Genomic DNA, 57,172 nt, shown 5'->3' on the forward strand with positions numbered 1-57,172 from the left:
CCCCCGCCGCCCCGGCCCCGGCTCCCGCGGCGGCCGCCCCGGCCCCGGCCGCCGCTGCGGCTGCTGTCGCCACCCCGGCGGCCGACGGCGCGTACGTGACCCCGCTGGTCCGCAAGCTCGCCGCCGAGTCCGGCGTCGACCTGCGCACCGTCGCCGGCACCGGCGTCGGCGGTCGCATCCGCAAGCAGGACGTCGTCGCCGCCGCGGAGGCCGCCAAGGCCGCCCCGGCCCCGGCCGCCGCTGCGGCTCCGGCCGCCGCCGCGCCGAAGGCCCCGGCCCTGGAGGTCTCGCCGCTGCGCGGCCAGACCGTCAAGATGCCGCGGATCCGCAAGGCGATCGCGGACAACATGATGAAGGCGCTGCACGAGCAGGCCCAGCTGTCGTCCGTGATCGAGGTGGACATCACCAAGATCATGCGGATGCGCAACAAGGCCAAGGACGGCTTCGCCGCCCGCGAGGGCGTCAAGCTCTCCCCGATGCCGTTCTTCGTCAAGGCCGCCGTCCAGGCGCTGAAGGCCCACCCGGTCGTCAACGCGCGGATCAACGAGGCCGAGGGCACCATCACCTACTTCGACTCCGAGAACGTCGGCATCGCCGTCGACTCGGAGAAGGGCCTGATGACCCCGGTCATCAAGGGCGCGGGTGACCTCAACATCGCCGGCATCGCCAAGAAGACGGCGGAGCTCGCGGGCAAGGTCCGCGGCAACAAGATCACGCCGGACGAGCTCTCCGGCGCGACCTTCACGATCAGCAACACCGGCTCGCGCGGTGCGCTGTTCGACACGGTCATCGTGCCGCCGAACCAGGTCGCGATCCTGGGCATCGGCGCCACCGTCAAGCGCCCGGTGGTCATCAACCACCCGGAGCTGGGCGAGACCATCGCCATCCGCGACATGGTCTACGTGACCCTGTCCTACGACCACCGTCTGGTGGACGGCGCCGACGCCGCCCGCTACCTGACCACGGTCAAGCAGATCCTGGAGGCCGCGGAGTTCGAGACCGAGATCGGTCTGTGACCTCCTAGGCACCCCGCTGCGCCATGAAGGGCGCGGGCCCCTCCCGTATCCGTACGGGCCGGGTCCGCGCCCTTCGGCCTGTTCGCACCCGACCGGGATAATGGCTCCCGGTCCACGCTCGCCCGGCTCAAGGAGCACCCATGGCCCCGCCCGTCGTCCATTCGCTGCGCGAGCAGATCCGCGAGCACATCCTGGAGGGCATCGTCGGCGGGCGCTGGCAGCCCGGGGAGCGCATCGTCGAGCGCCGCATCGCGGCGGAACTGCTGGTGAGCCAGACGCCGGTGCGCGAGGCACTGCGCGAGCTGGAGTCCCTGCGGCTGATCGAGTCCGCCCCCAACAAGGGCGCCCGGGTACGGGAGCTGACCGCCGCCGACCTCAAGGAGAGCTACCCGGTGCGGGCCGGCCTGGAGCGGGTGGCCGCCGAACTGGCCGCGGAGCGGCTGGCCGGCGACACGAGCGCGCTGGAGCGGGAGGTCGCGGCCCTGCGGGAGGCCGACCGCACGGGCGACACCGAGGCCCAGGCGCGGCACACGGTCGCCTTCCACCGGGAGATCGTGCGGGCCGCGGGGAACTCGGTGCTGCTGCACACCTGGGAGTCGCTGGGCATCGAGGTGTGGACGGCGCTGTCCATCCGCTGGCTCAGCCCCACCCCCCGCGCCCACGCCGAGGAGCACGCCCGCATCGTACGGGCCTTCGCCGAGCGCGACCCGGCCATCGGCGAGCTGCTCAATTCCCACGTCCTGAGCTGCGCGCCGCAGATCTGACGGCAGCCCCGCCCGCTCTCCACAAAATCTCCTCGGCATCTCCTCGCCGCAGCGATTGATCGATCATCGATCAAAGGCGTATCGTCTCCGACGGAGCCACGCCGCGCGCCCTGTCCTGTGTCGCGGCACGGCTCAGGGGTGGCGACAGGACGCCGTTCGTCACCGTGCCCTGGCTTGGCGCACGGCCTCCTGTCGTCCCGCCCCGTGCTGCCCGCGGACCCCTGCATCATGGGACCCCTGCATCATGGGGACGTGCGTGCGGCCCGACTGATCCACCTGTTGCTCCTGCTCCAGTCCAAGGCCTCCATGACCGGGCCCGAGCTCGCCCGGCGCCTGGAGGTCTCCGAGCGCACCGTCGCCCGCGACGTCCAGGCCCTGTCCGAGGCCGGCATCCCCGTCTACGCCGACCGCGGCCGCACCGGCGGCTACCGCCTGGTGGGCGGCTACCGCACCCGGCTGACCGGCCTGGGCCGCACCGAGGCCGAGGCCCTCTTCCTCTCCGGCGTCCCCACGGCCCTGCGCGACATGGGCCTGGCCGACGCGGCCTCCGCCGCCCGGCTCAAGGTCGCCGCCGCCCTGCACCCCGACCTCGGCGACGCCCCCGCGGCCGCGGCCCAGCGCTTCCACCTCGACGCCCCCGGCTGGTGGCGCCCGCACGAGACGCCCGCCCTGCTGCCCGCCCTGGCCGAGGCGGTGTGGGACGACCGCCGCATCACCGCCCGCTACCGCCGCCGGGACGGCGAGGTCGTCCGCGAGCTGGAACCGTACGGGCTCGTCCTCAAGGCGGGTGCGTGGTACGTGGTGGCACGGGCCGGCGAGGACCACCGCGTCTACCGGGCGGACCGGTTCACCGAGGTCACCGTGGGCGAGCAGGTCTTCCGCCGCGACGAGGACTTCGACCTGGCGGCGTTCTGGGAGGAGCGCGCGGCCGAGTTCGCCCGGTCGATCCTGCGCGAGTCCACCGAACTGCGCCTGACCCCGGCCGGAGCACGCCGGCTGCCGCACGTCACGGACGCGGCCGCCGCCCACGAGGCCCTCGCGGCGGCCGGCCCCGCGGACGCGGCCGGCCGCGTCACGGTGACCTTGCGGGTGGAGTCGCTGGAGGTCGCGGAGTCGCAGCTGCTGGGGCTCGGCCCGGAGGTGGAGGTGCTCGGCCCACCGCAGCTGCGGACGCGCGTCGCGCGCGTGGCCGCGCGGATGGCCGCCCTTTACGACTGACCGCCCCACCGTCGTGGCTGGCCGCGCAGTTCCCCGCGCCCCTGACGGGCCGCCCCGAAGGGGCGCGAGGAACTGCGCGACAAGCCCCCACGCACCCGCAGGTCACCGGTAGTCCCGCTCCCGCGGCTCCTTCCCCGCCTCCAGTGCGGCGATGTACCCCCACGCATCCGGCCGCGTGCCGTCCACGTCCGTGAAGCCGTACACCCGCGCCAGCTGCCCGCTGGAGAGCGACTGCCCGTTGAACCGCCCGACCTCGGCGTCCGCCGCGAGCGCCGCCACCGCCCGCCCGACGTACGTGGGGCTCTCGGAGATGCAGAAGTGCGGATCGTCCGCGACGGCGTCGCGCCACGTCTCCTCGGTCACCTTCTTGTACGTGTCGAGCATCGCCTCCGACCGCAGGTACCCCGGCGTCAGGCACACCGCCGTGCCCCCGAGGTCCTTCAGGTCCCGGGCCAGGCCCAGCGCCATGCGGACCGGCGCGTTCTTGGCCAGGTCGAAGTACGCGTGGCCGCGGTGGTTCGCGTTGTACTCGGCCGTGCCGTCGGTCACCTCCACCACCAGCCCGCCCGGCCGCCGGGTGAGCAGCGGCAGCGCGTACCGGCTGGTGATCAGGTGGGAGTCGATGCCGAGCCGCAGCATGCGCAGCCCGGCCTCCAGGTCGAGCTCCCACATCTTCTTCTCGAAGCCCTCGGGATAGTCGAGCAGGTGGTCGCCGCCCCAGAGCCCGTTCACGAGCACGTCCAGCCGCCCGTGCTCCGCCTCGAGGCGTGCGACGAGCGCCTCGACCTGCTCCGGCCGCAGGTGGTCGACCGCCGTCGCGACCGCCGTACCGCCCGCCGCGGCGACCAGTTCCGCCGTCTCCTCGATGGTCTCGGGCCGGCCGACCTCGCTGCGGTGCTCGCGCGTGGTGCGGCCGGTGACGTGGACGAGGGCTCCGGCCCGGCCCAGTTCCACGGCCATGGCGCGGCCCGCGCCCCTGGTGGCCCCGGCCACCAGGGCGACCTTGCCGGCCAGCGGTCGTTCCTCGGTTCCCGACATGGTGATCCTTCCTTCCGTCCGATCGCGACGGAGGCACTCTCACAGCGATACCGGACACCTTCTGTCGTGTATTGCGGTCCCACCCTCACCGGTAACAACACGGCAGCATCCGTACCCCTCGGGGTGCGTCGCCCTGCGTCAGGGCCGATGCTGGACCCGTGATGGACGAGACGGAGTTCTGGGAGCTGATCGACAGCGCACGCGACGCAGCCGAGGGGGACCCGGAGGACCAGGCGGACGTGCTGGTCGAGTCGCTGACGCGGCTGGACCCGGACAGCGTGCTGGACTTCGCCCGGCACTTCGAGTCCCGCTACAACCGCGCGTACCTGTGGGATCTGTGGGGGGCGGCGGCCGTGCTGCTGGACGGGGCCAGCGACGACGTCTTCGACTACTTCCGCTGCTGGCTGATCGGCCAGGGCCGGGAGGTCTTCGAGGGGGCGCTGCACGACCCCGACACCCTGGCCGACCTTCTGGAGGACTTCGACGAGGAGGTCGACGGCGACGGCGAGGACCTCGGTTACGCCGCCGACGAGGCGTACGAGCAGCTGACGGGGACCGAGACGCCGGACCTGGGGCTTGCGCCCCAGCCGCCGGAGCCGCTGGGGACGGCCTTCGACATCGAGGACGACGGCGAGCTGGCCCGGCGCTTCCCCCGGCTCTGGGAGCGGTTCCGGGCATGAGCCGCGTCGCCGTCACGGGGGCCTCCGGCCTGATCGGTTCCGCCCTGGTCCGCTCGCTGGGGGCGGACGGCCACGAGGTCGTCCGGCTGGTCCGGCGCGCCCCGCGCGCGCCCGGCGAGGTCGCCTGGGATCCCGCCCGGGGCCACGTGGACGCCGCCGGGCTGGCCGGCTGCGACGCCGTCGTCCACCTGGCCGGGGCCGGGATCGGCGACCACCGGTGGACCGCCGCGTACAAGAAGGAGATCCGCGACAGCCGGGTGCACGGCACCGGGGCGCTCGCCGAGGCCCTCGCCTCCCTCGACCGGCCGCCGCGCGTACTGCTCAGCGGCAGCGCGATCGGCATCTACGGCGACACCGGGGAGCGCGTGGTGGACGAGGACGCCCCGCCCGGCAGCGGCTTCCTCGCCGAGGTGTGCCGCGACTGGGAGGAGGCGGCGGGCGCCGCCGCGGAGGCGGGCGTGCGGACCGTGCTCCTGCGCACCGGTCTCGTGCTCTCCCGCCACGGGGGCCTGGGGGCGCGGCTCTTCCCGCTCTTCCGGCTGGGTCTCGGCGGCCGGCTGGGCGGCGGGGGCCAGTACTGGAGCTTCATCGCCCTGCGGGACCACGTGGCCGCCCTGCGGCACCTGCTGGACGCGGCGGACGTCTCCGGTCCGGTCAATCTCACCGCGCCGCACCCGGTGACCAACCGGGAGGCGACGCGGGTGCTGGGGCGCGCGCTGCGGCGCCCTGCGCCGTTCGCGGTGCCCGCGCCGGCGCTGCGGCTGGCCCTGGGCGAGATGGCCGAGGACGTCCTGGCAGGCCAGCGGGCCGTGCCCCGGCGGCTGCTGGAGACGGGCTTCTCCTTCGCCTGCCCGGACTTCGAGAGCGCCGCACGCGCGGCGCTGACGGAGGACTGAGTTCCACCCCCACGCCGCAATTCCTTCGGCCGTGCGACCGCTGTGCGACCGTGCTCGGTCCATGCGCGACTGTTATTGACCGGATTTCTCTCTACGGTCGAGGCGAACTCGCGCATCGCGACCGCTCGTTGAGGGCATCAGGCCCCCGAGCGAGCGGACCGACCCCGGGAGGGCACGTGCTCAACAGCGCACGCCACACTGACGTCGTCATCGTGGGAGCCGGCCTCGCCGGTCTCTCGGCGGCCCACCACCTCATCGGCGCCGGCGTGACCGTCACGGTCCTGGAGGCGGCCGAGCGGCCGGGCGGCCGGATGGTCACCGACGCCGTGGACGGCTTCCTGCTGGACCGCACCGGGCAACTGCTCAACACCTCCTTCCCGGAACTGCTGCGCACCCCCGGCCTCGAAGGCCTCAAACTGCGCCCGTTCAGCCCGGGCGTGCTGGTGCACGCCGACGGGCGCAACCACCGCACCGGCGAACTCCGCGGGGCCAAGCGCGCCTTCACCACCGCCCGCGCCTTCGCGGCGGCGCGCGCCTCCCGGAGCGCCGGCCTCGATCAGGCGCGGCTGGGCGTGGCGCTGGCCCGCCTCGCCGCGCTGCCCAGCGAACGGATGCTGGCCCGGCCCGACCGCCCCACGGCCGACACCCTCGCCTCCCGCGGCCTGCCGGCCCGCACCGTCGAGGGCTTCCTGCGCCCCCTGCTGGCGTCCCTGCTCTCCGACCCGGACCTGAGCACCTCCAGCCGGTGCGCCGACCTCGTCCTGCACGGCTACGCCCGCGGGCGGCTGTGCCTGCCGGCCGGCGGCGCCGCCGTCATGCCGGAGCTGATGACCACGGCCCTGCCCGCCGGCACCGTGCACCAGGGCGTCGAGGTCACCTCGGTCGGCACCACCTCGGTCAGCACGGCCCACCACGGCGACTTCACCTGCCGCTCCGTCGTCGTCGCCACCGGCGCCCGGGCCGCCGCCGACCTCATCCCGGGCCTGCGGCTGCCCGGCTTCCACCCGGTGACGGTGCTGCACCACGCCGCCCCCGAACCGCCGCTGCGCGACGCCTCGCTGATCCTGACCGGCTCGTGCCCCGGCCCGGTGGCCCACACCACGGTCGCCAGCGAGGTCGACCCGGACCGGGCGCCGCTGGGCCGCGCCCTGGTCACCTCGACGGTGCTGGGCGCCGCCTCCGGCCTGCCCCGCGAGGAGCTGGACCGCGCGGCCCGCGCCCAGCTCTCCCGCGTCTACGGCACGCCGGCGGACGACTGGGAGCTGCTGGCCGTCCACCACGACCCGGACGCCGTCCCGGCGATGCCGGCGCCGCACGACGTACGGCGCACCGTACGGCTGCTGTCCGGCCTGTACGTGTGCGGCGACCACCGGGACACCAGCACGGTGCAGGGCGCCCTGTTCTCCGGCCGCCGGGCCGCCCAGGCAGTCCTCCACGACCTGGGCATCCGCCCCACCCACACAGGAGCCACCCTGCGAGCCGCATGAGGGTGTGGGCAGTCGTGCCGCTGGGGCGGCACGGGTGGGCACACCCGACCCGCACCCGCGCGACGGCGGCACCCGCTAAAGCGCCGAAGCGCTAAAGCACCGCAACCTTCTCCCGGTACCCCCGCACAGGCGCAGCATCCCGGTACGGCTCCAGCCGCCGCTCGAAGTCCCGCACGTACTCCAGCGCCCGTACCGACCGCATCTCGCCCGCCTGGGCCGTGGCCTCGGCACCGAGCGTGCAGGCCTGCTCCAGTTCGCCGAGGCCCAGCCGGGCCGTGGCGAGCACCACCTTGCAGAAGAGCCGGCTGCGCGCGTACGCGGGGCTGCGTAGTTGCAGCGACCGTTCCGCGTGCTGGGCGGCTGCCCGGTACTGCTGGAGGTCCCGGTGGCAGTGGGCGAATTCGTCGGCCAGCTCGGCCTCGTCGAAGTAGCGGATCCAGTGCGGTGCCTCGTCGCCGGGTTTGGCCGCCTCCAGGGAGCGCTCGGCCCGTGCCATCGACGCCGAGCAGGCCCGTACCTCGCCGAGCACCGCGTGGCCCCGGGCCTCGACGGCGTGCAGCATGGCCTGGGCGACGGGGGGCACGGCGGAGCCGACGCCCTGCTGGGCGACCCGGGCGAGCTGCACGGCCTCGCGCCCGTGGCCGAGGTAGACCGCCTGCCGGCTCATGGTGACGAGCACGTAGCTGCCGTAGGCCCGGTCGCCCGCGGCCTGCGCGAGGCGCAGGGCCTGGACGTAGTAGCGCTGGGCGAGGCCGTGCGCGGCGATGTCGTACGAGGTCCAGCCGGCGAGCCGGGTGAGGTCGGCGGCGGCGCCGAACAGTCTCCGGCCGGTGGTCTCCCCGTACGTGCCGCGCAGCATCGGCTCGGTCTCGTGTTCGAGGTAGCGCACGAGTGCCTGCCGGGCGTGGCCGCCGCCGTAGGCGTGGTCGAGGGTGCGGAAGAGCTCGCCCACCGAGCGCAGGGCGGCGATGTCGCCCATGGACACCCGGCCGCCGGGCGGGCGCTCGGCGGCGGCCGCGGTCCGCTGGCGGGGCAGCTGCCCGGGGCGGGCGCCGGGCGCGGCCGGCGGGCGGCCGGGGCCGTCGGTGCGCGGGGCGCCCTCGGAAGGCGCGGGGCTCACTCCGCGCGCCACGCGCTCGTCCGCGCGCCCGATGAGCCAGTCCCGGCTGGGCACCACGAGCCCGGCCGGGGTGAAGGCGATCTTGCGCAGTTCGGTGTGGCTGCCGGAGTCCTTGCGCCACAGACCGCTGACGATGTCGATGGCCTCTTCGGGCGAAGCGGCGAATTCCAGCCCGGCGTACACGGGGGCGCACGCGTCGAGGCCGAGGTCCTGCGCGGACAGCCGCCGCCCGAGCCGCCGGGTGAACACCTCGGCGATCAGGGCGGGCGTGGTGCCGCGCGGCTGCTGCCCGCGCAGCCATCGCGTCACCGACGTCTTGTCGTACCGCAGGTCGAGCCCGTGCTCGAGCCCGAGCTGGTCGACACGGCGGGCCAGACCCGCGTTGGAAAAGCCGGCTTCCGCGATCAGCGCCGCGAGCTGACGGTTGGGGATGCGCTGGGGGGGTCGTTCCGTCATCAGCCTGCCGGTCTCCCTGATCTTCTGTTCCTGGAACGGCGTGAACTTAGCGGCCTTCAACGCCCCGATCGCCACCTTCGCCCCGCATTCATCCGATCGTGTGAGGACAGATCAAATCCCGAATGAAGATCGTCGGGCGGGGTCCGGGGGCCGTCGGCGGCGGGCGGCCGCCTGCGGTGTTCGAACGCCGCCGCCGTACAGTGGCCTAGGGCGCGTCGAGCACCGAGACACGCAAACCGGTTCGAACAGGAGCTGCCGTGAGTGAGCTGCGCTTTGTCCACCTGGGCTTCGGGGCGGACGCCGTCGAGTACCAGGAGGCGTGGCAGGAGCAGCGCCGCGTGCACGCGGCCCGGTTCGCGGACGAGATTCCGGACACCTGTCTGCTGCTGGAGCACCCGGCGGTCTACACGGCCGGACGGCGCACGGAGGACAGCGAGCGCCCCCTGGACGGCACCCCGGTCATCGACGTCGACCGCGGCGGCAAGATCACCTGGCACGGCCCCGGCCAGCTCGTCGGCTACCCCATCCTCAAGCTCCCGCGCCCGGTCGACGTGATCGCCCACGTACGGCGTCTGGAGGAGGCCCTGATCCGCACCTGCGCCGAGCTGGGCCTGGAGACCACCCGGGTCGAGGGGCGCAGCGGCGTATGGGTGCTCGGCGATCCCGTCGAGCAGCGCCCGGCGATCCCCGGCCTGAGCCTGGACTTCGACCCCCGCCTGACGGACGAGGAGTTCGACCCGCGTCTGAACGGCCCGGAGTACGCCCCGTCCAACGCCGGCCAGCGCCGCGAGGACCGCAAGCTCGCCGCCATCGGCATCCGCATCGCCAAGGGCGTCACGATGCACGGCTTCTCGCTGAACTGTGATCCCGACAACACCTGGTTCGACCGGATCGTGCCGTGCGGCATCCGCGACGCGGGCGTCACCTCGCTCTCCAACGAGCTGGGCCGGCGGGTCACGGTCGCCGAGGTGCTGCCGCTGGTGGAGAAGCACCTGCGGGACGTGCTGGAGTCCGAGGCCCCGCTGCCGCGCGAGGTCGAGCGGCCGGCCGGGGAGCCCACCCCGGCCTGAGCCCGGCGGGAATGCGCCCGGGCCTGTCATCGGTTGCCCAGGGCGCACGAGTAAGAACGTAGGAAATAACGGGCGTACCCTGGTGTTCGCCGAGGAATCGAAGTCATAGGGAGCCGGACGTGTCCGCTGTCGCACCCGACGGACGCAAGATGCTGCGCTTGGAGGTCCGGAACGCCCAGACCCCCATCGAGCGCAAGCCCGAGTGGATCAAGACCCGCGCCAAGATGGGCCCCGAGTACAAGGAGCTCCACGGCCTGGTCAAGCGCGAGGGCCTGCACACGGTGTGCCAGGAGGCGGGCTGTCCCAACATCTACGAGTGCTGGGAGGACCGCGAGGCCACGTTCCTCATCGGCGGCGACCAGTGCACCCGGCGCTGTGACTTCTGCCAGATCGACACCGGCAAGCCGCAGGCGCTCGACCGCGACGAGCCGCGCCGCGTCGGCGAGTCCGTGGTCACCATGGACCTGAACTACGCCACCATCACCGGCGTCGCCCGCGACGACCTGGAGGACGGCGGCGCCTGGCTGTACGCCGAGACCGTGCGCCAGATCCACGAGCAGACCGCCGGCCGCGAGGGCGGCCGCACCAAGGTCGAACTGCTGGCCCCCGACTTCAACGCGGTGCCCGAGCTGCTGGAGGAGGTCTTCGCCTCCCGCCCCGAGGTCTTCGCGCACAACGTCGAGACCGTGCCGCGGATCTTCCGCCGCATCCGCCCCGGCTTCCGCTACGAGCGCTCGCTGGAGGTCATCACCAAGGCCCGCGCGTACGGCCTGGTGACCAAGTCCAACCTGATCCTGGGCATGGGCGAGACCCGCGAGGAGATCAGCGAGGCGCTGCAGGACCTGCACGACGCGGGCTGCGAGCTGATCACGATCACCCAGTACCTGCGCCCGAGCGTGCGCCACCACCCGGTGGAGCGCTGGGTCAAGCCGCAGGAGTTCGTGGAGCTGAAGGAGGAGGCCGAGGAGATCGGCTTCGCCGGCGTCATGTCGGGCCCCCTCGTCCGCTCCTCGTACCGCGCCGGCCGCCTGTACCAGCAGGCGATGGATCGCCGCGCCGCCGCGTAAGCGCGCACGAGAACGTCACGCGGCCCGTCCCCTTGCGAAGGGGGCGGGCCGCGTAAACGTTTCATTGGGGTTTGACCAAGCGGTCACGCGTTGGTAACACCGTTCAGTAACAATGTGAGCACGCACAGCAGTACGACACCCTCCACGCCGACGCCTTCTCACGCTCCCGAGGGGACTACCGACATGCAGGCCGCGCCCGGTAACGCAGTCGTCACGACCGCCACCCGCGCCCCTTCCGCACTGCCGTCCACGCTCTCCGTACGGCCCCCGTCCGTCGCCGGGGCCCTGCGCGCCCTGGAGGAACTGCTGATGCGCGGTGGCCAGCGCACCGCCCGCCGCAACGCCTGGACCGCCGTGCTGGAGGACCGCCGCCGCGCCCGCGACCGCCGGGAGGCCCAGCACCTGCTGGAGGCCGCGGCGGCCCCGGGCCCTTCGGCCACGTAGACTGCGCCGTATGGCGAGGAAGGAACCATCCGAGAACCCCGGGCGTCTGCAGCAGATCGCCCTGACCTACAAGATGACCAAGAAGGTCGACTCGAAGGTCGGTCTTGTCGTCGCAGCTGTGGGCATTGTCACCTTCGGTGTACTCCTTGCCATCGGCTTCTGGCTCGACCACCCGGTCTACCTGGGCATCCTCGGCTTCCTGCTGGCATTCCTGGCGATGGCGATCGTCTTCGGACGACGCGCCGAGCGCGCTGCCTTCGGGCAGATGGAGGGCCAGCCGGGAGCCGCTGCCGCGGTCCTGGAGAACATCCGGCGCGGTGGCTGGACGACGACGCCCGCGGTCGCGATGAACCGCAACCAGGACGTCGTCCACCGGGCCGTGGGCAAGGCGGGCATCGTGCTCGTCGGCGAGGGCAACCCGAACCGGGTCAAGACCCTGCTGGCCGCCGAGAAGAAGCGCATGGCGCGCATCGTCGCCGACGTGCCGGTGCACGACATCGTCGTGGGCGACGGCGAGGGCCAGGTGCCGCTGAAGAAGCTGCACACGACGCTGCTGAAGCTGCCCCGGGTGCTGCCCGGTGCGCAGGTGACGGCGGTGAACGACCGCCTGCGCGCGCTGGGCGACCTGATGAGCAACATGCCGATCCCCAAGGGCCCGATGCCGAAGGGCATGCGGATGCCGAAGGGCCGCTGAGGCCCGCAGCGACACAAAAGAGGCGGGGCCCGAAAGGGCCCCGCCTCTTTTTCGCCTGCTCTCGTGCTCTAGATCCGCACCTGCACGGCCCCGGAGAGGCGGTCGTGCAGCCCCCGGGTGTCGCGGTCCCAGACGACGGCGGGGATGACGACGAGGATCAGCGCGCTGCGCAGCAGTACCCTCGGCAGGGAGAGCCGCTCACCGCCGAGGGCGATGACGCGGAGCCCGCACAGCCGCTTGCCGGGCGTGCACCCGATCGTGCCGACGGTGAGCGCGCTGAGCACGAAGAAGACGAGCAGCGCCCAGTTGCCGGCGCGCTGCGGATCGCCGTCCGCGAGGAATCCGTATGCGATGAGCATGCACAGCGCCCAGTCGATGGCCAGGGCCCCGAAGCGCCGCCCGAGCGGGGCGACGGATCCCGGCCCGCTCGCCGGCAGCCCGAGGCGTTCACCCCGGTGGCCGAATTCGATGCCCATGTCCTCCGCGGCCGCGCGGGGCCCGGAGAGCCATGATCCGATTGCTTGCCTGTTGTCCACCCGTCCACCGTACTGGGCCGCCGGGGTTTTCCCGGGCGGCGGGGCCCGGCCGGAAGACATCCTCCGGTTAACGCGGTCGAAACAATCGGGTCATGCCCGGGAAATCCCGCCTCTCTATGGTCGGCCTCACCGAAGCAATCCCCGGCCGCCCCAGGTGACCGGGCTAGGAGGAGTTGGATGTTCCAGAACGCCGACGAGGCCAAGAAGTTCATCGCGGACGAGGACGTCAAGTTCGTCGACGTCCGGTTCTGCGACCTGCCGGGCGTGATGCAGCACTTCACGGTCCCGGCGGAGGCGTTCGACCCGGCCGAGGAACTGGCGTTCGACGGCTCGTCGATCCGCGGCTTCCAGGCCATCCACGAATCCGACATGGCCCTGCGCGCGGACCTCTCGACCGCCCGCCTGGACCCGTTCCGCCGGGACAAGACCCTCAACGTCAACTTCTTCATCCACGACCCGATCACCGGCGAGCAGTACAGCCGTGACCCGCGCAACGTGGCGAAGAAGGCCGAGGCGTACCTCGCCTCCACGGGCATCGCCGACACGGCGTTCTTCGGCCCGGAGGCGGAGTTCTACATCTTCGACAGCGTCCGCTTCGAGACCAGCGCCAACCGCTCGATCTACGAGATCGACTCCGAGGCCGGCGCCTGGAACACCGGCTCCGAGGTGAACAACCGCGGCTACAAGGTCCGCTACAAGGGCGGCTACTTCCCGGCCCCGCCGGTCGACCACTTCGCCGACCTGCGCGCCGAGATCTCCCTGGAGCTGGACAAGGCCGGCCTGAAGGTCGAGCGCCAGCACCACGAGGTCGGCACCGCCGGCCAGGCCGAGATCAACTACAAGTTCAACACGCTGCTCGCCGCGGCCGACGACCTGATGCTCTTCAAGTACATCGTGAAGAACGTCGCCTGGCGCAACGGCAAGACCGCCACCTTCATGCCCAAGCCGATCTTCGGCGACAACGGCTCCGGCATGCACGTCCACCAGTCCCTGTGGCAGGGCGGCGAGCCCCTCTTCTACGACGAGCAGGGCTACGCGGGCCTGTCGGACACCGCCCGCTACTACATCGGCGGCATCCTCAAGCACGCCCCCTCGCTGCTGGCCTTCACCAACCCCACGGTGAACTCCTACCACCGCCTGGTCCCCGGCTTCGAGGCCCCGGTCAACCTGGTCTACTCCCAGCGCAACCGCTCGGCCGCCATGCGCATCCCGATCACGGGCTCCAACCCGAAGGCCAAGCGCGTCGAGTTCCGCGCCCCGGACCCGTCCTCGAACCCCTACCTCGCCTTCTCGGCCCTCCTCCTGGCCGGCCTGGACGGCGTCAAGAACAAGATCGAGCCGGCCGAGCCCATCGACAAGGACCTCTACGAGCTCGCCCCCGACGAGCACGCGAACGTCCCCCAGGTCCCCACCTCCCTCCCGGCCGTCCTCGAGGCCCTGGAGGAGGACAACGAGTACCTCCAGGCCGGCGGCGTCTTCACGTCCGACCTGATCGAGACCTGGATCGACTACAAGCGCACCAACGAGATCGCCCCGATGCAGCTGCGCCCGCACCCGCACGAGTTCGAGCTGTACTTCGACATCTAAACCGCGGGCGCCTTGGACACACAGGGCGCGCACGGTGACAGCCGACGGGCCGTCGACCACTCCGAAGGGAGCCGTCGACGGCCCGTTTCGCTGCCTGTGCGCGGAACGCGATGAGCGGCCGATACGAAACGGGCGCGCGCCTCGTTGTCGTCAGTGCGGGTCGGCGACGTTCGATATCGCCGAGCTGATGCCTGCGAGGAGGACACCGTGAGCGCTCAGCCCGTACACCACCACTCGCCTGTACCGCAGCCTGCGGCGACTCCGGAAGCACTCCGTGCCACGCTCGCACACATCGCTCCCGGCCGCCTGGCCGACTTCGACGAGGACCGGGCCCGCTCCACCGACCGGGCACGCGATCTCACCAGCTCCGACCCGCTGCGCCAGTTCGCCGAACGATGGGCCATCGAGGTAGCGATCGAGCGACACCCGGAAACGGCTGCCCGGCTCCGCGACCTCCAGTCGCGGGCCGCAATCGTGAGCGACCCCACCGAGGCTCGTCGCATCATCGTCGAGATCAGCTCCATCCGGGCTGCAGCAGCTGCAGAGGCGGGAGTCCCCGTCGTCGGACGGGATCCGGGGCAGCTCGGTGAGCGATGAGGAGCCGCCTTCCCGGCCCGGTCAGGCGGCCGGCCTGACCGGGGTGCTGCTGCGGCCTCTGCCCCGGCCGCCGAGTTCGGCGTCGAGGGTTTGCTGGGCGACCTGCATGACGTGGGCGTACGCGGGGTCCTGCAGGCGCTTCCACATCTCGTCCTCCGAGACGTCCTCGACGCGGCCGACCACCCACCAGATGTTGCCGAAGGGGTCCTTGATGCGCCCGCCGCGCTGGCCGAAGGCGTCGTCGGCCAGTGGGGTGACGACCTCGCCGCCGGCCTCGACGGCCCGGGTGAACGTCTCGTCCGCGTCGGCCACGAATACGCGCAGCAGGCTCGGCATCACAGGCCACTCCGTGCGCCGGTCGAAGGCCAGGACGACGGTGTCGCCCACGCGGATCTCACCGTGGCCGATCGAGCCGTCCTCGGTCCGGATCCGCGCCAGTTCCTCGCCCCCGAACGCCTGGGTGACGAAGTCGAGGAAGGCTCCCGTGTCGTCGGTGACGACCCAGGGGGCAACGGTGGTGTAGCCCGGCGGTACGGCGTTGGTCTGCTCGGTCATCACGGTTCCTTTCGCCGGTGTCGGTCGCCGCCAGCGACGATAGGCGCGATCTAGGTCAGATCCTGTCCGCGCTGGCCTGTAACCCCTCGTGATCTCAAGCTGTTGGTGTACTTTGTGCGCAGCGTTGCTGCGGCAGCGTGTCTCACAACGCTCGGTTCCCGGCACCGAGGTGAGCAGAGGGCTCTTGAGAGTCACCCGCAGCATCAGCGTTTCACAGCACCTACGGACATTCGATCGGTCTCTCCTGCCGTTGCCGGGCGGCAAGTGGAAGGGGCGACGTATGTCCAAGTCACGCAACGCGAACCGTCTGGCCAAGAGGCTTTGTCGTCAGACGACCCTCAAGCAGTCGACGGCTTCGAGGCTGGCGAAGCAAGTCCACGTCTACCTCGGATCACCTGTCGCCGACGCGTCGGCACCACACCAACGTCGACTGGAAGCGTACGTCGCGCACGTCTTGGCCGACGGCTTTCGGGATCGCCAGCTCAACGGTGCACTCTTCGGCGTACGGGAGGCGTGAACCTCCGCGCGGGGGCTGGAGCTGGTCCTGGAGTCTGCCATGGCCGATGAAGTGGTTCGTGAACTCCTCCCACGGTTCGACGCGCACTACCGAGGTATTCGCGGCGTGGCCGGCCTGCGCATTCAGCTGAGCAGCCGGAGCATCGTGCTCCACGATGCACTCAGCTCGGCTCGCATCACCATGACACGAACCGACGGCCAAGCTTGGCGCCTGCCGACCGCGCGTGATGGTGAAACTCCTCTGTGGGACGCAGGCCACCCCTCGCCGAAAGAGAGGCTTGAGGCCGATGAATGGGCAGAGTCCATTCCGTCCATCGTGAATGTGCCCCTACGCGACCTGGTGTTGAGTCGGCTGTTGCGTCGTCCGGTCTTGGTCAATAGGGCGGCAGAACCTCATGGTTTCGCTAACTGCTACACACACCACTCGGGTGATCTCGTGATCGAGTGGTGCTGTGGTGACACCGTCGAAGCCTTCTGCGCGGCGCTCCTGGCTCACGGTTTCATCGACGGCGTGCCACCGACTGAGGCGATCAAGTTGGCCTCACCGCATTCCGCCCAGCTCGGTGGTGACATCGTGGTCCTGAGGCGCCATTCGTCGTGCTTGTACCGCCGTGGCGCATTCGGGGTTCAGGAGATCACGGAGTACATCCGGAAAGGCTACGGATCGTGACCCCACTCGTGGCTTTGCTCGGAATCGTGGCGTGCACGGCTCTTGGCGTGGTGGCCCGTTGCGGCCGGGACGTGGCCGTACTCCGTCGCTTGGACCGCCTGATGGCCGGCTGTGACCAGCATCAACGAGTTGAAGTCTGCCGTATCCTCGCCGCTTCGCTCCAAGCATCCGGGAGGGTGGATTCCACGGACACAGTGACGGATCGTGCGCCTGGAGGGTGACGTACGGCTCACACTGCGGCCTCGACGCCTGTCGAGCGACCATTGAGCCGCTGCACGCGGGCCGTGCCTTCTCGTTTCCTGGGAGGGCACGGCCCGCGGTCGTTACGGCCTCAGGCCGCCCGCGGGATGTACGCCAGGCCGTGGGCGCCGGGTTCGCCGGTGCGGGGGATGTCCAGGCGGGCCAGTTCGCGGAAGGTCTCCAGGTCGACGATGCTGACCGTGGACGAGACGACGCAGGAGACGTAGGCGAGCCGGCCGTCGGGGGACGAGGTGATGGTCAGCGGGAAGAGGCCCACTTCCAGTTCGCCGAGGCGTTCGCGGGTGTCGGAGGCGAATGCGGTGAGGCGGCCCGGGAGGTGGCGGCCCAGTTCGGATGACGGGTCGGGCTCCATGCGTACTTCGCCCACCAGCAGCGTTCCCCTCGACGTCAGGTGCACCGGCAGGACGACGTCGTCGGTGGGCAGCGTGTCGACGACGGACGCGGTGGCGGCGTCGATGACCCGGATGCCGGGGGCCGACCGCTTGCCGGGGTCGCGGAAACCGGCGTAGGGGGCGGCGACGTAGACCTGGTGGCCGTCGGCGGAGACGGCGAGGCCCTCGCTGCCGGGGACCTCGATCTTGGTGGTGAGGGTTCCCTTCTCGAGGTCGACGACCGACACGAACGGCGCCTCCTTGTTGGTGGCGTACCCCGTCCGCCCCTCCGGGTCGATCGCGAACCAGTGCGGGCCGGGTGCGTCGGTGTCGATCCTGCCCAGCGGGCGGCGGGTCTCGGTGTCGATCACCACGACGCCGCCGGGCCGGTCCGCCGAGGACTCGACGCTGACGTAGAGGCGACCGCGCGTGGTGTCCAACGCCAGGCCGTGCGGGCCGTGTTCGGGCGCGAGGTCGACGACCTCGACGATGCGGCGGGTGTCGGGGTCGATGGCGGTCAGTTCGGTGCGCCGGCCGCTGTTCGCGTGGTAGTAGCCCGAGCGGTACGCCGTGGTGCACCACAGCAGGCGCCGGGTCGGGTCGAAGCACAACTCGTGCGGTTCGGCGGGGACTTCCACCGCTCCGAGAAGCCGGTCGTCGGCGGCGTCGAAGAACGAGACCGTCGCTCCACCCTGGCTGATGACGGCCAGTACGTCGCCTTCTCGGCCGGCACGGGGGTTCTGCTGCATGGAGGGCTCCAAGCTCGGGGCTGACTGGGCACCTCCCACTCTCCGCAGCGCGAGCGTCCGCAACAATGCAAGGATCAGCATCCTATTGTTGCGTCTCGTGCAAAAATGCAGGTCAGGAGCGTCATACCGATGGATCTCAATCTGCTGCGCGCCCTGGACGCCCTGCTCCAGGAGAACAGCGTCTCCCGTGCCGCGGAACGGCTCGGCACCTCCCCCGCCGCGGTCAGCCGTACGCTGGCCCGGCTGCGCCGTGCCGTCGGCGATCCCCTGCTGGTCCGCGCCGGGCAGGGGATGGTCCCCACCCCGCGGGCGCTGGAACTGCGCGAAGAGGTCGGGGCGTTGCTGCGCGCGTGCGACAACGTCCTGCGGCCCGGCGCCGGTTTCGACCCGGCGCACCTGCGGCGCACCTTCACCGTGCAGACCACCGACGTCCTCCTGGCCGGCCTGGCCGGGCCGCTGACGGAGCGGATCCACGCCGAGGCCCCGCACGTCGACGTGGTCTTCCTCTCCGAGGCCCTGGAGGGCGGTCCGGGGCTGCGACAGGGCTCAATAGACCTCGAACTCGGAGTCCTCGGCCACCTGGACCCGGAGATCCGCACCCGGCCGCTCGTACGGGTGCCGCTGGTCGGCGTCGCCCGCAGCGGTCATCCTCTCTTCGGCGGGCGGGCCGACGGGCGGATCGACGCCCGCCGCTTCGCCGCGGCCGACCACATCGGCATCTCCCGGCTCGGCAAGCGCCTCGGGCCCATCGACACCGCGCTCGCCGAACGCGGGCTCCGGCGCCGGGTCGCGGTCGTCGTTCCCAGTCACACCGCCGCGTTGCTCCTCGCCCGGGACACCGACCTCGTCGCGCTCACCCTGGCCGACTGGCTCCCCGGCGCCATCGCCGCACTGGGACTGCGCACCTTCCCCGTCCCGCTCGACCTGCCGCCCCTCGACCTCGGGCTGGCCTGGCACCCGCGCAACGCGGCCGATCCGGGCCACCGCTGGTTCCGCGACCGCGTGGCGGACGCGGTCCTGACGGCCGGCGCGGCCGGCGCGACCGGCTAGCAGGGAGTGTCCGAACCCTTCTGGCGGCTGAGGTTGGACTCGGACATCCAGCCCGCCGTGTTCGTGCCCTCCAGGCGCACGTAGATCCACTTGTGGCCGTAGGCGTTCGTGACGTAGCAGTGGTGCCAGACCTTGGTGTTCAGCTTGGCCGGCGCCTGCGGCGAGCACGCCGCGTACGGCCCCTTGTAGACGTTGAAGTTGCCGTTGACGTAGCTGTACGTGCCCGGGTTGGGGTCCTTGTGGCTCCAGCCGGTGCAGCTCTTCGTCACGGTGCTGCTGGGACTGGTCTTGGGGGAGGCCGACGCGGACGCGCTGGACGACGAACGTGCGGACGGCGTCCCCGACGGTGACGGCGAGAGCGCCGGGGACGGGGAGGCGGAGGTCATCCCCTCGATGTCGCCCGGCCCGGACGACGCGGAGCCGCTGACCCCGGGCGGTGCCACGTACGCCTGGTCGTGCCCGCCCTTGCCGCCGCCCTTGCCCGTCAGGGCGTAGGTGATGCCGCCACCCGCGAGCACGACCGCGGCGGTCGCCGCCGCGATGACGGTACGGCTGCGGCGCCGGGCCCGGCCGCCCTCGTCCGGGGCGCTCGGCAGAGCGGGGGCGGGCGGCGGGGCCGGTATCGCGTGGCCGCCGGCGTACGGGGGCTGCGGGTACGGGTGGACGGGCGGGGCCGGTGCGGCGGGCGGGGCGGCCTGCGGCAGGGGCTGGTGGGACGGCGCCGGCGCAGCAGCGGCAGCGGCGGCGGCAGCAGGCATGCCGGCCGCAGGAGCCACCGGGCCCGCAGGCGCCGCCGGCACCGCCGGCACCGCCGGATCCGCACCCCCGTCCGCCCTGTTCGCCGGTACGAGCTTGACCGTCCCGCCCGCCGCGACCCGTTCCAGCATGCCCCGCGCCTGTTCGGCCGTGGGCCGGCTCTCCGGTCGCTTCGCCATCAGGGCCAGGAGGACGGGCGTGAGCGTTCCGGCCTTGCGGGGTTCGGGCAGCTGCTCGTTGACGATGGCGGTCATCGTGGACCACACGGACGTGCGGCGGAACGGCGAGGCGCCCTCCACGGCCGCGTACAGGGTCATGCCGAGCGCCCAGATGTCGGATGCGGGGCCCGGTTCCTCGCCCTGGGCCCGCTCGGGAGGCAGGAAGTCCAGGGAGCCGATGATCTCGCCGCTGCGGGTGAGCCGGTCCATGGCCTCGTCGCCGGCGGTGTCCACGGCGGCGATGCCGAAGTCGGTCAGGACGACCCTGCCGCCGCGCTCCAGCAGGACGTTGGCGGGCTTGACGTCCCGGTGCAGGACGCCGGCCCGGTGGGCGGCGTCGAGGGCGTCCATCAGCTTGGCGCCGATGGCCGCGGCCTCGCGGGGCGGCAGTGTGCCGCGCTCGGTGAGGACGTCGTCGAGGGAGGGGCCGTCGACGAGTTCCATGACGATGACGGGCAGGCCGTCCTGCTCGGTCACGTCGTGGACGGTGACGACGCCGGTGTGCCGGATGCGGGCGGCGGCCTGTGCCTCGCGGCGCATCCGTTCGCGCAGGTCGGTGAGCTCGGGCGCGGAGGCGTCGGTGTAGGCGCGCAGGACCTTGACGGCGACCTCGCGGCCGAGCAGTTCGTCCGTGGCCCGGGCGACGACGCCCATGCCGCCGCGTCCGATGACCGCGGTGACCCGGTAACGGCCTCCGAGGAGCTTTCCGGTCAGCTCTGTGCCGTTTGTCTCCCCCGACGTCACAGCACTCTCCGTTCCTTCTTGTCCGTCGCCTGACAACCTCGCGCCACAAGGGTAGAGGCACTTGTTTTCGGCCACCCCACGACCGGTGGTCGCGCCCCGGCGAGAGGCGGCGAACCCCGCCGCCCCAAGGGTTCAACCACGATCAATCAGACATGTCGCTGCCACACCACCTGGCCTGATCACATCAGGTGACCCACCCGCCACTCGACCAACATCATCTGACGCTGATTCACTTGCGCGTTGCCGATCGACTGCCCGATCGACCACTCGATCAACCGCCCATCACCCGCCCCGCCCCCGGAGGGACCCGCATGTCCACCGCACTGCCCCCGCAGCGACCCGAGGAGAGCGCCGGCCGGGCGCAGCTCGCGCTCGGGGTCGCCGCCGCGCGGAACCTGGCGACCACGACCAAGAGCGTGCCCCAGATGCAGGGCATCAGCTCGCGGTGGCTGCTGCGGACGCTGCCGTGGGTGGAGGTCAAGGGCGGGACGTACCGGGTCAACCGGCGGCTGGTGTACGAGGTCGGGGACGGCCGCGTGACCTTCGTGCAGGACGGCGCCGCGGTGCGCGTCGTCCCGGCCGAGCTCGGCGAGCTGCCGCTGCTGCGCGGCTTCGCGGACGAGGAGGTGCTGCGGGCGCTGGCCGGGCGCTTCGAGCAGCACGAGCACGCCGCGGGCGAGATCCTCGCCGAGCGAGGCCGGCCCGTCGACCGGGTCCATCTCGTCGTGCGCGGCAAGGTGGAGAAGCTCGTGCCCGCCAAGTACGGCGAGGGCGACGCCCGGCGGGGCGTGGTGGCCGACGGCGGGTTCCTCGGTGCGCAGGTGGTCGGCCGGGAGCCGGGGACGTGGGAGTTCACGGCCCGGGCACTGACGGCGTGCACGGTGCTCTCCCTGCCCCGGGCGGCGTACGAGGAGGTGGCCGGGCGCAGCGCCGGCCTGCGGGAGCACGTGCGCCTGCGCGAGGCGGAGCGGGCGCGGCCGCGGAACAAGCGCGGCGAGGCGGAGATCGCGCTGGCCTCGGGCCACACCGGCGAGCCGGTCATCCCGGGGACGTTCGTCGACTACGAGCTCGCTCCGCGCGAGTACGAGCTGAGCGTGGCGCAGACGGTGCTGCGGGTGCACACGCGCGTGGCCGACCTCTACAACGAGCCGATGGACCAGATCGAGCAGCAGCTGCGGCTGACGATCGAGGCGCTGCGCGAGCGCCAGGAGAGCGAGCTGGTCAACAACCCCGAGTTCGGTCTGCTGCACAACGCCGACCACAGCCAGCGCATCTCCACCCACTCCGGTCCGCCCACCCCCGACGACATGGACGAGCTGCTGAGCATGCGGCGCGGCACAAAGGCGTTCTTCGCGCACCCGAAGGCGATCGCCGCCTTCGGCCGCGAATGCAACAAGCGCGGGCTGGCGTTCGACACGGCCGACGTGGCCGGGCACCCGGTGCCGGCCTGGCGGGGCGTGCCGATCCTGCCCTGCGGGAAGATCCCGGTCTCGGAGGAGGGCACCTCCTCGATCCTGGCGATGCGGCTGGGAGAGAAGGAGGAGGGCGTGGTCGGGCTGCGGCAGACCGGGATACCGGACGAGTACGAGCCGGGCCTGAACGTGCGCTTCATGGGCATCAGCGACCAGGCGATCATGTCCTACCTGGTCAGCACGTACTACTCGGCGGCCGTTCTGGTGCCCGACGCGCTGGGCGTGCTGGAGAACGTCGAGGTCTTCGGCAGCCCTTCCTAGCCGCGTCCGGCGGCTCGTGCAGCGCCCCGAAGGGGCGCGGGGAACGGCGCGACAAGCCACGACGCGCCCGCAGATGGACTGCCGTGCTCCGCCCGGGCCCGGGGTGGCGCGTCGGCTGCGGGCCGTCGGTGGCCGATCGCGCAGTTCCCCGCGCCCCTTCGGGGCGCCGGAAATGGCACCCCTTCCCCTCGCTCTCCGGAGGACAAGCCGTGTCCCTGCTGTCCCGTATGACCGCGCCCGCAGCCCGCCACGAAGTGGCCGGGCTCGTGGCCGCGCTGCTCTCATCGCCCGCGCCCGTCGCCCGTACCGTGCCGGGCGGGCCCACGGGCCTGGGCACCTCCGCCGCCCGCCTGACGCCCCGCAGGCCGGCGGCGGCCGGGGGTGCGGGCGTCCCCGAGCTGTACTGCCCGCCCGCCGTGCGCGACGACCCGGCGCTCGCCGCGGAGGTGAACGAGGCGCTCCTGGCGTGGGCCGGGGAGACCGGTCTGTACGCCGGGCGCCTGGAGCGCGTGCGCGCCGCCGACTTCGGGCGGCTGATGATGCTGGCCCACCCCGACACCGACGACCCGGACCGGCTGCTGGCGGCCGGCAAGTGCGCGCTGGCGGAGTGGGCCACGGACGACTACTACTGCGACGACGAGTCGATGGGCTCCGCGCCGGTGCTGCTGGGCGCGCAGCTGGGCCTGGCGTACACGGCCGTCGACCCCTCGCACCTGCCGGCCCGCTACGTACCGGCCGGCGAGAAGGCCCTGCGCGAGGACCCGGTGCGCACCTCCCTGCGCTCCGGCTTCGCGCACCTGTCCCGGTACGCGGACGCGGCGCAGCTGAACCGGCTCCGGCACGAGATCGCCGTGCTGTTCGTGGCCTACGGCCAGGAGGGCTCCTGGCGCTCCCAGGGCCGCATGCCCGCGGTGTGGGAGTACCTGGCGCACCGCCAGATCAACAGCTTCCTGCCGTGCATCGCGCTGGTGGACGCGGTCGGCGGGTACGCGCTGCCCGCCGCCGAGTACGCCGACGCCCGGGTGCGCCGGGCCGTGACCACGGCCTCGACGGCCGCCACGCTCGTCAACGACCTGTACTCGATGGCGAAGGAGGACCATTCCTCCGGCGTGGAGTTCAACCTTCCCGCGGTGATCGCCGCCGAGGAGCGCTGCTCGCCCCGCGAGGCGGTCGAGCGCAGTGCGCGGATCCACGACGAGCTGGTGCGCACCTTCGAGGCCGAGGCGGCGGCCCTGGCCGCCGCCGGCTCGCCCGCACTGCGCCGCTTCCTGGCGGGCGTGTGGGCCTGGCTGGGCGGCAACCGCGAATGGCACAGCGGCAGCTCCCGTTACACCACCTCCTGAAACACGCGAAACACGTGAACACGCGAAACCCATCCGAGGAACTTTGATGACCACTACCCCTGACGCCCCCGCCCCCTCCCCCGTGCTGCGCACCGCGTACCAGAAGGCGGTCGCCGAGTACTGGAACAACGAGAAGGACCCCGTCAACCTCTCCCTGGGCGACGTCGACGGCCTCTACCACCACCACTACGGCATCGGCGACTACGACCCGTCCGTCCTGGAAGGCCCCAAGGAGACGCGGGACGCACGCATCATCGAGGAGCTGCACCGCCTGGAGTCGGCCCAGGCCGACGTCCTCCTCGACCACCTCGGCCCCATCCGGCCCGGTGACCGCCTGCTGGACGCCGGCTGCGGCCGCGGCGGTTCGAGCATCATGGCCCACGCCCGCTTCGGCTGCCAGGTCGACGGGGTGTCCATCTCCCAGGCACAGGTGGACTTCGCCAACGAGCAGGCCCGCAAGCGCGGCGTGGACGCCAAGGTCCGCTACCACTTCCGCAACATGCTCGACACCGGCCTGCCCACCGGCGCGTTCCAGGGCATCTGGAACAACGAATCCACCATGTACGTCGACCTGCACGACCTGTTCGCCGAACACGCCCGCCAGCTCGCCTTCGGCGGCCGCTACGTCGTCATCACCGGCTGCTCCAACGACGTCACCGGCGGCCGCTCCAAGGCCGTCAGCCGCATCGACGAGCACTACACCTGCAACATCCACCCCCGCAGCGCCTACTTCAAGGCCATGGCCGCCAACGGCCTCGTTCCCATGAACGTCGTCGACCTGACCGCCGCCACCCTCCCCTACTGGGAACTGCGCGCCCAGTCCTCCCTGGCCACCGGCGTCGAGGAGCCGTTCCTGACCGCGTACAAGGAAGGCAGCTTCCACTACCTCCTCATCGCCGCCGACCGCATCTGATGCTCCAGCCGTAGCCCGGCGATCTCCGGCGCGCCCGGCGTGCCGCCGTCCGTCAGCAGCAGGGCGGTGACGGCGTCCGCCGGGCCCTCGGCGAAGTGCACGTGGGCGCCGGGCAGGGGCACGACCGGCGCCGTGGCGCCGCCGTCGGCGCGGATGCCGGTGAGCCCGGCGAGCCAGGCCGCGGCGGCGGCCGGGTCCGGGGTCTCGATCACGAAGCCGGCCAGGTCGTGCGGGCCGCGCCGGGTCGTGGCGGCCCGGTACGTGCGGAAGAGCGTCTCCCGGTCCGGTGTGTAGGTGATGAAGAACGGGGCCCACGGCGGGGTGCCGGGGTCCGTGAGCACGGCCTCGGCGAAGGAGACGGGGGCTCCTTCCGAGGTGAAGGTGCGCAGGTCCACGGCGTACCCCTGGCGCCGCAGGCGCTGCGTCGTCGCCGTCACGTCGCTCACGTGGACCGCGAAGTTCAGCGCCCCGCCGCCCGCGGCGAGCAGGGCGTCGAGGCGGGGCATCCAGGGGACCATCGCCTCGCCGTAGGGCGAGGCCTCGAACGCGGCGCGGTCCTCGACGGTGAGGATCTCCACGTACCGCGCGCCCAGACGCCAGGCGCCGTTGCGGAAGCCGCGCAGCGGCGGGTTGGCGTGGGCGGGCAGACCGGCGCGGGTGTAGGCGGCCACCGCGCCCTCCACGTCGGGGACACAGTGCAGAAGGTGGTCGAACTGCGGTAATTCCGGAGCGTTTTCCATGCTATCGAGTATCACCCGGCTCGTATCGCCCGCCTCGCCTCATCCGCGGCCCTTGGGCTTCGCCCGGACGTGCATGCGCTCGCCCTGGCGGCCGAAGAGGCTCAGGACCTCGACGGGGCCCTCGCCCGTGCTGCCGAACCAGTGGGGCAGCCGCGTGTCGAACTCGGCGGCCTCGCCGGGGCCCAGGATCAGGTCGTGGTCGGCCATCATCAGGCGCAGCCGGCCGGAGAGGACGTAGAGCCACTCGTAGCCCTCGTGGGTGCACATCTCCGGGGTCTTGTGGGTGGCCGGGATGACCATCTTGTACGTCTGCAGGGGGCCGGGCTGGCGGGTCAGGGGCAGCACGGTGTTGCCGTTGACGCGCTTGGGCGTCAGGCGGATGCGGGGGTCGCCGACCTCGGGGGCGCCGACGAGCTCGTCCAGGGGCACCTGGTGGGCCTGGGAGATGGGCAGCAGCAGCTCCAGGCTGGGCCGGCGCTGCCCGGACTCCAGGCGCGAGAGGGTGCTCTTGGAGATGCCGGTGGCCTCCGAGAGCGCGGCCAGCGTCACCCCGCGCTGGACGCGCAGGCGCTTGAGGCGGGGGCCGACCTCGGCGAGGGCTTCGTTGATCGCTTCTGAGGGGTGCACGGGGGCATTGCACCGCACCCGTTCCGGAAACAGCAACAAATGTTGCCGCAACCGGATGGCGGTCGCACGCTGTGCGCGGAGGTGATCGCCGTGAGCGATATGAACAACCAGGCAGCCGACGGCTCCGTGTACGACGTCGTGGTGGTCGGAGGCGGCGCGGCCGGGCTGAACGCCGCCCTGCTGCTGGGCCGGTCCCGCCGCAGGGTGGCGGTGGTGGACTCCGGCAGTCCGCGCAATGCCCCGGCCTCCCACATGATGGGCTTCCTCTCCCGTGACGGGATGCCGCCGGAGGCGCTGCTGGGCGTGGGCCGCACCGAGGTGGAGAGCTACGGCGTGGAGCTGATCGACGCCCAGGTCGACCACATCGCCCCCGGCTTCTACGTCCACCTGGCCGGCGGCCCGGTGCTCAAGGCGCGCCGCGTCGTCGTGGCGACCGGGCTGCGCGACGAGCTGCCCGACATCCCCGGGGTGCGCGAGCGCTGGGGCCGGGACCTGCTGCACTGCCCGTACTGCCACGGCTACGAGGTGCGCGACCAGCCGATCGGCGTGCTCGGCACCCACCCGAACGCGGTGAACCACGCCCTGCTGATGCGCCAGTGGTCGGACGACGTCATCTTCTTCCCGCACACGATGGAGCTGACGGAGGAGGACCGCGAGCGGCTTGCCGCCCGCGACATCCGCCTGGCCGAGGGCACCGTGAAGTGGCTGGTGGTGGACGACGACAAGCTGCGCGGCGTGGAGCTGGCCGAGGGCAGCGTGGTGCCCCGCAGCGCGGTGTTCGTCTTCCCGCGCATGGTGCCGCGGGACGGCCTGCTGACCGACCTGGGCTGCGAGAAGGACGCGAACGGCTGGGTGGTCACCGACGCCACCGGCCGGACCAGCGTCTTCGGCGTCTGGGCGGTGGGCAACGTCGCCGACCCGCGGGCCCAGGTGGTGACGGCGGCCGGCCAGGGATCCGCGGCCGGCTTCGCCATCAACCACGACCTGCTCGACGAGGACATCGCCCGTGCCGTCGAGGAGCGCCGGGCCATGGCGACCGCCGAGCCGTCCTTCCGGCTCTGACGAGCCTCTCTGCCACCGAACGTCTTGTTGTCCCCATCCCTCGCCTAGGAGAGTTTCCTCATGCGCCCGTCCCCCGTCGACGCCCTCACGGAGGAGATGTTCCCCTCCCGTGTGCTGCAGTCCGACAAGCCCGTCCTCATCCAGTTCTGGGCCCCCTGGTGCGGCCCGTGCCGCATGGTGAGCCCGATCGTGGAGCAGATCGCCGCCGAGAACGCCGACAAGCTCGACGTGGTCAAGGTCAACGTGGACGACGAGACCGCCCTGGCCATCGAGCACGGCGTCTCCTCCATCCCGGCCTTCATCGTCTACGAGGACGGCAAGCGCAAGGAGCAGTGGGTGGGCGCCGCCCCCAAGGCCGTCCTGATGCGGACGCTCGCCCCCTACCTCGGCTGAGGGCGGCGCGCCGCCCCGGCACGTCCCTCGCAGTCCGCCCTCTCCCGGAAGCAGGTAAGCCCCATGAATCCACATCGGGCCGGGGACATCGACCGGGATGCCCTGGCTGACGCACTGGAGCGCGAAGCCCGACTGCACCTGCCCTACCTCGAACAGGCGGTGGGCTGGCTGCGGGGGCTGTTGTGCGGCGGGGACGACGTGGCCGCCGCCGCGGCGGTGGGCCGCGTCCTCGACGTGGGCAGCGGGCCGGGGGTGGTGGCCTGCCTGCTCGCCCGGTACTTCCCGTGTGCGGAGATCGTCGCGGTCGACCGGGACCCCGGCCTGCTGGAGCGGGCCCGCTCGCGGGCGGAGGGGGCGGATCTGACCGGCCGCGTGGTCACCCAGCACGCCGACCTGCCGGACGACTTCGGGGAGCTGGGCGGCGCGGACGTGATCTGGGCCAGCCAGGCCGTCCACCACCTCGGCGACCAGCAGGCCGCGCTGGACGCCCTCGCCGCGTCCCTGCGCCCGGGCGGCGTGCTGGCCGTGGCCGAGCGCGGGCTGCCTCCCCGGTTCCTGCCCCGCGACATCGGCATCGGCCGGCCGGGCCTGCAGGCCCGCCTGGACGCCGCCCTGGAGGACGACTTCAGCGGCATGCGGGCCCGGCTGCCCGGCCACGAGCGCACGGTGGAGGACTGGCCGGCGATGCTGGCCCGCGCCGGGCTGGTGCCCACCGGGAGCCGTACGTTCCTGGTGGACCACCCGGCGCCGCTGGACCTGCCGGCCCGCGAGCACCTGTACGAGCTGCTGCAGCACTTGCGGGAGCGGATCGGCGACCGGCTCGACGCGGAGGACCGCAGCACCCTGGAGTGCCTGGTGGACGGCGACGCCTGCACCGGCATCCTCTGGCGGCCCGACGCCTTCTACCTCACGGCCGTCACCGTGCACACCGCCCGCGCCTGCACCAGGCGCTGATCCCGGGGCTCGTACCGAAGGTGCCCGACCCGCCGCGAGGACGGCGGGCCGGGCACCTTCGCGTCGTGCTCCGGGGCCTCGTGCTCAGGCCGTGCCGGGCGGGGCCTCGCCCCAGCCCCAGATCGGCACGGTCTCCCGGCGCGAGGGCGGCGCGTCCGGCTGGGAGTTGGCCATCGCCCGGCGCGAGCCCCACTCGATGTAGGACATGAACGCCGAGCGGAACTCCGGGTCCGAGGGCAGCCCCACGGTGTCGGCGGCCTCGGTCATCAGCTGCACCCAGCGGGTGCGCTGCTCGGGCCGGATGGACCGGCCCCGGTGGCTGCGGATCATGCGCTTGAACCCGCCGAGCTGCTCGGTGTACACGGCCGGGCCGCCGAAGACCTCGCCCAGCCAGGCCGCGACGTGCTGGGGATGGTCGTCGGTCATGTGCTCGAAGAGCGGGGCGAGCAGCTCGTCCTCGCGCACGTGCTTGTAGAACTCCTCGGTGAGCCGTTCCAGCGCCTCTATGCCGCCGGCCCATTCGTAGAGGGTGGGGGTCTTCTCTGCCACGGGGGCACCTCCCTTGTGCTGTGGTGGGTTATCCGAGTTCGAGCGTGGTGGTGGCGAAGGCCTGCTCCGCCCGGTTGGCCGGCACCGGCCCGCTGTACATGCGCACGGTGTGGAACTCCGCCGCCAGGCCCCGGTCGATCGCCAGGGCGCCCGCCTCCTTCTGCGGCGCCGGGATGTCGAGGGAGACCTCGTCCCCGGGGCCGAGGTGCGCGGTGAGGGCGTCGAAGAGGGCCTCGGCGTCGGCACGGGTCTCGGCGAAGAGGGGGCCGATGCGGTGGGCCTCGCTGGCCGGGCGGATCACGCCGTAGCCGGTGAGCCGCCCCTCCGTCAGCCGCGCGTACGCCACGTGCCCGGGAGCGGTGAGCCAGCGCTGGACGAAGTCGGCCCGGTCGGTGGGGAAGTACTGCCGGTCGTAGGCGAGCACGGCGGCCAGGTGTTCGCCGGTGACGGGCACGGTGCCCGGCCCCGGCGCGCCCGCCCGCTGCGGGCGCCCGGTGTGGCGCACGGTGTCGTAGTAGGCCACGAAACCGGACTTGGCGTAGTCGTCCTGCCGGGCCGGTGTCGCGTCCAGGCCGAGCGAGCGGCCGCGCGCGTGGGGTACGGCGGCCTGCCAGGTGGCCAGGCCCAGGCCGCGCCCGCGGAAGGCGGGGTCGACGAGGTAGTGGCCGAGGAAGGCGTACCGGGCCGAGTAGTTGACGACCGACATGGCCGAGACCGGCCGGCCCTCCATGCGGCCGACGAAGAATCCGGCCGGGTCGGTGGGCAGGAACAGGGCCGCGTCGCCGCGGCCGACGTTCCAGCGTTCACCGTCGGCCCACGCGATCACATGGTTCCAGTCCTCCTCCGTGGCGACCGAGACGGTCAGTCCGTCCGGCGTGGCCGGCAGACCGGGCTCCGGGCCGCGGCGGGCGGCTGCGCCCTTGCCCGCCGCGCCGGTGGGGGGATTCACCTCGTCGAGAGGATCCATCTGGCTGTCCGTCCTTTCGGGCCGTGCGCGGGCACGGCGCGCTGCTCACAGGCCGAGCGAGCGACCGATGAGTTCCTTCATGATTTCCGTGGTCCCCCCGTAGATGGTCTGCACCCTGCTGTTGGCCCATTCGCGGGAAATGGGGCTCTCCTTGAGGTACCCGTAGCCGCCGTACAACTGCAGGCACTTGTTGGCCACTTCCACCTGCAGTTCGGTGGTCCACCACTTGGCCTTGGCCGCGTCGGCGACGGTGAGCCGGCCGGCATTGAGCTCGGCGATGCAGTGGTCCAGGAAGACGCGGGCGATGGTGATCTCGGTGTCCAGCGTGGCGAGCAGGAAGCGGTTGTGCTGGAAGCTGCCGATGGGCTGGCCGAACGCCTTGCGGGTGCGGGCGTACTCCAGCGCGTCGGCCAGGATCCGCTCGGCCGCGGCGACCGCCACCACGGCGATGCTCAGGCGTTCGCGGGGCAGCCCGGCCATCAGGTAGGCCATGCCCGCGTTCTCCTTGCCGACCAGGTTGGCCACCGGCACCCGGCAGTCGGAGAAGAACAGCTCGCAGGTGTCGGAGGCCTGCCAGCCGAGCTTGGCCATCCGCCGGCCGCGGCTGAAGCCGGGGGTGTCCCGTTCGACGACCAGCAGGCTGATGCCCTGGCCGCCGCGGTCGGGGGCGGTCTTGACCGCCACGAGCACCACGTCGGCGTTCTCGCCGTTGGTGATGAACGTCTTCTGCCCGTTGAGGACGTAGTGCTCGCCGTCGCGCACGGCGGTGGTGCGGATGTCGGCGACGTTGGAGCCCGCGTCCGGCTCGCTCATGGCGATCGCCGCGATCAGCTCGCCCGAGCACAGCCCCGGCAGCCAGCGCTTGCGCTGCTCCTCGGTGGTGCGGGTGGCCAGGTAGGAGGCGACGACGTCGTTGTGGGCGACGAACCCCGGGGCGGTGACCCGGGCCCGGATGAGCTCCTCGGAGAGCACGGCCGGGTAGCGGAAGTCCTCCTCCCCTCCCCCGCCGTACTCGACGGGCACGCCGATGCCCAGCAGCCCGGCCCCGCCCGCCTTGCGCCACACCTCGCGGTCGAGGATGCCCTCCTGCTCCCACCGCTCGTGGTGCGGTACGGCCTCGCGGGCGAGGAACTCCCTGCACAGCGCGCGGAATTCCTCGTGCTGCGCCTCGTACAGGTGGTGCTTCATCCCTGCTCCTCCCCCGCACCGAGGAGGTCCTCGGTGACGATGGCGACGATCTGCTTCGGGTCCTGGACGGCCGCGAAGTGACCGCCGGGGATCTCCACCCGGCGGCAGGCGGCGGTGGTGTGCTCGGCCCACTGCCACATCTGCGCGGGCGTGACGTACGCGTCGTCGCGGGCGGCGACCAGCGTGAGCGGGAAGTCGACGCGCAGCGCGGCGTGCCGGGGGAACTGGCGCCGGATCACGTAGTCCTCGCGCATCAGGCGCACGAGGTAGGCGCTCATGGCGCTGTTGGACAGCAGTCCGGCGGGGGTGCCGCCGTCCGCGGCGATCTTCTCCAGGAGCTGGTCGTCGGTGAGGTCGTCGGTGGTGTCGGGCTGCTGCAGCCGCGGCGGCAGGGCCGCGGAGAGGACGGCCCGCAGCGGTGGCCGCCCCGCCAGGCGGGCGGCGGCATCGGCCACGGCCAGGCTGGTCATGGCGCCGAAGCTGTGGCCGAAGGTGGCCCAGCGCAGGCCGGGGTCCTCCTGCAGGGCCCGGGCCAGGTCGCCGGCCAGGTGCTCGGCCATGGCGGTGACCAGGGCGGGGAAGTCCGCCGGGCGCTCCTCGCGGCTGCGGGTGCCGCGCCCGGGCGCGTCGACGCCCACGATCTGCAGGCGGGGGGCGGCGAGCGCGGCCCACGGCCGGTGGACGGAGGAGGTGGCGCCGGCGTGGGGGAAGCAGTAGAGCCGTACGGGGCCCGGGGCGGGCCGCGCGGGGCTCATTCCTTCACCCCGGCGGCCATCTTCTCGGCCAGCATGAGGGTGGTGAGGTTGGTCGGGGCGCTGGGGATGGTGGGGAAGACGGAGGCGTCGACGACGCGGAGGTTCTCGGTGCCGTGGACGCGGCCGTCCTGGTCGACGACGGCCGCCGGGTCGTCGGCCGGGCCCATGCGGGCCGAACCGGTGGCGTGCCAGCCGGGGTTCATGATGTTGCGGACGCCGCTGTGCAGCACCCGGTCGCTCGCGACCATGGCGTCGGTCCAGAACTGGGTGCGGGCGAGCCGGGCGGCGAGGCCGGGCGAGCGCAGGATGCCCCAGGCTCGGCGCACGCCGTGTTTGAGCCGCTCGACGTCCTCGGGGTCCGAGCCCATGCCGAGCTCGATCACGGGCCGGCCGAGGGGGCCGGCGTCCTCCAGGAAGACCCGGCCGCGCGAGGCGGGGCGCATCAGCATCACCGAGATGCCCACGACCATGGGCCAGCCGAGGCGGTCGACGAAGCCGGGGATGGTGGAGCTCTCGACGTTGTTCAGCAGCCCCACCTGGATGTCGGTGTCGTCGTCGAAGCCGCTGGACATCCGGGCGGCGACCTGGCGCCAGGGCAGGCCCGGGGTGCACACGCCCTCCTCGGGCTGCGACCAGACGACCACCGAGGGGTGGTCGCTGAGGTTCTCGCCGACGCCCGGCAGGTCGGCGACGCAGCTCAGGCCGAGGGCGCGGACGACGTCGGCGCGGCCGACGCCCGAGCGCAGCAGGATCACGGGGGTGCCGATCGCGCCGGCGCTCAGGACGACGTTGTCGGCGCGTACGGTGACGGGCCGGCCGCCCTCCAGCAGTTCGACGCCGACGGCGCGGGTGCCCTCGAACAGGACGCGGGTGACGTGGCGGCCGGTGCGTATGCGGAGGTTGGGCAGGTCGCGGGCCCGGGAGAGGTAGGCGGTCGCGGCGTCGATGCGTACGCCGTCGATCGCGTTGGACGGTACGGGGCCCACGCCGCGTTCCTGCCCGGCGTTGAGGTCGGGCAGGTCGGGCAGGCCCTGGTGGCCGCACTCGTCCCAGAAGGCGGCGTCCAGCACGTGCAGGTGTGCGCGCTCGGGCCGGCGGATGGGCAGCGGGCCGTCGTCGCCGTGCAGGGGGCCGGGGAAGCCGGGGTCGTCCTCGATCTCCTTGTAGTAGGGCAGGACGTGTTCCCAGGACCACTCGGGGTTGCCGGCGGCGACCCAGGCGTCGAAGTCGCGGGGCAGGGCGCGCAGGGCGATCGCGCCGTTGACGGCGGAGGAGCCGCCGACGACCTTGCCGAGCTGGTAGGGGAAGCGCGACCACAGGGCCCGGGTGCGCCGGGCCTCCTCGTCGGCCGCGGCGGGGCGGGGGGCGCCGGTGCGCACCAGGTCGTCGAGCCGGTCGCTGCCGCGCAGGTTGGCCCGGTAGTCCCAGTTGAAGCCGTCGAGGACGAGCTTGCTGGCGTCGCGCAGCGGGTTGTCGGCGCCGGGGGCGGGCTGGTCGCCGCCGGCCTCCAGCAGCAGCACCCGGGCGCCGCTGCGGGCAAGGCGGGTGGCGGTGACGATCCCGGCGGAGCCGGCGCCGACGACCACGTGGTCCCACGCGTCGTGCTCCCGCATATCGGTGGGGTGGGTCATGCTCCGGCCTCCTTGATCGACCGGATGATGTCGGCGAAGGCCGAGACGGTCGCGTTCATGAACAGGCCCTCGATCACTTCCTGTTCGGCGTCGGCGCCGATGCCGAACTCGGCGCGCAGCTGGCCGATGATGCCGACCGCGTGCAGCGAGTCGCCGCCGACGTCGAAGAAGCCGTCCTCGGTGCCGAAGTCGTCGTGGCCGAGCTGTTCGGCCCACAGGGCGAGCAGCCGTTCCTCGATCGCGTCGCGCGGCGCGGTGCGGCTGTCGGCCTCGCCGTCGCTCCAGGGGGCGGGCAGCGCCGAGCGGTCGATCTTGCCGTTGGCGGTCAGGGGCAGCGCGTCGATGGTGATGTAGTGGCTGGGCACCATGTAGCCGGGCAGTGCGCCGGTCGCCGCCTCGCGCAGGGCCGCCGCCTCCGGCAGGGCGCCGGGCGCCTCGGGGACGAGGTACGCGGCGAGCTGGCGCTGTCCGGTGCGCGGGTGGGCGGGGGCGGTGACCACGGCGTGCCGGACGCCGGCCTGGCGGTCCAGGACGGCCTCGATCTCGCCGAGTTCGACCCGGTAGCCGTTGATCTTCACCTGGAAGTCCTCGCGGCCGAGGATCTCGATGTCGCCGCCGGGCAGGTAGCGGCCCAGGTCGCCGGTCTTGTACAGGCGCTCGCCGGTGACCGGGTGGACGATGAAGCGCTCCGCCGTGCGGGTCGCATCGCCCCAGTAGCCCAGGGCCACGCCCGTGCCGCCGATGTGGATCTCACCAGTGACCCAGGTCGGGCAGGGTTCGAGCCGGTCGTTGAGGACGTGCATGGTCTGGTTGGCGAGCGGCTTGCCGTAGGGGATGGACCTCCAGTGCTGCGGCACCTCGCCGATCGGGTAGTGGATGGACCAGATCGAGCCCTCGGTGGCGCCGCCGAGGCTGATGACCTCCATGGCCGGGAAGTGCTTGCGGATCGCGTCCGGCAGGTCGGTGGGGATCCAGTCGCCGCTGAGCAGGGCCAGCCGCAGGCTGTTGCCGCGCGGGGCGCCGGTGTCGCCGAGCGCGTCGGCCCACATCCGCATGGGTGCGGGCACGCTGTTCCACACGGTGACCGCGTGCCGGTCGACCAGCTCGGACCAGTGGGTGACGTCGTTGGCGCGGCGGGGGTCGGGCACGACCACGGCACCGCCGGCGCCCAGGACGCCGAAGATGTCGTAGACGGACAGGTCGAAGTTGGTCGGCGCGAGGGCCAGGACGCGGTCGCCCTCGCCGACGCCGAAGCGCCGGTTGATGTCCTGGACGGTGTTGGCGGCGCTGCGGTGCGAGATCATCACGCCCTTGGGCTCGCCGGTGGAGCCCGAGGTGAAGATGACGTACGCCAGGTCGTCGTGGCCCTGGACGCTGTCGGGCCGTTCGGCGCTGCGGCTGCGGGTCTCCTCGTCGTCGAGGGTGACGACGGTCAGCTGCTCGGGCCATGCCGGGTCCTCGCGCAGGGCGGGCTCGGTGACCAGCACCTCGGCCCCGCTCTGGCGCAGCAGCTTCAGCCGCCGCTGCTCGGGCAGTTCGGGGTCGATGGCGACGTAGGCCGCGCCGGAGTGCAGCACGCCGAGGATCGCGGAGATCTGGGCGGCGCCCGGCCGCATCGAGACGGCGACGATGCGGTTCGGCTCGGCGCCGCAGGACTCGCGCAGCCGCCGGCCCAGCCGGTGGGCGTCCTCGGTCAGGTGCCGGTAGGTGACCTCCCGGCCGTCGGCGAGGACGGCCACCGCGTCGGGGCGGCGGGCCGCGGCCTCGCCGACGAGCTCGTGCAGCAGGCGCGGCGGGATGTCGGCGGCGGTGTCGTTGACGCGCCGGCGCTCCTCGGCCTGGGCTGCGGGCAGCGGGACGAGGCCGCCGGTGCGCTCCCACACCGCGTCGTCGCCGGCCAGCCGGCCGAGCAGGTCCCGGTGGGCGTCGAACATCGCCTCCAGGACGCCGGGCGGGAAGAGGCCCTCGACGGCGTTCCAGGTGACGACGAGGTTGCCGGCCTCCTCGGAGATCTGGTTCTCCAGCCAGAGCTGGGGGGTCTGGCTGGCGCTGTGCACCAGCTCGCCGAAGGCCGTCAGGCCCTCGCCCTGCGCGACCGGCTCGGCGCCCAGGGTGTTGGAGAAGACGACGGGCAGCGAGGCGCTGCGCCCGTCGGCCTGCAGCTTGGTGAGCTCGCGCAGCACCCGGATGCCGCCGAACGCCGTGTGGGCCAGGTCCTCGCGCAGCCGCTGCTGCAGCGCGGTGGCACGCTCGGCGAAGGTCTGCCCGGCGCCGCCGGTGACGGCCAGCAGGCTCGGCGCGAGGAAGTCGCCGATGATGCGGTCGGTCTGCGGGTGCAGCGGCAGGCGGTGCAGCAGGGTGGTGGTGAGGGTGAAGTCCTGCCGCTTGGACCAGCCACGCAGCACCTCGGCGTACGCGGTGAGCAGCAGGGCCGACAGGGTCAGGCCGCGGCTGCGGGCGGCGTCCTGCAGGCGGCCCCGCAGCTCGCGGTCGAGCACGGCGCGGTGGCGCACGAAGGAGGGCCGGCCGATCTCCTCGGGCGTCGCGGCCAGGGGCAGGTCGGGTGCCGGGGGCAGCTCGGGCAGGCGCGCGCGCCAGTACGCGGCGGCCTCCTCACCGGCCGGCCCGTCCTGCAGCCGCCGCTCGGCGAGGGTGTGGTCGCGGAAGGTGAGCTCCAGCGGCTCGGGTGCGTAGGCGGGGTCGTCGTAGAAGCGCCGCCATTCGGTGAGCATGAGCGAGAGGCTGCGCACGTCGGTGAAGAGCAGGTCCGCGCTGAGGTGCAGCCGGGCGCGGCCGCCGTCGAGCAGGGTGACGCGGACGTCGAACAGCGGCCATTGGTCGGTCGGCAGGACCTGCTCGGCCAGTTCCGCGCGGATGCGCTCCAGGGCGGCGGACCGCTCCACGGGGGAGGCGCCGCGCAGGTCGGTGGTGGCGATCTCGTACGGCGGCACGTGCTCCAGCACGCGTTGCCGGCCGTCGGAGTCGGTGACGGCGCGCAGCATGTCGTGCCGGGCTATGACCTTGCGCAGGGCCTCGGTCAGCCGGGGCACGTCCAGCGCGGGGGTGTCGAACTCGTAGAAGAAGTGGCTGGAGACGCCGCCGAGTTCGAGGCCGCGGTGGCGTCCGATCACATAGGCCTGCTGAATGTCCGTCAGCGGGAAGGGCTCGTGGCGCTCGGCCGGCCGGGGCTCGGTGCGGGGCAGCACACCGGTCTCCACTGTGGCGAAAATGTCTTCCATAAAATCTCCGTGCCTCTCGTGCGTGCTTTTTTCGACGACTTACGACGACAACGTCACGTGCCGCACAACGCAATTCACAGGCGAAAGGGCATGAGCATGGATTACCGAGGCGACTGCCGCGGCCCGGGCATGTGCACCAGGCGCCGACCGGCCGCACCGCGATCCGGCTAGATCACCTCATCGGCACACATCGTATGCACACGATCAGAGCAAAGACAAGATCGTTCAACGCGGTTTGTTTTCAGGGCCGGTTGACCTCGCAGGAAGCGTCCTTCCACTTCCTTGAACAGATCATTTTCCACGACTTATGCAAAGCTCTTATGAGGGCCGAAGCACCGCTAATAGCAGACCGCACATGCCCCTTACATCCATGACTTCCCGCTGCCCTTGTCGCGCCATTGACGGCCCCGACCAGCGCGGTTGACCGCGGGCCCGGGAGCGGGCCGGGCGCCTCGCCCGTACGGCCGTGAAGCGCCCTTGTACGCCTCGGAGTTGGCATGCATCATCGGCCCTATGACTGAACACCGGACACCTGGGTCACAGGGGCCGCGCATACTCGTCGGCGCCACCGGTTCGATCGCCGTGACGATGCTGCCGCAGTACCTCGGCACCCTCCGCAGCGAGCTCGGCGGCACCTACACCGTATTGATGACGCACACGGCCACCCAATTCCTCCCGGCGCACACCGTGCAGCTTTCCGCCGAGCGCGTCGTGAGCGGGGAATCCCCGGCGGACTGGCCGACCGACAAACCCTCCCGGCTGGTCGGCGACCACGACATCCTGGTCGTTCTCCCGGCCACCGCGAACATTCTCTCCAATGCGGCCACCGGTGCCGCTACGAACCGCCTTTCGACGGTCATTCTGGGCGCCAATTTCCCCGTCGTGTTCTTCCCGCACATGGGCAGCGACATGTGGAACAAGCCGTCGGTCAAACGCAACATCGCCCAGATCCGCGAGGACGGCCAGCACGTGGCCGAGCCCGACTGGCAGGACAGCTACGACGTGGTCTCGGGGACCTTCAACAACCACCCCACCCTGCCCCCGCCCGCCAAGGTCGCCCGGATCGTCGGCGAGCTGCTGGCCGGACGGCAGCCGTCCTGAAGGACCGGCGCCACCTCTTGGGCTCCCCTTCCCGCGGCGGCAACCTGAGCGCCACCGGGTGCTAACGGCAACTGGTGGGATGTGCCGGGCCGTTGCCACGACGGCCCGCGCACCCTCCACCCGCCGAACCCCCAGGGAGCAGCCGTGCCGCTCGCCCGCACCGCCCGATCCGCCGCCCTGGTCGCCGCCGCGACCGCCCTGACCGCCGCGCTCACCACCGGCCAGGCCCACGCCACGGGCACCGGCGCCACGGCCGGCACCCCGCAGCTGAAGGTGCTCACCTACAACACCTTCCTGATGAGCACCAATCTCTACCCCAACTGGGGCCAGCAGCACCGGGCACAGGAGATAGCCGCGGCCGGCTTCTTCCAGGGCAACGACGTGGTGGTGCTGCAGGAGGCGTTCGACAACACCGCCTCCGACGAGCTGAAGTCCCGCGCCGCCGACCGCTACCCGTACCAGACGCCGGTCGTCGGGCGGAGCAAGGACGGCTGGGACGCCACCGGCGGCAACTACTCCGCCACCACCCCGGAGGACGGCGGCGTCACCGTGCTCAGCAAGTGGCCGATCCTGCGCAAGGAGCAGGTGATCTACAAGGACGCGTGCGGCGCCGACTGGTGGTCCAACAAGGGCTTCGCCTACGTCGTGCTGGACGTGAACGGCACCAGGGTCCACGTCGTGGGCACGCACCTGCAGTCCACGGACAGCGGGTGCGCCGCGGGCGAGGCGGCCGCCGACCGCTCGCGGCAGCTGAAGCAGATCGACGCGTTCCTGGACGCCAAGAACATCCCGGCCGGGGAGCAGGTCCTGCTCGCCGGCGACCTGAACGTGGACTCCCGCAGCGCCGAGTACCGCTCGATGCTGGCCGACGGCGACCTCGCCCCGGCCGACGAGCGCACCGGGCACCCGTACTCCTTCGACACCAAGGAGAACTCGATCGCCGCCTACCGCTACCCCACCGACCCGCGCGAGGACCTCGACTACGTCCTGCACCGCAACGGCCACGCCCGCCCGGCCGGCTGGCGGAACACGGTGATCAAGGAGCAGGCGGCACCCTGGACGGTCTCCAGCTGGGGCAAGCAGTACACCTACACCAACCTCTCCGACCACTACCCCGTGATCGCCGGGGCCGCCGGCTAGCGGCCGGAACGATCTTCGTCAAGAGCCGGCCGGAGTTGCGCAGATCGCCTCCGGCCGGACTGCTCGCGCGCGACGGACCGTGCTTCAATAGGGGCATGGCCAGCTACCGGAACAGCGCGACGGGTCGCAGCGACCTCGAGCCCTTCTGGCCTTCCCGCCAGCACCACGACTTCGACCGAGTGTGTTGTCGCGCGTCCTTCGCGCAGGCCCACTCCCCTCGCTGACCCCTTCCGTCGAAGTCAGCCGCCGGCCCCGGGTGCCGGCCAAGCGGCCCGCGCATGCACGTCCTCTCGACGGCCTCCGCGCGAAAGAGCCCGACTCATGACCCACGTCCGCACTCTGGCCCCCTCCGCCCCGCAGCCCGCCCACGCCCCCCGCCCCGCCGGCCGTCACCGGCTGCGCGCCGTGGCCCCCGACGAGCTGCCGCCCGTCGCCGACCTGCTGCACGCAGGGGCCACCTGGCTGCCGGCGCCCCAGCACGCACTGCCGGTGCTGCCGGGCCGCCCGCCGATGGTCGGCTACCTGGTGCTGGTGCCCGCCGACCAGCCCCTGCTGCGGGCCGCCGGCCCGCAGGAGCCCGCGCCGGACGCCGCACCGGCCGTCCACGGCGACCACCTGGTCGCCATCGACCCCGAGCAGCGGACGGCGAGCGTGGCCGGCCGGCGGCTGGACCTGACCTACCTGGAGTTCGAGCTGCTGGCCCACCTGGTCGCCCACCCGCACCGGGTGCACAGCCGCGACCAGCTGGTGACGACCGTATGGGGCTACGGACACGTGGGCGACGGCCGCACCGTCGACGTCCACGTGGCCCGGCTGCGCCGCAAGATGGGCCCCCAGTACCGCTCGTCGATCGTCACCGTGCGCCGCGTCGGCTACAAGTACGCACCCCCGGCCGACTTCTAGGGCGCCCCGAAGGGGCGCGGGGCAGTGTCGATCTGCGGCTGCCGCCGGCGTGCGGCACTTCGTCTGCAGGCGCGTCGTGGCTTGTCGCGCAGTTCCCCGCGCCCCTGACGGGGCGCCCCGTCAGGGGCGCGGGGAACTGCGCGAACGGCCACCGACGGCCCGCAGCCGACACGCCACCCCAGGGCCCGGGCGCAGCACGACAGGCTTGGCGCGCCCACGCGGCGGCAGCCGCAGATCGACACCGCCCCGCGCCCCTACGGGGCGCCGTGGCTTCGGCAAGAGCATGGCGCACCCGGGTGCCCGCGGTGGAGCATGGGCCCGTGCACACCACCACCCCGGGCGTCCGGGCACCCCGTCTCGCCCTCGCCTACGTCGGGGGCGTCCAGCTGGGCGCGTACGCCGTGCGGCACCTGCTCGCGCCCGACGCGCGCCGGCGCCTGCTGCTGCGGTGCTCCACCAACGTCGACAACCTCGCCGCCGGCCGCTGGGACACCCTCGTCACCAGCGCCCTGCTGGTCGAGGCGCCCATGGACCTGCCGTACGCGCTGCTGCTCCTGGCCGTGCTCGGGTACGCCGAGTACGCCTACGGGGCGTGGTGGGCGGCGGCCGCCTTCCTCTGGGGCCACGCGGGCGCGTCCCTGATCGTCTACGGCGCCCTGCGCGCCCGGCACGCCGACCGGGCCACCCGCTCCGCCACGGACGTGGGCGTGAGCTACGGCCTGTACGCCGTCGCGGGCGCCCTCGCCACCGCCGTACCGCACCGCCCGGCACGCACCGCCGTCTGCGCCACCCTGCTCGCCCTGGGGGTGCGGCCCCTGCTGCGCGGGCGCGGCCGCGTCACCTTCACCGACGCCGGGCACCTCGTCGCCCTGCTCCTGGGCGCGGCCCTGGGCCCGGCGCTCGCCCGGGGGCGGCGTCGCGGACTCGGCCGCCGTTCTTCACAATAAAAGGCGGAAAATGCGATAGATCACGGCAGCCCCAGGGAGACCGGCCCATGCCGCAGCAGCTCGACGCCTCGACGATCACCAACCTCCGCGACCTCGGCGGCATCGCGCTCGCCGGCAACTCCGCCGTCCGCCCGGGTCTGCTGCTGCGCTCCGGCCAGCTCGACCGCCTGGATGCCGCGACCGATCCGGTCGTGGCCGCGCTGGGCATCAAGACCGTGATCGACCTGCGCACCGAGCACGAGCGCCTCGCCCACCCCGACCGGCTGCCCGACGGTTCCCGGCTGATCGTCGCCGACGTCCTGGCCGGCGTGCAGCGCGCCCGCGGCGAGGGCGCCGTGCCCGCCGCCCGGCTGGAGGACGTCCTCGGCAGCCCCGCCCTGGCCGAGACGCACCTGGGCGGTGGCAAGGCCGAGAAGCTGATGTGCGACCTGTACCGCTCCTTCGTGACCTCCGAGTCCGCCTGCCAGGCCTACCGGCTGCTGCTGACCACCCTCGCCGAGCCCGACTGCGGCCCCCTGCTCTTCCACTGCACGGCGGGCAAGGACCGCACGGGCTGGGCGGCGAGCGTGCTGCTGATGCTGCTCGGCGCGGACGCGGAGGCGGTGGAGGCCGAGTACCTGGGGGTCGCGCCGGCGGTGCGGGAGGCGTTCGCGGAGGCCATCGCCCGCTTCACGGGTGCCGGCGGGGACCCGGACATCGTGGAGGCGCTGCTCGGGGTGCGGGCGGCGTACCTGGCGGCGGCGCTGGAGGCGATGCACCAGACGTACGGCACGGTGGCGGGGTACGTCCGCGAGGGTCTCGGCGTCCCCGACGCCCTGGTCGACCGCATCCGCGCCCGCTGCGTGGCGTAGAGCCTGTCCGACGGATTAGCAGCGCCCCGAAGGGGCGCGGGGAACTGCGCGACAAGCCACGACGCGCCCGCAGACGAAAGGCCGCACGCCGACCGCAGGCCGACATGGCCCCGCGCCCCTACGGGGCGCCGGCGGAGCCGCGGCGCAGGCGGGCGCGGAGGGCGTCGCGGGCGGCGGGCCACTCGGAGTGGATCAGCGAGTAGACGACCGTGTCGCGGTACGTCCCGTCGGGCATGATCCGGTGCTGCCTGAGCACTCCGTCCCGGCGTGCGCCCAGCCGTTCGATGGCCCGCAGCGTCTGCTGGTTCTCCGGGTGGGCCGTCCAGCTCACCCGGATCGCCCCGAGGACGTCGAATGCGCGTTCCAGCAGCATCAGCTTGGCCTCGGTGTTGATGCCGGTGCGCTGGAAGTGCGCGCCCAGCCAGGTGTGCCCGATGTGCAGTCCCCGGTCCCCGGGCGCCAGGTCGCGGAAGGCGGTGACGCCGGCGACCCGGCCCGTACGGACGTCGATCTGCGCCCACGGCACGGCCAGGCCGTCGCGGTACCGGCCCAGCAGCTCCGCCACGTACGCGCGCATCGCCACGGGGTTGCTGGGGCGGCGCACCGGCAGCCACCGCCACACCTGCGGGTCGTCGCCCGCCTCCAGCAGGCCGTCCGCGTGCAGCGGCGACAGCGGTTCCAGACGGACGCGGAAGCCGGCGAGGACGGGCCGGTCGAACCATCCGCCGGCGGGTACTGCGGCGGGGGCTCGCCGGCTCCCGACGGGCGCCGCCCCGGCCGTCATGGTGAGGTTCATGCTGCTCCAGGCGAATTCACGGGTGCCGACGGCTGCACCGTCACAGCCGCCGGCGGCGGCCGGGTGGCCGTGAGGTGGCCGTGGGATGACCGCGATGCGTCCGGCGGAGCGCTTGGCACGAAGTGGGCCGCGCGGCGGCCTTCCACCCCCACACGGGTGACCTCCGCACCATTCACTCGTTCTACGAACGTGGAGCAGCAAGCAACACTGGCCCCTGTCCCCGTCGACGTCGAGCACGCCGAAGCGGCCCTGCTCGAGCACTATCCGCGCCTGGTCCGGCTCGCCTACCTCGTGCTGCCGCCCGGGCTGGGCCGCAGCCGCCGGGTGCTGGCCGCGCACGCGCTCGTGCAGCGGGCGCATCGGCGCGGCCGGGCTGGCGGCGGGGGCCCGGCGCCCGCCGTTCCGCCGCCCCGCGGCGGCAGGGCGGCGCCCGTCGACGACCCCGGCTACGCCTTCCTGCGCCAGCGCGTGCTCACCGCCGCCCTCGCCCCCCGCCCGCGCCGGCTGCCGCAGCTGCCGCCGCTGCTTCCGCAGGTGTGGGGCCTGCGGTTGTTCCCCCGCTCGGGCGGGGCCGACGAGCTGGCGCTCGACCAGGCGCTCGCGGCCCTGTCCGCGCCCGGCCGCGCCGCCTACGTGCTGCGCGCCCTGGAGGTGCCCGCCGACCGCGACGTCCGCCGGCTGCTGGCGGCGGCCGGCGTGCCCGACCCGGCGGCGGCGCTGATGGAGGCGGACGGGGTGCGCGTCCCGCCCGGCAGCCGGGACGTGCCGCTGCTGGAGTCCGTGGAGTTCGACCCGTGCACCCTGCAGGCCCGGCCGACGGACCTGATGCGCCGCCGCCAGCACGTGCGGGCGGCGCTGGCGGCCGCCGCGGCGCTGGTGGTGTGCGGCACGCTGGTGGCGCTGCCCGACGGCGGCTGGGGCCGCGAGGGGGCGGCCGCACCGCCGTACGCGCAGAACGCGGCGGCCGAGCAGGCGCTGGATCCCGCCCGGCTGACCACGGCCGCCCCCACCGCCTGGCAGAGCGCCGACCACCGCGGCTTCGCCGTCTGGCCCGCCCGCGGCAACCGCACCGGCGACCGCGACCTGCTGCGCCGGGCGCTCGCGGTGTGGGCCCGGCCCGGTGGCACGGTGCAGGTCACCGCCACACCGGGAACGCCCACGGGCCCGGCCGCCGGCCCGCCGCAGCTGCTGTACGCCGGCGAGGTGGACGCGGCGGTCGTCGTGCTGTTCTTCGACGGCCTGCGCGTCGTGCGCTATGCCGAGGCCCGCAGCGGCGACACCACGTCCGCGGCCCTGGACTTCGGCCGCGCGGACGCCGCCGACACCGGCACCGCGACCGCCCTGGTCGTCGGCCGCACCGACGGCAACGTCCGCTATCTGACGGCCCCGTGGGTGACGACGGCGGCCGTGCGCGACCTGCTCGATGTGAAGGCCGCCCCGCAGCCGCTGCACCGCGACGCCACCGGTGTCATCGACGCCGTGCCCAGCCCCGCCGGCAGCAGCGCCCCCAACGGCAACTCCGGCAACGACTGCCACAGCTGGACCGCGCTGCAGCTCGGCGACCACCTGGTCACCGACCTCGGGGAGCTGCTCCCGGCCCGGCTGACCTCGGGCGCCCCCGCAGCGCCGCACGACGTGGCCGACGGCAAGGAGCGCGCCCAGTGGGCGCACAGCGCCTGCCACCTGTCGAACGTGCGCGGCCAGGGCGTGCGCTCGGTCAACGCCTGGGAGTACGCCACCCAGGTCCTGCCCGGCGGGGCCGGCACGGCGCAGTGGTCCTGCACCCGGGCCGAGACCTGGCGGGGCGCCGGCAGCCGGGTCCTCGTCCAGTTCCAGGCGCCGCAGACCCGCCCGGGCGCGCCGGGCGCGCTCGTCGCCCGCACCGAGGACTCCCCCGCGTGCGGGCCCCGCCAGCCGCACGTGCTGGCGGGCGCGCTGTGGAAGGCGCCGGGCGGCACCTGGTACGCCCTCGCCGCCGGCGGCGGCAGCGTCGCCTCGGTCTCCGCGACGGGCGCGGTGCGCGGCAGCGCCCAGGGGCCGCTGCTGGCCGTGCCCGCCCGGGAGGGCGCCGAGGTCGAGGTGAGCGGCCGGCTCGCGGACGGCACGCCGATCGCACCGCTGCGCTAGGGCGTGTCCGGCGGATCTTCGTCACGCGCCACCACGGCGCCCCGTCGGGGGCGCGGGGCGGTGTCGATCTGCGGCTGCCGCCGCGTGGGCGCGATCGGCCACCGACGGCCCGCAGCCGAACGCGCCACCCCGAGGCCCGGGCGAAGCACGACACCCTGCCTGCGGGCGCGTGGTGCCCCGCGCCTCAGCCCCGGCGGAAGACCGCGACCGTACGCCCCGGCACGGTGAACGTGCCGGACGCGGCCTCGTAGGAGGCGCCCTTGACCACCGGATCGCCGCCGTGCGCCTGCACCGGGTGCAGGGCGTACGGCGTGCCGGCGAGGGCGGCGACGTGCTGGCGCTGCGGCTGCGGAGACGCGTTGAGGACGACGACGAGGTCGCCCAGGCGCATGGTGATCACGCCCGGCGTCTCGTTGCTGCCGGACAGCGGGAAGGACAGCGCCTCCTGCACGGCCGCGGCCGTGGGCAGGGCGAAGGCCTTCTCGGTCGTCCGGATGCGCAGCAGGTCCCGGTAGGCGGCGGAGGCGGCGGTGACGGGCCCGCAGCCGGGCCGCAGGGCCGCGTCGGCCAGCAGGGGCCGCGCGTAGGGCCACTTGGCGGCGTTGTCGGCGGCGGGCGGCAGGCCGCGCCCGAAGCCGTTGCCGGCCGCGCAGTCCCAGTGGATCGCGTTGAACCAGTCGCCGCTGTCGTAGGAGTTGCGGTCCAGGGACTTCGAGCGCAGCAGGTCCGTGCCGGCCTGGCTCAGGGCCGGGCCCTGGGAGAGTGCGGCGGTGGCCATGGCCACGACCTGGGCGCGCGCCCGCTCGGTGGCAGGGGTGGACTGCGGCAGCTTGTAGGCGAGGGCGTCGAAGAGGCTCTCGTTGTCGTGGGCGTCGGCGTACGCCAGGGCGTCGCCGGGCGCGGCGGCGTAGCCGGCGGGCGAGCCGTTGTAGTCGACGTCCGAGCCGCGCACGTCGTGGCCGGAGGAGTCGGTGAAGCGGTAGCCGGCGAGATTGCCGGTCAGCCCGACCTTGATCAGGTCCTGGTCGTGCAGCAGCCGGGCCCGCTGCTCGTCGGGGGTGCCGTTGCCGGGCGCGCCGTTGGGCGCGGTGAACAGCCCGGAGGCGAAGCCCTGCAGGCGCGGGTCGGCGTCGAAGGGCCCGCCGCCACGGATCGCGTCCCGGGAGCGGTCGGAGAAGGTGGCGATGCCGGTGCCGGCCATGTTCTTCTGCGTGGCCTGGACGAACCGGGCGTCGTTCGCGACCTCTCCGAAGTTCCAGCCCTCGCCGTACAGCACGATCGCCTTGCCGTCGACGCCGTCCTTCGCCACGGTCAGGGCGTCGAGGGCCCGGCGCACGGCCAGGATGTTGGCCTTGGGGTGGTGGCCCATGAGGTCGAAGCGGAAGCCGTCGACCTTGTACTGCCTGGCCCAGGTGACGACCGAGTCGACGACGAGCTTGCCCATCATCGTGTGCTCGGGCGCGGTGTTGGCGCAGCAGGTGGAGTTCGCCACCGAGCCGTCGTCGAGGAGCCGGTGGTAGTAGCCGGGCACGATCCGGTCGAGCACGGACTTCGGGTCCTGGCCGGAGGCGGCCGTGTGGTTGTAGACGACGTCCATCACGGTGCGCAGGCCGGCCTGCGACAGGCCCTGCACCATCTGCCGGAACTCCAGCGTCCGGCGGGGGCCGTCCGGGTCGGAGGCGTAACCGCCCTCCGGCACCGTGTAGTGCAGCGGGTCGTAGCCCCAGTTGTAGGCGTCCCGGGCGGCGGTCTTCGCGACGCACTCCTGCTGCCGCTCGGAGTCGGCCGGCAGCGCGCCCAGGTCGCACCCGGGCACCTGCCGGTCGGCCGGCCGCTCCGGCACGGTGGCGAAGTCGAAGACGGGCAGCAGGTGCACGTACGACGTCCCGGCGTCGGCCAGCTCCTTCAGGTGCCGCATGCCGGCGGAGGCGCGATCGGTGAACGCGAGGTACTGGCCCGGGTGGGCGGAGGTGCGGTCCGCGACGGAGAAGTCGCGCACGTGCAGCTCCTGGATCTGCGCCGTACGCCACGGCACGGCTGCCGGCTTGCGCAGCCCCTGCCAGCCGGGCGGCGCGAGCGCCGGATCGGCGAGATCGGCGACCACGCTGCGGGCCGAATCGGCGGTCAAGGCGGTGGAGTACGGGTCCGTGACCAGGTTGGTGACGACGCCGTGGGCGGCGGGGGCGTACACGGTCACCGCGTAGCGGTAGCGCTTGCCCTTCCAGGAGGCCGGGCCGTTCACGCTCCACACGCCGGTGGCGGCGTCGCGGTGCATGGGGATGCGCTGCGCGCCGTCCCCCGCCTCCAGCTCCAGCGCCACGCGGCGGGCGGTGGGCGCCCACACGGCCAGCGACGGCCGGCCGTTGCGGAACACGGGCCCCAGCTGTGCCTTCGCGGCGGCGGTGCCGTAGAGGTCGTCGAGGACGCCGGGTATCTGGACGCCGGTGACAACGCCGTCACCGCTCTCGGCGCGCAGCGCGCCGGTGAGCGCGGTGCGCTCGGCGGCGACGCTCGCGTCGAGGCGGTACGTGTCGTAACCGGGAAGCGTCTTCGAGTCGCGGACGAGGGGGAACGACCCGCGGTCGTGGACGAGGCGATGCGGGCCGGCGGGGTCGCCGAGGCCCTTGGGCCAGGCGACGGTGTGCCGGTCGAGCCACAGGACGCGGGCGGCGTCCGGGGAGGGGGCGGCGTTGGCGGTGCCGCCGGGCCCGGCGAGGGTCAGGGCCACGCCCAGGGCTGCCGCGACGGCAGCAAGTCTTCTCACGAACGGTCTCCTTCGGCTGAGCTCAGGACCGGGGTGCTGCACGCCGGTGGGCCGGTTGTGCCCACCCGTTCCGCCCTGCGGAACGATTGCCCACAACCAGCGCAGCCCGGTCCCGGGGGTCCGGGGGCGCAGCCCCGGTGGGGGCTCGGGGGCGCAGCCCCCGGAGTGGGGTTGCGAAGGGGCGACAGCCCCTTCGGAAACGGAGAAAGGGCGGGGGTGGGGAACAACTCACCCGCGCGCCCCCACGTGCAGCGCCAACGCCGTGTTCGGCGCCACCGTCGCCGTGAACGTGCCGTCCGCCCCCACCGTCACCCGGCGACCGCTCTGCACGTCGACGTACGTGCCTGCGGCCAGCGACGTCCGGAAGGTGCGGGTCACCGCGAACGCCTCGTGGTTGATCACCACGTATCCCTTGTCACCCCGCCCGAAGGCGATCGCCTGGTAGCCGTTGTCCCACCAGTCCCGCACCGCTTCCCCGCGCACCGTGTTGCGGAAGGCGACCATGCTGCGGATCTCGGGCCATGCGTGCTGGCACTTCCAGCCGTCCTGCCAGCACGCCGCGACCGCGCCGCCTCTCGGCGGCCCCGCGTCCCGGTCGGTGAACTCGTAGCCGGAGTGGACGTCGGGCGAGCCGTACGGCCAGGCGAGCATGAACACCGACGCGAGGGTGTAGTTCGCGCCGTCCTTGTAGCTGAGGGTGTCGCCGCCGCGTTCGGTGTCGTGGTTGTCGACGAATACGGATGCCTGGGCTCCGGGCAGGTAGCCCCATCCCTCGCCGTAGTTGCGCAAGTAGGCGAGCCGCTCGCTCAGGAACACCCGTCGCAGGTCCCGCGCGTAGCGGAACTCCTGGGCGTCGCCCGTGCCGAGGTACTCCTCCGGCTGCACGGCCTCCCCCGCGCCGTAGATGGTCTCCTGCTTCCAGTAGACGTCCGGCCGGCTCAACCGCCCTTTGATCGCGGCGAGGTCGGCGGCCGGGATGTGCTTGGCGGCGTCGATGCGGAAGCCGTCCGCGCCCAGCCGGAGGAGGTCGTCGAGGTAGCCGGCGATGCGGGCGCGGACGCGTTCCTCGCCGGTGTCGAGGTCGGCGAGGCCGACGAGTTCGCAGTCCTGGACGTTGTGCCGGTCGCGGTAGTCGCTGACGACGCTGCGGCAGTCGTCCATGTCCTGGCCCTCGTACAGGCCGGGGTAGTCGTACTTCGTATACGGGGTGCCGCCCGTGCCGGTGCCCGCGCCGGCCGCCATGTGGTTGACGACGGCGTCGACGACGACCTTCACGCCGGCGGCGTGGCAGGCGTCGATCATGTTCGCGAAGGCGGTGCGGTCGCCGAGCCGGCCGGCGATGCGGTAGCTGACGGGCTGGTAGGAGGTCCACCACTGGGGGCCCTGGGCGTGTTCCTGGGGCGGGGAGACCTGGACGGCGCCGTAGCCGGCGGGGCCGAGGGTGTCCTTGCACGCGCGGGCGACGGAGGGGAAGTCCCATTCGAAGAGGACGGCGGTGACGTCCTTGGCGCCGGGAGCGGCGGCGGCCGCCGGCTGCTGCGGCAGCACGGCGACGGTCGTGCCGGCCACCAGCGCCAGCACCGATGAAACGATTCTTCGGGGCACGAGGCCTCCAGGTGGGGGGTTGCTCACTTGCAGGTTCTTTCAGCAAGGCGTGCCCGCACGATGCAACCGCTTGCCGCCGCAGACCGTACGAGCCCCTCCCGCCCTGGTCAACCCTCCGGACACGGAACGGTTACAGCCCCGAAATCTCGCGATTCCCTTCTTGCAAACTCTTTCGCAAGAGATTTCAGCCTGTTAACTTCCTCCTCAGCTCTGGCCGCCCACCCCTCAGACGGCCATCTGAAAGAGGAGCATCCATATGCGAAGAGGCATATCGGTCGCCGCCCTTGTCGGCGCGCTGGCCCTGACGGCGACCGCGTGCGGCGGTGGCGGCGGCGACAAGAGCGACGGGGCCAAGGCGGCGAGCGACCCGGGCAGCGTGAGCGGCACCATCACCTGGTGGGACACCTCGGACGCCACCAACGAGGCGCCCGCGTTCAAGAAGCTGGTCGCCGACTTCGAGGCCAAGTACCCGAAGATCAAGGTCGAGTACGTCAACGTGCCCTTCGACCAGGCCCAGCAGAAGTTCAAGACCGCCGCCGCGACCGGCAAGGGCGCCCCCGACGTGCTGCGTTCCGACGTGGGCTGGACCCCCGGCTTCGCCCAGCTCGGCTACCTCAAGGACCTCACCGGCACCCCCGCCCTGGACGACTCCGGCGACTTCCTCGAAGGCCCGCTGAAGAACGCCGCGTACCAGGGCAAGACGTACGGCGTCCCGCAGGTCACCGACACCCTCGGCCTCCTCTACAACAAGGAGCTCTTCCAGAAGGCGGGCGTCGACAAGGCCCCGGCCACCTGGCAGGAGGTGAAGGAGGCCGCGGCGAAGATCAAGGACAAGACGGGCGCCGAGGGCATCGGTCTGAGCCCCGACAGCTACTACTCGCTGCCCTTCCTCTACGGCGAGAAGTCCGACATGGTCGACGCCGCCGCCAAGAAGATCACCATCTCCTCCGCGGCGTCCCTCAAGGGCATCGAGACCGCCGTCGACCTGGTGAAGTCCGGGGCCGCGCCCAAGCCGGCCGGCACCGACGGGTACAACGCGCTCAAGACGGACTTCAAGAACGGCAAGCTGGCCATGCTCGTCGACGGTCCCTGGGCGACCAAGGAGATCTTCGGCGGCGACGCCTACAAGTCCCGCGAGAACCTGGGCATCGCCCCCGTCCCGGCCGGCTCCACCGGCACCGCGGGCGCGCCCGTCGGCGGGCACAACCTCGTGGTCTACGCCGGCTCGAAGAACTTCGACGCCTCCTACCTCTTCACCAGGTTCATGACCGGGGCCGCGCAGGAGGAGAGCGTCTCCAACGCCATCGGCGTGCTGCCGACCCGCAAGTCGGCCTACAGCAAGACCGTTCTCGCCGACCCGGTCCGCAGCGCCTACTACCAGGCCCTGGCCAAGGCCCACCCGCGGCCGCCGATCCCGCAGGGCGGCGACCTGTTCACCGAATGGCTGCAGCACTACACCAAGATCCTGACCTTGAAGGAGGAGCCCAAGGCCGGGCTCGACGCCACGGCGAAGGCCTGGCAGTCCACGCTCCTCAAGGACTACGGCATCCAGGAGTAGTCCCGACATGGCCACACTCGTCACCCGGGTCAGGCGCTCCTTCTCCACCCACTGGTACGCGTGGGCGATGGTGGCGCCGGTCGTCGTCGTGCTCGGCGTGCTCGTCGGCTATCCGCTGGGCAGGGGCATCTACCTGTCCTTCACGGATGCCAACGAGGCGAACGTCGCCCGCACCATCGGCGTCAACGACATCCCCGCCACCTACCAGTTCGTCGGGCTCGACAACTACTGGAAGGTGCTCTCCGGCCAGGAGGGCCACTTCTACTCCCGCCTGACCTGGACCGTCGTATGGACCGCGTCCTGCGTCCTGCTGCACTACGCCATCGGCCTCGCCCTGGCCCTGCTGCTCAACCGCAAGGTGCGCTTCAGGGCCCTGTACCGGGTGCTGCTGATGCTGCCGTGGGCGGTGCCGGCGTTCGTCGCCACCTTCGCCTGGCGGCTGATGTTCAACGAGAAGTACGGCGTGCTGAACGGCTTCCTGTCCGCCATGGGGTTCGGCCCCGTGGACTGGCTGGGCGACAGCACGCTGCAGAAGGTCTCGGCGGTCGCCGTCAACGTGTGGCTGGGCGTGCCCTTCATGATGATGGCCATCCTCGGCGGCCTGCAGTCCATCCCGAGCGAGCTGCACGAGGCCGCCGAGATGGACGGCGCGAGCCCCTGGCAGCGCTTCCGCCACGTGACCCTGCCGGGGCTGCGGACGGTGAGCGGCACGGTGATCCTGCTGGGCGTCATCTGGACGTTCAACATGTTCCAGGTCATCTACCTGCTGATCGGGCAGGGGGCGAGCTCGGACAGCGAGATCCTCGTGACGTACGCCTACCGGATGGCCTTCCAGGGCGTGCGCGACTACGCGGGCTCGGCGACGTACGGGATCCTCATCCTCTCGCTGCTGCTGGTCTTCGCCGTCTTCTACCGCCGGATGCTCGCCAGGCAGGAGGCCGCGACGCGATGAGCACCACGATCCCCACCCGCCGGCGGCAGCGCGGGCAGCGCTCGCGCGGCGCCTCGACGGCGCTGCACGCCGCGCTGATCGCGGCCTCGGCGATCGCCGTCTTCCCCGTCCTGTTCGTCGTCTACGTCTCGCTGCGCGGGCGCGACGGCTGGCAGGAGCCGATGCGGGCGACCGGCTTCGGCCTGTCGAACTACACGCACGTGCTGGGCGAGACGAAGTTCCTGACCTGGTTCGGCAACTCGCTCGTCGTGGCCCTGGGCGCCACCGTCCTGGGCGTGCTGGTGGCGGCGAGCGCGGGGTACGCGGTCTCGCGGATGCGCTTCCCCGGCCACCGGCCGCTGATGTGGACGTTCCTGGTGGTGCAGATGTTCCCGATGGCGGTGCTGATCGTGCCGCTGTACACCCTCCTGGGACAGCTGGGGCTGCTGGACTCCTACGTCGGCCTGATCCTCACGTACTGCACGGTCTCGGTGCCGTTCTGCGCGTGGATGCTCAAGGGCTACTTCGACTCCATACCGGCCGAGATCGACGAGGCCGGCCGGGTCGACGGGCTCACCCCGTTCGGCACGTTCTGGCGGCTGATCCTGCCGCTGGCCCGGCCGGGGCTGGCGGTCACCGGCTTCTACTCCTTCATCACCGCCTGGGGCGAGGTGGCCTTCGCCAGCCAGTTCATGAGCAGCGAGGAGCACTACACGCTCGCCGTGGGCCTGCAGACCTTCGTCGGCCAGCAGAAGGCCGAGTGGGGGCTGATGACGGCGGCCGCCGTGCTCATCGCGCTGCCCGCCGGGCTGGTCTTCTTCTTCGCCCAGCGGCACCTGGTCGCCGGGCTCACCGCGGGCGGGACGAAGGGCTGACCCGCGGGCCCCGCCCGTCGTTGAGCCGTGCGCACGGCCCGCCCCGCCATACGACATCACGAACCGATAGGACGTACATGACCCCGGACCTCGCGCCCTCCGTCCGCCCGTTCGCCGCCGATTCCGCAGCCGCCTCCGGCGAGCAGGCCGGCTGGTGGCGCAGCGCCGTCATCTACCAGGTGTACGTGCGCTCGTTCGCCGACAGCGACGGGGACGGCGTCGGCGACCTGCGCGGGATCCGCGAGCGGCTGCCGTACCTGGCCGGCCTCGGGGTGGACGCGCTGTGGCTGACGCCGTTCTACGCCTCCCCGCAGGCGGACGGGGGCTACGACGTGGCCGACTACCGGGCCGTCGACCCGCTGTTCGGGCAGCTGTCGGACGCCGACGACCTGGTGCGCGAGGCCCACCGGCTGGGCCTGCGGGTGATCGTGGACATCGTGCCCAACCACACCTCCGACCAGCACGTCTGGTTCCAGGAGGCGCTCGCGGACCGTCCGGGGGGGACGGCCCGCGCGCGCTACCACTTCCGGCCGGGCCGGGGCGAGGACGGGGAACTGCCGCCGAACGACTGGGAGTCGGTCTTCGGCGGCCCGGCCTGGACGCGGACGACGGACGCGGACGGCCGGCCCGGCGAGTGGTACCTGCACCTGTTCGCGCCCGAGCAGCCGGACCTGAACTGGGACAGCCCCGAGGTGCGCGAGGAGTTCGACTCCGTCCTGCGGTTCTGGCTGGACCTGGGCGTCGACGGCTTCCGCATCGACGTCGCGCACGGCATGGTCAAGGCGCCGGGCCTGCCCGACATCGGCCGCACCGAGCAGGCCAAGCTGATCGGGGCGCAGGTGCTGCCGTTCTTCGACCAGGACGGGGTGCACGAGATCCACCGCGCCTGGCGCAAGCTGCTGGACTCCTACCCCGGCGAGCGGGTGGGCGTGGCGGAGGCGTGGGCGCCGACCTCGGAGCGCCTGGCGCTGTACGTGCGCCCGGACGAGCTGCACCAGGCCTTCAACTTCCAGTTCCTGACCTGCGACTGGGACGCCGACGCCATGCGCGAGGTGATCGACCGGTCGCTGGCGGCGACCGCCTCGGTGGGGGCGCCCACGACGTGGGTGCTCTCCAACCACGACGTGGTGCGGCACGTGACCCGCTACGGCGCCGGCGACGGGGAGCTGGGCCGGACCCGGGCCCGGGCGGCGGCGCTGCTGATGCTGGCGCTGCCCGGCTCGGCGTACGTCTACCAGGGCGAGGAGCTGGGCCTGCCGGAGGTCGTGGACCTGCCGGACGAGGTGCGCCAGGACCCGGCGTTCTTCCGCGGCGACGGCCAGGACGGCCTGCGCGACGGCTGCCGGGTGCCGCTGCCGTGGTCGGGCGAGGCGGCCCCGTACGGCTTCGGGCCGGGCGGCAGCTGGCTGCCGCAGCCCGAGCAGTGGGCGGGGCTGTCGGTCGAGGCGCAGTCCGGCGATCCGCGCTCGATGCTGGAGCTGTACCGCTCGGCGCTCGCGCTGCGGCGGCAGCTGCCGGGCCTGGGCGACGGCGACATGGGCTGGCTCCAGGCGCCCGAGGGCGTGCTGGCCTTCAGCCGCCCCGGTTTCGTGTGCACCCTGAACACGCTGGGTGCCGAGGTGACGCTTCCCGTGCCGGGCCGTCCGGTGCTGGCGAGCGCAGCCCTGGAATTCGCGGGCGGTACGGTAAGGATTCCTTCGAATTCTTGTGTGTGGTGGGCAGTCTGAGATGCGACCGGTATCGTCACCTCCTGTGACCGCACGGCTGGCCGACATCGCCGCCCAGGCGGGTGTCAGCGAAGCGACCGTCAGCCGTGTCCTCAACGGGAAGCCGGGGGTGGCCGCCTCCACCCGTCAGTCGGTGCTGGCCGCGCTCGACGTGCTGGGCTACGAGCGGCCCGTACGGCTGCGCCAGCGCAGTGCCGGGCTGGTCGGGCTGATCACCCCGGAGCTGGACAACCCCATCTTCCCGGCGTTCGCCCAGGTGATCGGCCAGGCGCTGACCCGGCAGGGATACACGCCGGTGCTGGCCACGCAGACGCCGGGCGGCTCCACCGAGGACGAGCTGACGGAGATGCTCGTCGAGCGCGGCGTCGCCGGCATCCTCTTCGTCTCCGGGCTGCACGCGGACACCTCGGCGGACATGCAGCGCTACGAGCGGCTGCGTGCGCAGGGGGTGCCGTTCGTGCTGATCAACGGCTTTTCGCCGCAGGTCCGGGCGCCCTTCGTCTCTCCCGACGACCGGGCGGCGATGCGGCTGGCCGTCACCCATTTGGCGGCATTGGGGCACCGGCGCATAGGGCTCGCGGTGGGGCCGCGGCGGTACGTGCCGGTGCAGCGCAAGATCGAGGGCTTCGTGGCGAGCATGCGCGAGCAGCTCGGCCTGCCCGAGCCGGAGGCGGAGGCGCTGATACAGCATTCGCTGTTCACCCTTGAGGGTGGTCAGGCGGCGGCCGCCGCGCTGATCGACCGGGGGTGCACGGCGGTGGTGTGCGCGAGCGACATGATGGCGCTCGGGGTCGTCCGGGCGGCCCGGCAGCGGGGGCTCGAAGTGCCGCGCGACGTCTCGGTGGTGGGGTTCGACGACTCGCCGCTGATCGCCTTCACCGATCCGCCCCTGACGACCATTCGGCAGCCGGTGCAGTCGATGGGTCAGGCCGCGGTGCGGGCGTTGCTGGAGGAGGTCGGGGGGACGCCGGCGCCGCACAGCGAGTTCGTCTTCCTGCCCGAACTGGTCGTGCGGGGCTCGACCGCCTCGGTGCCCGGCGGGCGTTCCTGACGACGCGCGCGGGCCCTCGCGGGGGCCGGTGCACGGGGGTGGCGGGCGGCCGGTAACGATCGCTCGGGCGATCTGGCGCGGGGCGCTTTCTGGCAGACTGTTGGCCTATGGGTGAAGCGACAGTGAGGACTGTGCAAGGCCGGACGGCCGCTCCGCCACCCACCGACGAGCGCGCGGAGGGGCCGTCGGCGGGCCGCCCCCGGGCGCACGTCCTGCGCAGACCGCGCACGCCCCGGCACCCGCGCCTGTGGTTCGAGGTGCTGCTGATCGCAGTGAGTTACTGGACGTATTCGCTCATCCGCAACGCCGTGCCGGAGCAGCGCGCCGCGGCGCTGCGCAACGCCGACTGGATCTGGCAGACCGAGCAGAGCCTGCACATCGCCGTCGAGCACACGGTCAACAAGGCCGTGAATTCGGTGACGTGGCTGGTCGTGGGCATGAACTACTACTACGCCACGTTGCATTTCGTGCTGACGATCACGGTGCTGGTCTGGCTCTACCGCTGGCATCCGGGCCGATATTCGGCCGGCCGTCTGGCCCTGTTCGCCACCACCGGTGTGGCACTGCTCGGCTACTACCTGTATCCGCTCGCGCCGCCCCGGCTCATGCAGGGCCCGGGCTTCGTCGACACCGTCGTGGTGCACCACACCTGGGGCTCGATGGCCTCGGGCAACCTCGCCGACATGTCCAACCAGTACGCGGCCATGCCCTCCATGCACATCGGCTGGTCGGCCTGGTGCGGCGTCATGGTCGCCACCCTCGCCCGGGCCGCGTGGGTCCGCGTGCTGGCCGTGCTCTACCCGCTGGCGACGCTGGTGGTCATCGTCTCCACCGCCAACCACTTCTGGCTGGACGCGGTGGGCGGGCTGCTGTGCCTGGGGGTCGGTTTCGGCCTGTCCTACGCGTGGTTCGGGGCGTTCCCGCTGCGCCTGGCCCGCCGGGTGGCGAGCGGGCGCCCCTAGCGGGATCCTTGGTTCACCGGCCGCCCCGCGTCACCGGCCGCCCCGCGCGCCGTTGTGGCCGCCCCGCGAACCGTTGACCGACCCGTAGAACAACTCCTCGACCACGGCGCGGGCCCGGCGCGTGGTGCGCCGGTAGTCGTCCAGCATCTCCCCCACGTGGCCCGGCTCGTAGCCCAGGTAGCGGCCGACGGCGGCCAGCTCCCGGGCGTCGCCCGGGAAGGTGTCGCCGGGCCGGCCGCGCACCAGCATCACCGCGTTGCGCACGCTGGTGGCCAGCACCCACGCCTCGTCCAGGACGCGGGCCTGCTCGGCCGGGACGAGCCCCGCCGCGCAGGCCGCCGCGAGCGCCTCGCGGGTACGGGTGGTGCGCAGCGCCGGCACCGACCAGCCGTGCCGCATCTGCAGCAGCTGCACCGTCCACTCCACGTCCGACAGGCCGCCGCGGCCCAGTTTGGTGTGGGTGGTGGGGTCGGCGCCGCGCGGCAGCCGCTCGGACTCCATGCGTGCCTTCAGCCGGCGGATCTCGCGCACGGCGTCCTCGCCCAGGCCCTCGGCGGGATAGCGCAGCGGGTCGATCAGTTCGACGAAGCGCCGCCCGAGGTCCGCGTCGCCCGCCACCGGCTCGGCGCGCAGCAGGGCCTGGCTCTCCCACACCAGCGACCAGCGCCGGTAGTAGGCGGCGTAGGAGGCGAGGCTGCGCACGATCGGGCCGGACCGGCCCTCGGGGCGCAGGTCGGCGTCCACGATCAGCGGCGGATCGGTGGTGGGCAGCTGCAGGAGCCGGCGCATCTCGCCGGCCACGGCGTGGGCCGCCTTGGCGGCCTCCTCCTCGGGAACGCCCTCGCGGGGCTCGTGGACGAACAGGACGTCGGCGTCGGAGCCGTAGCCCTGCTCGTGGCCGCCGAAGCGGCCCATGCCGATGACGGCGAACCGGGTGGGCAGGGTCTCGCCCCACTCGGCCCGGACGGCGGCGCGCAGGGCGCCGGCGAGGGTGGCGGCATTGATGTCGGTCACGGCGTCGCCGACGATGCCGGCGCGGGCGGCGTGGTCGGCGCCGGCGGTCTCGGCCGCCCCGCGGGAGCCGGTGCCGTGCGCGCCGGAGGCGTGCGCCTCGGAGGGCGTTCCGGCCCGCCCGTAGGCGCCGATGATGTCGGCCGCGGCGGTGCGGAACAGCTCCCGA

At 72.8% G+C, this 57,172-nt stretch carries 49 protein-coding genes and 1 pseudogene (1 of these 50 cut by a window edge); 32 read left to right on the plus strand and 18 right to left on the minus strand.

Translation table 11 applies throughout. From position 1 onward, the window contains the following. The 3 genes from sucB to ABD361_RS10265 form a co-directional block, all read left to right on the plus strand. The coding region (gene sucB / locus ABD361_RS10255) for a 2-oxoglutarate dehydrogenase, E2 component, dihydrolipoamide succinyltransferase (RefSeq protein WP_344434617.1) at positions 1-1,016 on the plus strand (1,016 nt) is incomplete at its 5' end. Positions 1,017-1,156: 140 nt separating this feature from the next. Continuing rightward, a complete protein-coding gene (locus ABD361_RS10260; RefSeq protein WP_344434618.1) occupies positions 1,157-1,780 on the plus strand; it encodes a GntR family transcriptional regulator in 624 nt (207 codons plus the stop codon). A gap of 252 nt (positions 1,781-2,032) precedes the next feature. Next, on the plus strand, positions 2,033-2,998 hold the full coding sequence (locus ABD361_RS10265) for a helix-turn-helix transcriptional regulator (protein ID WP_344434620.1): 966 nt from the start codon (positions 2,033-2,035) through the stop codon (positions 2,996-2,998). A 102-nt stretch (positions 2,999-3,100) separates the two neighbouring features. On the opposite strand, the gene ABD361_RS10270 is transcribed toward ABD361_RS10265, so the two are convergent. Further along, positions 3,101-4,036: an SDR family oxidoreductase gene (locus ABD361_RS10270; protein WP_344434622.1), complete on the minus strand. Its 936-nt coding sequence runs from the start codon at positions 4,034-4,036 to the stop codon at positions 3,101-3,103. Positions 4,037-4,197: 161 nt separating this feature from the next. Here ABD361_RS10270 and ABD361_RS10275 point away from each other — a divergent pair, with 161 nt between their 5' ends. From ABD361_RS10275 to ABD361_RS10285, 3 genes are all read left to right on the plus strand, one after another. Further along, positions 4,198-4,716 (plus strand): DUF4240 domain-containing protein, encoded by a 519-nt coding sequence (locus tag ABD361_RS10275; protein WP_344434956.1) that lies wholly within the window; start codon positions 4,198-4,200, stop codon positions 4,714-4,716. Next, positions 4,713-5,612, plus strand: a complete 900-nt coding sequence (locus ABD361_RS10280) for a TIGR01777 family oxidoreductase (RefSeq protein ID WP_344434624.1) — start codon at positions 4,713-4,715, stop codon at positions 5,610-5,612. Before ABD361_RS10275 ends, ABD361_RS10280 begins: the two co-directional genes overlap by 4 nt. 176 nt (positions 5,613-5,788) lie before the next feature. After that, entirely contained in the window at positions 5,789-7,099 is a 1,311-nt protein-coding gene (locus ABD361_RS10285; protein WP_344434625.1) for an NAD(P)/FAD-dependent oxidoreductase, read from the plus strand. A gap of 91 nt (positions 7,100-7,190) precedes the next feature. On the opposite strand, the gene ABD361_RS10290 is transcribed toward ABD361_RS10285, so the two are convergent. Next, entirely contained in the window at positions 7,191-8,675 is a 1,485-nt protein-coding gene (locus ABD361_RS10290; RefSeq protein ID WP_344434626.1) for an NsdA family TPR-like regulatory protein, read from the minus strand. 257 nt (positions 8,676-8,932) lie between these two features. Between ABD361_RS10290 and lipB the strand changes: the two genes are divergently transcribed. The 4 genes from lipB (at position 8,933) to ABD361_RS10310 (ending at position 11,950) form a co-directional block, all read left to right on the plus strand. Next, positions 8,933-9,745 carry a lipoyl(octanoyl) transferase LipB gene (gene lipB, locus ABD361_RS10295; protein WP_344434627.1) on the plus strand — a complete coding sequence of 271 codons (813 nt, stop codon included), beginning with the start codon at positions 8,933-8,935 and terminating at the stop codon, positions 9,743-9,745. Positions 9,746-9,864: 119 nt separating this feature from the next. Continuing rightward, a complete protein-coding gene (gene lipA / locus ABD361_RS10300; protein ID WP_344434628.1) occupies positions 9,865-10,812 on the plus strand; it encodes a lipoyl synthase in 948 nt (315 codons plus the stop codon). A gap of 183 nt (positions 10,813-10,995) precedes the next feature. After that, positions 10,996-11,256, plus strand: a complete 261-nt coding sequence (locus ABD361_RS10305; protein ID WP_344434630.1) for an SCO2195 family GlnR-regulated protein — start codon at positions 10,996-10,998, stop codon at positions 11,254-11,256. A gap of 10 nt (positions 11,257-11,266) precedes the next feature. Continuing rightward, positions 11,267-11,950 (plus strand): DUF4191 domain-containing protein, encoded by a 684-nt coding sequence (locus tag ABD361_RS10310; protein WP_344434631.1) that lies wholly within the window; start codon positions 11,267-11,269, stop codon positions 11,948-11,950. Between the two features lie 68 nt (positions 11,951-12,018). Here the strand turns inward: ABD361_RS10310 and ABD361_RS10315 are convergent, their stop codons facing one another. Next, entirely contained in the window at positions 12,019-12,486 is a 468-nt protein-coding gene (locus ABD361_RS10315) for an RDD family protein (RefSeq protein ID WP_344434632.1), read from the minus strand. 177 nt (positions 12,487-12,663) lie between these two features. Between ABD361_RS10315 and glnA the strand changes: the two genes are divergently transcribed. Continuing rightward, positions 12,664-14,073: a type I glutamate--ammonia ligase gene (glnA, locus tag ABD361_RS10320; RefSeq protein ID WP_344434633.1), complete on the plus strand. Its 1,410-nt coding sequence runs from the start codon at positions 12,664-12,666 to the stop codon at positions 14,071-14,073. Positions 14,074-14,280: 207 nt separating this feature from the next. Next, positions 14,281-14,670: a hypothetical protein gene (locus tag ABD361_RS10325; RefSeq protein WP_344434634.1), complete on the plus strand. Its 390-nt coding sequence runs from the start codon at positions 14,281-14,283 to the stop codon at positions 14,668-14,670. 21 nt (positions 14,671-14,691) lie between these two features. Here the strand turns inward: ABD361_RS10325 and ABD361_RS10330 are convergent, their stop codons facing one another. Then, positions 14,692-15,225, minus strand: coding sequence for a VOC family protein (locus tag ABD361_RS10330; protein WP_344434635.1), 534 nt, complete (start codon positions 15,223-15,225; stop codon positions 14,692-14,694). A gap of 556 nt (positions 15,226-15,781) precedes the next feature. Here ABD361_RS10330 and ABD361_RS10335 point away from each other — a divergent pair. Beyond that, a complete protein-coding gene (locus tag ABD361_RS10335; protein WP_344434637.1) occupies positions 15,782-16,411 on the plus strand; it encodes a hypothetical protein in 630 nt (209 codons plus the stop codon). A gap of 331 nt (positions 16,412-16,742) precedes the next feature. On the opposite strand, the gene ABD361_RS10340 is transcribed toward ABD361_RS10335, so the two are convergent. After that, positions 16,743-17,792 carry a YncE family protein gene (locus ABD361_RS10340; RefSeq protein ID WP_344434638.1) on the minus strand — a complete coding sequence of 350 codons (1,050 nt, stop codon included), beginning with the start codon at positions 17,790-17,792 and terminating at the stop codon, positions 16,743-16,745. Positions 17,793-17,921: 129 nt separating this feature from the next. Between ABD361_RS10340 and ABD361_RS10345 the strand changes: the two genes are divergently transcribed. Then, positions 17,922-18,842: a LysR family transcriptional regulator gene (locus ABD361_RS10345; RefSeq protein WP_344434639.1), complete on the plus strand. Its 921-nt coding sequence runs from the start codon at positions 17,922-17,924 to the stop codon at positions 18,840-18,842. Here ABD361_RS10345 and ABD361_RS10350 read toward each other — a convergent pair. Next, positions 18,839-20,560 carry a serine/threonine-protein kinase gene (locus ABD361_RS10350; protein WP_344434640.1) on the minus strand — a complete coding sequence of 574 codons (1,722 nt, stop codon included), beginning with the start codon at positions 20,558-20,560 and terminating at the stop codon, positions 18,839-18,841. The two genes, ABD361_RS10345 and ABD361_RS10350, sit on opposite strands and share 4 nt — an antisense overlap. Positions 20,561-20,871: 311 nt before the next feature. Here ABD361_RS10350 and ABD361_RS10355 point away from each other — a divergent pair, with 311 nt between their 5' ends. From ABD361_RS10355 to ABD361_RS10365, 3 genes are all read left to right on the plus strand, one after another. After that, positions 20,872-22,293, plus strand: a complete 1,422-nt coding sequence (locus ABD361_RS10355; RefSeq protein ID WP_344434641.1) for a family 2B encapsulin nanocompartment shell protein — start codon at positions 20,872-20,874, stop codon at positions 22,291-22,293. 227 nt (positions 22,294-22,520) lie between these two features. Then, a complete protein-coding gene (locus tag ABD361_RS10360) occupies positions 22,521-23,636 on the plus strand; it encodes a family 2 encapsulin nanocompartment cargo protein terpene cyclase (protein WP_344434643.1) in 1,116 nt (371 codons plus the stop codon). A 46-nt stretch (positions 23,637-23,682) separates the two neighbouring features. Continuing rightward, positions 23,683-24,549, plus strand: a complete 867-nt coding sequence (locus ABD361_RS10365; RefSeq protein WP_344434644.1) for a geranyl diphosphate 2-C-methyltransferase — start codon at positions 23,683-23,685, stop codon at positions 24,547-24,549. Here ABD361_RS10365 and ABD361_RS10370 read toward each other — a convergent pair. Continuing rightward, entirely contained in the window at positions 24,519-25,289 is a 771-nt protein-coding gene (locus ABD361_RS10370) for a VOC family protein (RefSeq protein WP_344434645.1), read from the minus strand. The genes ABD361_RS10365 and ABD361_RS10370 overlap by 31 nt on opposite strands. Positions 25,290-25,328: 39 nt before the next feature. Further along, positions 25,329-25,916, minus strand: coding sequence for a helix-turn-helix domain-containing protein (locus tag ABD361_RS10375; RefSeq protein WP_344434646.1), 588 nt, complete (start codon positions 25,914-25,916; stop codon positions 25,329-25,331). 99 nt (positions 25,917-26,015) lie between these two features. On the opposite strand from ABD361_RS10375, the gene ABD361_RS10380 reads away from it, so the two are divergent. The 3 genes from ABD361_RS10380 (at position 26,016) to ABD361_RS10390 (ending at position 28,325) form a co-directional block, all read left to right on the plus strand. Continuing rightward, positions 26,016-26,978 (plus strand): NAD(P)/FAD-dependent oxidoreductase, encoded by a 963-nt coding sequence (locus ABD361_RS10380; RefSeq protein WP_344434958.1) that lies wholly within the window; start codon positions 26,016-26,018, stop codon positions 26,976-26,978. Positions 26,979-27,038: 60 nt separating this feature from the next. After that, a complete protein-coding gene (trxA, locus tag ABD361_RS10385) occupies positions 27,039-27,371 on the plus strand; it encodes a thioredoxin (protein ID WP_344434647.1) in 333 nt (110 codons plus the stop codon). Positions 27,372-27,434: 63 nt separating this feature from the next. Continuing rightward, positions 27,435-28,325 carry a class I SAM-dependent methyltransferase gene (locus tag ABD361_RS10390; RefSeq protein WP_344434648.1) on the plus strand — a complete coding sequence of 297 codons (891 nt, stop codon included), beginning with the start codon at positions 27,435-27,437 and terminating at the stop codon, positions 28,323-28,325. 84 nt (positions 28,326-28,409) lie between these two features. Here the strand turns inward: ABD361_RS10390 and ABD361_RS10395 are convergent, their stop codons facing one another. From ABD361_RS10395 to ABD361_RS10420, 6 genes are read right to left on the minus strand one after another with little or no spacing between them, the layout of a single operon-like run. Further along, positions 28,410-28,874 carry a group II truncated hemoglobin gene (locus ABD361_RS10395; protein WP_344434649.1) on the minus strand — a complete coding sequence of 155 codons (465 nt, stop codon included), beginning with the start codon at positions 28,872-28,874 and terminating at the stop codon, positions 28,410-28,412. Between the two features lie 28 nt (positions 28,875-28,902). Then, complete coding sequence (locus ABD361_RS10400) at positions 28,903-29,841, minus strand: GNAT family N-acetyltransferase (RefSeq protein WP_344434650.1); 939 nt, start codon at positions 29,839-29,841, stop codon at positions 28,903-28,905. A gap of 45 nt (positions 29,842-29,886) precedes the next feature. Next, entirely contained in the window at positions 29,887-31,029 is a 1,143-nt protein-coding gene (locus tag ABD361_RS10405; RefSeq protein ID WP_344434652.1) for an acyl-CoA dehydrogenase family protein, read from the minus strand. Beyond that, on the minus strand, positions 31,026-31,784 hold the full coding sequence (locus ABD361_RS10410) for a thioesterase II family protein (protein ID WP_344434653.1): 759 nt from the start codon (positions 31,782-31,784) through the stop codon (positions 31,026-31,028). The genes ABD361_RS10405 and ABD361_RS10410 overlap by 4 nt, the downstream gene beginning before the upstream one ends. After that, complete coding sequence (locus ABD361_RS10415) at positions 31,781-33,415, minus strand: GMC family oxidoreductase (protein WP_344434654.1); 1,635 nt, start codon at positions 33,413-33,415, stop codon at positions 31,781-31,783. Before ABD361_RS10415 ends, ABD361_RS10410 begins: the two co-directional genes overlap by 4 nt. Further along, entirely contained in the window at positions 33,412-36,654 is a 3,243-nt protein-coding gene (locus tag ABD361_RS10420; RefSeq protein WP_344434655.1) for a non-ribosomal peptide synthetase, read from the minus strand. The genes ABD361_RS10415 and ABD361_RS10420 overlap by 4 nt, the downstream gene beginning before the upstream one ends. A gap of 513 nt (positions 36,655-37,167) precedes the next feature. On the opposite strand from ABD361_RS10420, the gene ABD361_RS10425 reads away from it, so the two are divergent. The 5 genes from ABD361_RS10425 (at position 37,168) to ABD361_RS10445 (ending at position 41,596) form a co-directional block, all read left to right on the plus strand. After that, positions 37,168-37,755, plus strand: a complete 588-nt coding sequence (locus ABD361_RS10425) for a flavoprotein (RefSeq protein WP_344434656.1) — start codon at positions 37,168-37,170, stop codon at positions 37,753-37,755. Positions 37,756-37,899: 144 nt separating this feature from the next. After that, positions 37,900-38,895: a sphingomyelin phosphodiesterase gene (sph, locus tag ABD361_RS10430; RefSeq protein ID WP_344434657.1), complete on the plus strand. Its 996-nt coding sequence runs from the start codon at positions 37,900-37,902 to the stop codon at positions 38,893-38,895. 321 nt (positions 38,896-39,216) lie between these two features. Next, positions 39,217-39,798, plus strand: coding sequence for a winged helix-turn-helix domain-containing protein (locus ABD361_RS10435; protein ID WP_344434659.1), 582 nt, complete (start codon positions 39,217-39,219; stop codon positions 39,796-39,798). Between the two features lie 320 nt (positions 39,799-40,118). Further along, on the plus strand, positions 40,119-40,745 hold the full coding sequence (locus ABD361_RS10440; protein WP_344434660.1) for a rhomboid-like protein: 627 nt from the start codon (positions 40,119-40,121) through the stop codon (positions 40,743-40,745). A gap of 47 nt (positions 40,746-40,792) precedes the next feature. Continuing rightward, a complete protein-coding gene (locus ABD361_RS10445; RefSeq protein ID WP_344434661.1) occupies positions 40,793-41,596 on the plus strand; it encodes a tyrosine-protein phosphatase in 804 nt (267 codons plus the stop codon). A 118-nt stretch (positions 41,597-41,714) separates the two neighbouring features. Here the strand turns inward: ABD361_RS10445 and ABD361_RS10450 are convergent, their stop codons facing one another. Beyond that, positions 41,715-42,392 (minus strand): GNAT family N-acetyltransferase, encoded by a 678-nt coding sequence (locus tag ABD361_RS10450; protein ID WP_344434662.1) that lies wholly within the window; start codon positions 42,390-42,392, stop codon positions 41,715-41,717. Positions 42,393-42,581: 189 nt separating this feature from the next. Between ABD361_RS10450 and ABD361_RS10455 the strand changes: the two genes are divergently transcribed. Further along, a complete protein-coding gene (locus ABD361_RS10455) occupies positions 42,582-44,519 on the plus strand; it encodes a hypothetical protein (protein WP_344434663.1) in 1,938 nt (645 codons plus the stop codon). Between the two features lie 184 nt (positions 44,520-44,703). On the opposite strand, the gene pulA is transcribed toward ABD361_RS10455, so the two are convergent. Together pulA and ABD361_RS10465 are read right to left on the minus strand one after the other, a co-directional pair. Then, entirely contained in the window at positions 44,704-47,283 is a 2,580-nt protein-coding gene (pulA, locus tag ABD361_RS10460) for a pullulanase-type alpha-1,6-glucosidase (protein ID WP_344434665.1), read from the minus strand. 234 nt (positions 47,284-47,517) lie between these two features. Beyond that, positions 47,518-48,876 (minus strand): annotated as a pseudogene (locus ABD361_RS10465) (alpha-amylase); the annotation flags it as partial. A 268-nt stretch (positions 48,877-49,144) separates the two neighbouring features. Between ABD361_RS10465 and ABD361_RS10470 the strand changes: the two are divergent. The 6 genes from ABD361_RS10470 (at position 49,145) to ABD361_RS10495 (ending at position 55,992) form a co-directional block, all read left to right on the plus strand. Further along, positions 49,145-50,446: an extracellular solute-binding protein gene (locus tag ABD361_RS10470; RefSeq protein ID WP_344434666.1), complete on the plus strand. Its 1,302-nt coding sequence runs from the start codon at positions 49,145-49,147 to the stop codon at positions 50,444-50,446. A gap of 7 nt (positions 50,447-50,453) precedes the next feature. Next, on the plus strand, positions 50,454-51,398 hold the full coding sequence (locus ABD361_RS10475) for a carbohydrate ABC transporter permease (protein WP_344434668.1): 945 nt from the start codon (positions 50,454-50,456) through the stop codon (positions 51,396-51,398). Continuing rightward, complete coding sequence (locus ABD361_RS10480) at positions 51,395-52,252, plus strand: sugar ABC transporter permease (RefSeq protein ID WP_344434669.1); 858 nt, start codon at positions 51,395-51,397, stop codon at positions 52,250-52,252. Before ABD361_RS10475 ends, ABD361_RS10480 begins: the two co-directional genes overlap by 4 nt. A 77-nt stretch (positions 52,253-52,329) precedes the next feature. After that, positions 52,330-53,979, plus strand: coding sequence for a glycoside hydrolase family 13 protein (locus ABD361_RS10485; protein ID WP_344434670.1), 1,650 nt, complete (start codon positions 52,330-52,332; stop codon positions 53,977-53,979). A 25-nt stretch (positions 53,980-54,004) separates the two neighbouring features. Then, positions 54,005-55,030, plus strand: coding sequence for a LacI family DNA-binding transcriptional regulator (locus ABD361_RS10490; protein ID WP_344434671.1), 1,026 nt, complete (start codon positions 54,005-54,007; stop codon positions 55,028-55,030). Positions 55,031-55,137: 107 nt separating this feature from the next. Continuing rightward, on the plus strand, positions 55,138-55,992 hold the full coding sequence (locus ABD361_RS10495; protein WP_344434672.1) for a phosphatase PAP2 family protein: 855 nt from the start codon (positions 55,138-55,140) through the stop codon (positions 55,990-55,992). Positions 55,993-56,022: 30 nt separating this feature from the next. Here ABD361_RS10495 and ABD361_RS10500 read toward each other — a convergent pair whose 3' ends face one another. Next, a protein-coding gene (locus tag ABD361_RS10500) for a bifunctional [glutamine synthetase] adenylyltransferase/[glutamine synthetase]-adenylyl-L-tyrosine phosphorylase (protein WP_344434673.1) crosses the window boundary here: on the minus strand, positions 56,023-57,172 show its 3' portion. Its footprint extends 1,991 nt past the window's final position; 1,150 of the gene's 3,141 nt are visible here — the last part of the coding sequence; its start codon lies beyond the right edge, outside the window; the stop codon is at positions 56,023-56,025.

This window comes from Streptomyces luteosporeus, from assembly GCF_039532865.1.
Taxonomy (GTDB): domain Bacteria; phylum Actinomycetota; class Actinomycetes; order Streptomycetales; family Streptomycetaceae; genus Streptomyces; species Streptomyces luteosporeus.

Bases quoted from the DNA above. Each gene is read 5' to 3' on its own strand.
- ABD361_RS10260 (WP_344434618.1), top strand. From the start codon at position 1,157: ATGGCCCCGCCCGTCGTCCATTCGCTGCGCGAGCAGATCCGCGAGCAC.
- ABD361_RS10270 (WP_344434622.1), bottom strand. From the start codon at position 4,036: ATGTCGGGAACCGAGGAACGACCGCTGGCCGGCAAGGTCGCCCTGGTG.
- ABD361_RS10275 (WP_344434956.1), top strand. From the start codon at position 4,198: ATGGACGAGACGGAGTTCTGGGAGCTGATCGACAGCGCACGCGACGCA.
- ABD361_RS10280 (WP_344434624.1), top strand. From the start codon at position 4,713: ATGAGCCGCGTCGCCGTCACGGGGGCCTCCGGCCTGATCGGTTCCGCC.
- ABD361_RS10290 (WP_344434626.1), bottom strand. From the start codon at position 8,675: ATGACGGAACGACCCCCCCAGCGCATCCCCAACCGTCAGCTCGCGGCG.
- ABD361_RS10305 (WP_344434630.1), top strand. From the start codon at position 10,996: ATGCAGGCCGCGCCCGGTAACGCAGTCGTCACGACCGCCACCCGCGCC.
- ABD361_RS10310 (WP_344434631.1), top strand. From the start codon at position 11,267: ATGGCGAGGAAGGAACCATCCGAGAACCCCGGGCGTCTGCAGCAGATC.
- glnA (WP_344434633.1), top strand. From the start codon at position 12,664: ATGTTCCAGAACGCCGACGAGGCCAAGAAGTTCATCGCGGACGAGGAC.
- ABD361_RS10330 (WP_344434635.1), bottom strand. From the start codon at position 15,225: ATGACCGAGCAGACCAACGCCGTACCGCCGGGCTACACCACCGTTGCC.
- ABD361_RS10335 (WP_344434637.1), top strand. From the start codon at position 15,782: ATGGCCGATGAAGTGGTTCGTGAACTCCTCCCACGGTTCGACGCGCAC.
- ABD361_RS10340 (WP_344434638.1), bottom strand. From the start codon at position 17,792: ATGCAGCAGAACCCCCGTGCCGGCCGAGAAGGCGACGTACTGGCCGTC.
- ABD361_RS10345 (WP_344434639.1), top strand. From the start codon at position 17,922: ATGGATCTCAATCTGCTGCGCGCCCTGGACGCCCTGCTCCAGGAGAAC.
- ABD361_RS10355 (WP_344434641.1), top strand. From the start codon at position 20,872: ATGTCCACCGCACTGCCCCCGCAGCGACCCGAGGAGAGCGCCGGCCGG.
- ABD361_RS10360 (WP_344434643.1), top strand. From the start codon at position 22,521: ATGACCGCGCCCGCAGCCCGCCACGAAGTGGCCGGGCTCGTGGCCGCG.
- ABD361_RS10365 (WP_344434644.1), top strand. From the start codon at position 23,683: ATGACCACTACCCCTGACGCCCCCGCCCCCTCCCCCGTGCTGCGCACC.
- ABD361_RS10370 (WP_344434645.1), bottom strand. From the start codon at position 25,289: ATGGAAAACGCTCCGGAATTACCGCAGTTCGACCACCTTCTGCACTGT.
- ABD361_RS10380 (WP_344434958.1), top strand. From the start codon at position 26,016: ATGAACAACCAGGCAGCCGACGGCTCCGTGTACGACGTCGTGGTGGTC.
- trxA (WP_344434647.1), top strand. From the start codon at position 27,039: ATGCGCCCGTCCCCCGTCGACGCCCTCACGGAGGAGATGTTCCCCTCC.
- ABD361_RS10390 (WP_344434648.1), top strand. From the start codon at position 27,435: ATGAATCCACATCGGGCCGGGGACATCGACCGGGATGCCCTGGCTGAC.
- ABD361_RS10400 (WP_344434650.1), bottom strand. From the start codon at position 29,841: ATGGATCCTCTCGACGAGGTGAATCCCCCCACCGGCGCGGCGGGCAAG.
- ABD361_RS10405 (WP_344434652.1), bottom strand. From the start codon at position 31,029: ATGAAGCACCACCTGTACGAGGCGCAGCACGAGGAATTCCGCGCGCTG.
- ABD361_RS10410 (WP_344434653.1), bottom strand. From the start codon at position 31,784: ATGAGCCCCGCGCGGCCCGCCCCGGGCCCCGTACGGCTCTACTGCTTC.
- ABD361_RS10415 (WP_344434654.1), bottom strand. From the start codon at position 33,415: ATGACCCACCCCACCGATATGCGGGAGCACGACGCGTGGGACCACGTG.
- ABD361_RS10420 (WP_344434655.1), bottom strand. From the start codon at position 36,654: ATGGAAGACATTTTCGCCACAGTGGAGACCGGTGTGCTGCCCCGCACC.
- ABD361_RS10425 (WP_344434656.1), top strand. From the start codon at position 37,168: ATGACTGAACACCGGACACCTGGGTCACAGGGGCCGCGCATACTCGTC.
- ABD361_RS10435 (WP_344434659.1), top strand. From the start codon at position 39,217: ATGACCCACGTCCGCACTCTGGCCCCCTCCGCCCCGCAGCCCGCCCAC.
- ABD361_RS10445 (WP_344434661.1), top strand. From the start codon at position 40,793: ATGCCGCAGCAGCTCGACGCCTCGACGATCACCAACCTCCGCGACCTC.
- ABD361_RS10450 (WP_344434662.1), bottom strand. From the start codon at position 42,392: ATGAACCTCACCATGACGGCCGGGGCGGCGCCCGTCGGGAGCCGGCGA.
- ABD361_RS10470 (WP_344434666.1), top strand. From the start codon at position 49,145: ATGCGAAGAGGCATATCGGTCGCCGCCCTTGTCGGCGCGCTGGCCCTG.
- ABD361_RS10475 (WP_344434668.1), top strand. From the start codon at position 50,454: ATGGCCACACTCGTCACCCGGGTCAGGCGCTCCTTCTCCACCCACTGG.
- ABD361_RS10480 (WP_344434669.1), top strand. From the start codon at position 51,395: ATGAGCACCACGATCCCCACCCGCCGGCGGCAGCGCGGGCAGCGCTCG.
- ABD361_RS10485 (WP_344434670.1), top strand. From the start codon at position 52,330: ATGACCCCGGACCTCGCGCCCTCCGTCCGCCCGTTCGCCGCCGATTCC.
- ABD361_RS10495 (WP_344434672.1), top strand. From the start codon at position 55,138: ATGGGTGAAGCGACAGTGAGGACTGTGCAAGGCCGGACGGCCGCTCCG.